Origin of the sequence: Phenylobacterium sp., assembly GCF_035944335.1 — a bacterium.
Taxonomy (GTDB): Bacteria; Pseudomonadota; Alphaproteobacteria; order Caulobacterales; family Caulobacteraceae; genus Phenylobacterium.
This window is the reverse complement of sequence record NZ_DASZBG010000080.1, coordinates 53077-107219: the sequence shown is the minus strand read 5'-3', so window position 1 is coordinate 107219 and position 54143 is coordinate 53077. Positions and strand designations below refer to the sequence as shown.

Sequence of the window (54143 nt, the reverse complement as noted above, 5' to 3'; positions counted from 1 at the left end):
CGGCGACCTCGCTGAGGTTACATACGGCCGCGTTTGCCCGGCGGACGCCGAGGCTCTCCCGCTCCCCTGAGCGAGCCTACGCCGCGACGGCCGCCCTCAGCGCCTGGGCCACCACGTCGGGGCGCTCCATCGGCAGGAAGTGGCTCGTGCCGGGCACGGTCTCGATGGTGATCCGGCCGTCGGCGACGAGTTCAGCCTCGTGTCCCGCGATGCCGCAGGTGGAGCCTTCGGCGGCCAGGCGGATGTCGATCGGGCAGCGGCTCGCCGCGAAGGCGGCCCACGGGTCGTAGTTGTGGGTGCGGAAGTTTGAGGCTTCCCACGCCGGCGTGCAGGTCAGGGTCACCTCGCCGTCCGGCGTCTCGCGGAAGCCCGCCTCCACATAGTCTGCGACCATCGCCGGGGTCCAGCTGCGGAACGCGCCGCGGCCCGTATAGGCCTCCACCGCCGCCGGCTTGCTCGGGAAGACGGCCCGACGGCGCAGCGCGCCCTGGATCAGCGGCGATTCCGTGATGGGGACGCCATCGGCCATGGCCTCGCGAGGCTTGATCACCGGATCGAACAGCGCCAGCCGTTTGACCCGCGCCGGCTCCACCGCCGCGGCCAGCAGGCTGCTCGTGCCGCCCATCGAATGGCCGGCCAGCACCACCGGCGCCTCGGTCGCGGCCGCCAGGAAGGCCAGCAGGTCGTCGCGGAACTCGGCCCAGCCGTCGCGGCCCTCGATCACCGTCGGCAGGGTGCTCGCCCCGTGGCCGCGCAGGTCGATGGCCAGGATCCGCATCTCGCCGGCCAGCGGCTCGAGGAGGGTCCGGTAGGTGCGCGCGTTGAAGCCGTTGGCGTGGGAGAAGACCACGTCCACCGGCCGGTCCTGCGGCCCGAAGTCGAGGAACGCCGTAGCTCCGCCGCGGCTTTCCAGGGCGATATGGCGCTGGCGGGGTGAGCTCACTTTGGCGTCCATGCAGCTTCCCCATATAGCGTTGACCCGACGGAGGCGAACCCATGAAGCGGCTGGCGACGATCGGCTATGAGCGCGCGACCCAGGCCGAGGTGATCGGCAAGCTGAAGGACGCCGCCGTCGAGGTGGTCATCGACGTTCGCGCCGTGGCCGCCTCGCGCCGCGCCGGCTTCTCCAAGACCCTGCTGGCCGCGAGCCTGGCCGAGGCCGGCATCGACTATGTGCATTTCCGCGACCTGGGCACGCCCAAGCCCGGCCGCGACGCCGCCCGCAAGGGCCATGTGGCCGAGATGCACGAAATCTTCGAGGCGCACATGGCCGAGCCCGCCGCCCAGCTGCAGCTGGCCCAGGCCACCGAGATCGCCACGGAGCGCAAGGCCGCCTTGCTCTGCTACGAGGCCGACGCCGCTGGCTGCCATCGCCGGATCGTGGCCCAGCGCATTCAGGGCGCGACGGGGATTGATGTCGAGGACCTCTAGGCGCGACAGCCGGAAGAGTGGAGACCGCTTTTGCGTCCGACTACGCGACCCGTAAGCGCTAGCTCTCCATCTCCGCGCCGGTCAGATCGCAGCCGGCGACCTTGGCCTGGGTGAGGTCAGCCTCCAGGAAGCGGGCCCGCCGGGCCGTGGCGCCGCGCAGGTCGGCGGCGCGCAGCGAGGCGCGGGTGAAGTCGGTGCGCACGAAGCGGCCCTCGGAGATGGTCAGGGGCCCGAGCTTGGCGCCGCGAAGATCGGCGCGGGTCAGCTGCGCGCCCACCAGCTTGGCGCCGCGCAGGTCGGCTTCCCTCAGGTCCGCGCCGCGGAAATCGCAGCCGGTGAGGTCCGCGCCCTGCAGCTCCACCCGCTGCATATCGAGGCCGAAGAAGATGCACTCCGGCGCATTGAGGCCGGTCAGATGACGCCCGCGCAAGGACCGCAGCGGCCGGAAATCCACCCCAGGCAGGGTCATGATCCCGCCCTTCGCCCCGCCGCTCTCGCAATAGGCCTCGTGGTCGGCCAGCACCTCGTCGAGCGAGCGGTCGTCCACATAGACCACCGGCGGCGGGCCGCGCAGCACCGCGGACATGTCCACGTCGTCCAAGAGGGTGTGGTCGAGGTTCGCGCCGGCCACCACCGTACGCTTCATCGAGGCGCCGGAAAGATCAGCGCCGCCGAGGTCCGCGCCGGAGAGGTCCGCGCCGTCCAGCACCGCGCGCATCAGCCGCGCGCCGGCCATCTGGGCCCCGGCCAGGTTGGCGTCGGTGAAGTCGCTGGCCATGGCCACCGTGGAGGTCATCTGGGCGCCGGCCAGGTTCGCCCCGGTCAGGACGGCATAGTTCAGCTCCCCCGGCCGATGCTCGTGGCGCAGGATGCGGAAGCCGTCGAGCTTGTCCTGCAGGGCGATGCGGCCCTCTCGCAGGTCGCAGCCGGCGAGGTCGGCGCCGGCCAGGTTCGCGCCCCTGAGGCAGGCGCCGCGCAGGTCGGCGCGCTTGAAGTTGGCGCGGCGCAGGTCGGCCTCCCGCAGGTCGGCCCCGAACAGGATGGCCCGCGAGAGATTCACCTTCGCCATGCTCGCGCCGGTCAGCTTGGCGCCGGCCAGGTCCGCCTCGCGCAGGTCGAGGCCTTCGAGCGAGCAGTTGGAGAGGTCGGCATAGGTCAGCGCCAGCCGGCGGCCGCCGGAGCGCCCCTCCAGATATTTCTGGTGGGCCTCGACCGCCTCGCGCAGGCTCTGGGCGTCGAGCGCCAGATGATAGGGTTCGGCTTGGGACGACATGGCGGACCTGCGGGCACCTTGCCGGCGCCGCGCTTAAGGAACGGTTGCGCCGCCCAGGAAATCTCGTTTTCCGCGGCAGAGGCGAACCGATGCAACCGGTAGGTGTGGTGCTCGCCTTAGTTCGCGTCGCCGCCGCCGCGCGTCACCTGGGCGATCAGGGCCGCGATCCGGTCGGTGGAGTCCGCCGCGTGGTTCAGGATCGACAGCGGGCCGGTCCCGCCGGGCCGGACGGCCGAAGCCACCTGGCTCGCCGCGCTCTGGGCCATGGCGATGGCGGTGTTCTCGGCGCGGGCCAGGCCGGACGAGGCCATCACCTTGGCCTGGGCGTCCTGGTAGATGAAGCCATAGGTCGGATAGGTCGAGCCGCCGAGGTCGCGATTGGGGTCGTACCAGACCTTGACCATGCTCCAGTCGCCCGCCTGGCTGACGTCGATCAGGGTGACGTCCTTCTCGATCTTGCCGCGCGAGCCTTCGATCGGCGACCAGTTGGCGTGGGTGATCTGGATCACGCGGTCGGTCAGCACCTGGCTGACCACGGCCACGTGGCCGAGCCGCATCCGCTCCGTGGGCTTGAAGCACAGGACGGCGCCGGCCTTGGGCTGGAAGCCCGTCTGGTAGCGGCCGATGGCCTGCTTCCACCAGGTGTAGGCGTCACCGAAGATCTGAATGCCGGAGGCCAGGCGCGCGAACGTCGCGCACTGCCAATAGGTGTCCGCAACGGCGCCGGAGGTCGGCGCCAGGATCAGAACGGCCGCGACGGCCAGGGAACCCCAGAGGGTCCGCGGTCGTTTCGACATGTTTTGCGTACTCCCCGACACTACGGGCGAAGGAATAACCCTATCTGTCGAGGAGTGAAAAGAGGGTTTAAATCGAATCGCCCAGGGGGACCGGAGCGTCAATCCGCCATCCTCAAGCGCTGCGGCGGCAATAGTTTCGAGTCCGAAGAGTTTAAAAGACGAAATCCCTAACGACCAACCGGCGGAAAAGGCAACTATGCCCGAGGTCTCGTTTTCGCGTCCAGCCTTAAGCTGCTAGGTTGAGGTTTAGACTTCAAATTATGTGAGACAATGCGGCGTTTTATTTCGATCACGCGTTTGTAACGCAGTGAAACACGCCGGCGCAAAGGAACAGCGGGGGCCATTGGGCGCGCGCCGGTCAGGATGACGCAGGCGCTTCACAAAACTGCGAGCCGAGGCGGGGGGCGCCGGGCGCCTGGAAAGCTGGCGCCGGGACCTGAGGCCGCGCGGAGCGGCGGTTGCCGCAGAGCGCGACGCTCCTTAGCCTCGCGAAGGCGGCGCGAATCAGCGCGCGGCAGCCCGGCCCCGCCGGGACGGGGGCGAACGTGCCCATTTCCTACCTCTCCACCGCCCAGATCGCCGGCCTCAGCCTCACGACGCTGCAACGGCTGTCGACGACACAGATCGGCCAGCTGCGGTCGACCCAGGTCGCGGCCCTGACCACCGACGAGATGGGGGCTCTGAACGCCAGCCAGGTGCATGGCCTGGGCGCGACCCTGGTGCGGTCGCTGACGGTCACCCAGCTGCCGCATGTCGCCGACGGCATCGTCTTCGACACCAGCCAGCTCCTGGCGCTGAACGGCACGCAGCTGAACGCCTTCACCGACACCCAGGTGGGCGAACTCGACGCCACCCATGTGGGCGCCCTGGCGGCCAGCCAGATCGGCGCCCTGTCGGCGACCCGCATCTCCGGCTTCACCCTCACCCAGGTCGGCGGGCTCAGCACCGCCCAGGTCCGCAGCCTGACCACGACCCAGCTCGCCGGGCTCACCGCCACCGACGTCGGCGAGTTCTCCGCGACCCAGGTGGGCGCGTTGACCACCGCCCAGGTCGCCGGCTTCTCGGCCACCCAGGCGCAGGCCCTATCCATCGGCCAGCTCGGGGCCTTTTCGGCCCTCCAGCTCGGCAGCCTCACCGCCACGGCCTTCGCCGCCCTCGACGCGACCCAGATCGGCGCGCTCACACACACCCAGGTCCAGGGCATCCGGGCGGTCCAGCTGGCGCCGCTCGACGCCACCGGCTTTGGCGAATTCACGCCGACGCAGGTGGGGGGCTTCACGCCGGTCCAGCTTTCCGCCCTGTCGCCCGGAAATCTGTGGTCGCTGTCGGCGAGCGCCATTGGGACCTTCTCCACCACTCAGATGGCCGGGCTCAGCGCCACCCAGTTCGCGGGCCTCGGCGTCACCGACTTCCCGAAGCTCAGCGAAACCCAGGTCGAGGCGCTCGGGCCGGGCCAGCTCGGCGCGCTCACCGCCGACATCCTGGCGGCCTTCACCGACACCGAGCTCGCGGCCCTCAGCCCCGCCGAGATCCAGGGGCTGAGCCCCAGCCAGATCGCCGCCCTCAGCGTCACCGACTTCACCCGCTTCGGCCGCACGCAGATCGCGGCCCTCACCGGCGGTCAGATCGCGGCGCTTTCGACCGCCGATTTCGCCGCCCTCGACGCAACCGCCCTCGGCGCCCTCACCACCAGCCAGGTCCGCGCCCTCTCGGCCTATGTCACCCACACCCTGTCCGTGACCCAGATCGGCGAGCTCTCCACCACCCAGGTGGCCGCGCTGGCGCCGAACCAGCTGGGCGCCATATCGGCGACCAGCCTGGCCTCGATGAGCCCCGATCAGTTCGCGGCGCTGTCGCCGGCCCAGGTCGGCGGCTTCGCCACCACCGCGCTGGCCGCGCTGAGCCCGACCCAGGTGGCGGCATTGAACACCACGCAAACGCAGGGCCTTAGCCTCGGCCTGATCCAGGCGCTGCAGCCCGCCGACTTCGCCAAGCTCACCGCGACCCAGGTGGGCGCCTGGCTCGGCCCGCAGCTCGGCGCGCTGTCGGCGACCAACCTCGCCTCCCTGACCGCGACCCAGGTGGGCGCGCTCGCCACCACCCAGGTCCGCGGCTTCGCCACCACCCAGCTCGCGGCCTTCGGGACCACCGACTTCGCGCGCTTCACCACAGGCGAGATCGGCGCGCTCACGGCGACCCAGCTGCAGGCCCTGCCGCCCGCCCTCATCGGCGGCTTGACCACCACCCAGGCGCTGGCCCTGCTGCCGGCGCAGATCCCGGCGCTCACGGCGGCCCAGGTGCAGCAGTTCACCACCACGCTGCTCGCCGCCATGACGCCGGCGCAGCTCAACGCCTTCACCGTCCAGCAGGTGCAGCTCCTGCCGTCGTGAGGCGTCAGAGGAAGCTATAGGGATCGATGTCGATGGCGACGCGCGTGGCGCCCTTGGGCCGCACCCGCGCGCGCCAGGCGGCCATATAGGCCGAGAGGTCGACGGCTCGGTCGGCGCGCACCAGGAACCGCTTGCGGCGGCGGCCCCGCACCAGGCCGAGCGGCGCATCGGCCGGGCCATAGACCTCGACGCCAGGCGTATTGGGCGCAGCCTCCGCCATGGCGCGGCAGAAGTCGTCGAGGCGTCCCGCATCCACGTCCGAGGCGATCACCGCCGCCAGCCGGCCGAACGGCGGCAGGCCGGCGAGCTCACGCTCGGCCATCTCGGCGGCGACGAAGGCCTCGCGGTCCTGGGCCTTCAGCGCCTGCATGACCGAGTGGTCCGGCGCATAGGTCTGCAGCAGGGCGCGGCCCGCGTGCGCCTTGCGCCCCGCCCGGCCGGTCGCCTGCGCGAGAAGCTGATAGGTGCGTTCCGCGGCGCGCAGGTCGCCGCCGCGCAAGCCGAGGTCCGCATCCACCACGCCGACCAGGGTCAGCTTCGGGAAATTGTGGCCCTTGGCGGCGGCCTGCGTCGCCACCAGCACGTCGATCTCGCCCGCCGCCATGGACTCGATCAGCCGCTTGGCCTCCCGGGCGTCGAACGCCGTGTCCGAGGAGAACACCGCCACGCGGGCCTCGGGGAACAGGCTGCGCGCCTCCTCCTCCACCCGCTCTACCCCAGGGCCGATGGAGACCAGGCTGTCCTTGGCGCCGCAATGCGGGCAGGCGGCGGGCTTGGGCATCGAGAAGCCGGTGAGGTGGCAGACGAGGCGGCCGGAATAGCGATGCTCCACCAGCCAGCTGTCGGTGTCCGGCGCCGTCATCCGCTGGCCACAGGCCTTGCAGAGCACGAGCGGCGCATAGCCCCGGCGGTTGAGGAACAGCAGCACCTGTTCGCCGCGCGCCAGGGTCTCGCCCATGGCCGTCACCAGCGGCGGCGACAGCCAGCGGCCCGCCTCGGGCGGCGTCTCGCGCAGGTCGACCAGCTCGATGTCCGGCAGCTTGGCCGAGCCGTGCCGGGCGATGAGCTTCAGCCAGTGGTAGCGGCCGGTCTCGGCGTTCCGGAAGGTCTCCAGCGACGGCGTCGCCGAGGCCAGGACCACCGTGGCCGCCTCGATCTTGCCGCGCGCCACGGCCAGGTCGCGGGCGTGGTAGATGAAGCCCTCCTCCTGCTTGAAGGAGGCGTCGTGCTCCTCGTCGACGACGATCAGCGCCAGCTTGCGGAATGGCAGGAACAGGGCCGAGCGGGCGCCGACCACGATCCGGCAACGGCCCGACAGCACCCCGTCCCAGACCCGCCGCCTGGCCGGCGGCGCCACGTCGGAATGCCATTCGCCCGGCTCGGCGCCGAAGCGGGCGGCGACGCGGGCGATGATCGCCTGGGTCAGGGCGATCTCCGGCAGCAGGATCAGCACCTGGGCCTCCGGGTCGCCGGCCAGGGTCGCAGCGGCCGCCTCGAGATAGACCTCGGTCTTGCCCGAACCGGTGACGCCGTCGAGCAGGGCCACCTGGAAACCGCCCTCGGCCACGATGGCCTTCAGCGCCTGCGCGGCCGCGGCCTGGCTGGGGTTGAGCGCCGCGCCCTGGCGGCCCGGATCGGGCGTCTCGAAGCTGGCCTCCGGCTCGATGGTGCGCACCACGAGCACGCCCTCGTCGATCAGGCCCTTCACGACGCCCGCCGAAACGCCCGCCGCGCGGGCCAGCTCGGCGCCGCCCAGCGCCCCGGCGGCGGCGGCCTCCAGCACCTTGCTCCGGGCCGCCGTCGGCCGTGTCGGCTGCGCGCCCGTCGCCGCCACCACGCGCAGCGGCTTGGCCTTCGGCGCCCGCGCGCCGCGGAGGGCGATGGCCAGCGGCATGCCCGGCGCGTCCACCGCGTATTTCGCCGCCCACTGCACGAACTCCAGGGTGCTGGCCGGCAGCGGCGGGTCGTCGAGCCTGGCCTGCACCGCCTTCAGCGGCCGGTTGTGGCCGGCGCCGTCGCGCAGGGCTGAGACCACGCCGCGCATCAGGTTCGGCCCGAGCGGGGCGGCCACCTGGTCGCCGATGTTCAGCGCCATGCCCTCCGGCTCGGCGTAGTCGAAGGCTTCCGGCAGCGGCAGCGGCAGCAGGACCGAGGCGATGCGGCTCATCCCCAGATCCTATCCTGGCCTTTTGCGCTTTGCCCTGAGGCGGCTACAAGGCGCGTTCGCAACTCCGGGGTCTTCTCGATGCAGCTCTTCCTCGATTCCGCCGACGTGACGGTCCTCAAGGACCTCGCCGCCACCGGCCTGGTGGACGGCGTGACCACCAATCCCACGCTGATCGCCAAAGCCGGACGCCCCATGCTGGAGGTCATCGCCGAGATTTGCGGCATCGTCGAGGGTCCGGTGAGCGCCGAGGTCGCCGCCACCGAGTCGCAGGCCATGCTGGCCGAGGGCCGCAAGCTCGCCGCCGTCGCCACAAACGTTGTCGTGAAGGTCCCGCTGACCCGCGAGGGCCTGATCGCCACCCACGCCTTCGCCCGCGAAGGCATCCAGACCAATGTGACCCTGTGCTTCTCCGCGCCCCAGGCCCTGCTCGCGGCCAAGGCGGGCGCCAGCTACATCTCGCCCTTCGTCGGCCGGCTCGACGACCACGGCGCCGACGGCATGGAGCTGATCCGCGAGATCCGCGCCATCTACGACAACTACGACTTCGACACCGAGATCCTCGCCGCCTCGATCCGCAACGGGGTGCATGTGACGCAGGCGGCGATCGCCGGCGCCGATTGCGCGACCATTCCGCCCGACGTCTTCGCCGCCCTCTTCAAGCACCCGTTAACCGAGAAGGGGCTTGATCAATTCCTCAGCGATTGGGCGAAGACCGGCCAATCGATTCTGTGAGTTGAAGCGGGGGCTGCTATGGACGGGTCGCAGGGCGAGATCGAGGGCGTTCCTCTCGAACCCACGGCGGTCCGCCGCTTCCTGTCGGACAACCCGGAGTTCCTGCGCGACGACCATGGCTTGCTGGACGAGCTCGGCCTGAAGGTCGCCGCCGGCAATGTGGTCGACTTCGGCCCCGCCGCCCTAGCGCGCGTGCACGCCGCCCACCAGCGCGAGTCCGAGCAGCGCCAGCAGATCGAGGCGACCGCGCGCGCCAACTTCTCCGCCCAGGCTCAGACCCACGGCGCGGTGATCGACCTGCTGGACGCCCGCAACCATTCCGACCTCGCCTGGCGGCTGGATGAGCTCGCCCAGCACCGCTTTGGCCTGGCCGCCGGCATCATCGTGCTGGAGGACGCCGAGCGCGCCCCCGCCGGATGGAAACGCCTTGTCGAGGGCCAGGTCGACATGATCCTCGGCGGCTCCCAGCGCTTGGCCCGCATGGGCTTCGCGCCGACCGCCCTGCCGCTATTCGGCGAGAAGGCCGAGGCCATCCGGTCCATGGCCATGGTCCGCATGGCGATCTGGGAACCCTCGCGCCAGGGCCTGCTGGCGTTCGGCTCGCCCGATCCGGAGGGCTTCACCGAGGACATGGGGACCGAGCTGGTGGCCTTCCTCGCCCGCGTGGTGGAGCGCACCGCCGAGCGCTGGCCGATCCTGTGACTGCTGAAGGCGCGCTGGCGCTCTGGCTGGAGCACCTGGCCAAGGAGCGGCGCGCCTCGCCCCGGACGCTCGAGGCCTATGGCTTCGCCGGCCGGCGCTACATCGCCTTCCTGGGCCAGTATCGCGGCGAGGAGATCGACCTTCAGGCCATGGGCGGCGTCAGCGCCGGGGAAATCCGCGCCTGGCTCGCCCACCTGCGCCAGGGCGAGCGTCCGCTCAGCCCGCGCTCGCTCTCCCAGGCCCTGTCGGCCATCCGCACCTTCCATGGCTATCTGGACCGCCGGCTGGACACGCCCAACGCCGCGCTCGCGCTGGTGCGGGGTCCGAAGGTCAGGCCCGGCGCGCCGCGCCCGGTCACCGAGGACCAGGCGCTCGGCATGATCGCCGAGCCGGCGCTCGATCCCGATCGCGACGGTTGGGAGGTCGCCCGCGATCAGGCGGTGCTGACCCTGCTCTATGGCTGCGGCCTGCGGATTTCCGAGGCCCTGTCGCTGAAGCGGTCCGACGCGCCCATCCCCGACACCTTGCGGATCACCGGCAAGGGCTCCAAGACCCGCATGGTGCCCGTCCTGCCCGCCGTGCGCGAGGCCATCGATGAATATCTGAAGGCCGTTCCGTTCGGGCTCGACGCGGACCAGCCGCTGTTCCGCGCCAAGCGCGGCGGAGCCTTGAGCCCGCGCCACGTGCAGGCCACCGTGCAGCTGCTGCGCGGGCGCCTCGGCCTGCCGGCCAGCGCCACGCCACATGCGCTGCGCCACTCCTTCGCGACCCACCTGCTGGGCGCCGGGGCCGATCTGCGCTCGATCCAGGAACTGCTGGGCCACGCGTCGCTGTCGACGACGCAGCGCTATACCGAGGTCGACGCCGCGGCCCTATTGGGCGCGTACGCCAAGGCCCACCCGCACGCCTGAAGGCTAGTTTCCGGAGCCCGCCGCGAAGCGCCCGTCGCCTTGCACTTCGTAGCTGACGATCAGCGGCGCGGCGCAGCCCGACACGGTGCGATTGATCGCGATTTCCCAGTGCGCTTTCGGCAGGTCGCCGAGACGCTCGATCTTCGCCGCGCCGCGATCCTGCGGTCGTAGCAGCGCCGCCGCACTGGGTCCGGCCGCCACGGTGACCCCCGCGCGGCAGGCGCTGGGGATGAAGTTCAGCCCGTTGCGGGAGATCAGCGGCTTGTCGACGGCGATGGCCGGCGCACCGGCCGTGGCGATATGGGTGGCCATGAGAAGCGCGAGCATGTTGGTCTCCGTTCCCGTTGTGGGCGAAGCCTGCCACCGCGGCCGTGGCGAGGCAAATCAACTCGCCGCGGGGTTTCCCGGGCGGTCGCGCACCAGCCGCAGCCAGGCCACCTCGGAGCCCGGATCGCGGCCCCGCTCCACGCAGCTGAAGCCTTCGCGGGCATAGAAGCGCTGCGCCCGCCGGTTGGGCGCCTGGACCTTCAGCGACACCGGGCCGCTGGCCTCGGCGCAAATCCGGTCGAGCAGGGCCTTGCCCACCCCCTTGCCGCGGGGGCCGACGTAGAGCGAATGCAGGAAGTTCTGCGGCCGGAAGAAGGCCGCCAGGCCCAGGATCTCTTCGCCCTCGACCGCCACATAGATCTCCTCGTCGCGCGCGGCGCGCAGGAAGTCCTCGCGGTGGTGCCGCTCGGGCGGCTGCCAGGTGAAGGTGTCGCGCAGGACGCGGACATAGAGGTCGGCGCAGGCCGCAAGCTCCTCCGGCCGGGCGCGTCGGACCTCCACGGCCCCGCTCACGCGGTCAGGCCTGCATGGTCCACCCTTCCACGCCCATGGCGGCCTGGCGCAGGGCTTCGGATCGGGTGGGGTGCGGGTGGCAGGTGCGGGCCACGTCCTCCGACGCGGCGCGGAACTCCATGGCCACGCAATATTCGCCGACCATCTCCGAGACCTGCGGGCCGATCATGTGCACGCCCAGCACTTCGTCGGTCGTGGCGTCCGCCAGCACCTTCACGAAGCCCTCGGTCTCGTGGTTGATCCTGGCGCGGCTGTTGGCGGTGAAGGGGAACTTGCCGGCCTTGTAGGCGCGGCCCTCGGCCTTCAGCTCCTCCTCGGTCTTGCCGACCCAGGCGACCTCCGGCCAAGTGTAGATCACGCTGGGGATCACGCCGTAGTTCACGTGGCCGGCCTTGCCCGCAAGGGTCTCGATGCAGGCCACCGCCTCCTCCTCGGCCTTGTGCGCCAGCATGGGCCCGAGCGTCACGTCGCCGATCGCCCAGACGCCCTCGGCCGAGGTCTTCCAGTGGTCGGTCTCGATGAAGCCGCGCTTGTCGGGCGCGATCCCGACGCTCTCCAGCCCCAGCCCCTCGGTGTAGGGCCGGCGTCCGATGGCCAAGAGGACGTAGTCGGCCTCGATGGTCTCCGCCGCGCCACCGGCCACCGGCTCGACGGTCAGGGTGACGGATTTCTTCGAGGCCTTGGCGCCGGTGACCTTCTGGCCCAGCCGGAACTCCATGCCTTGTTTGGTCAATGCGCGCTGCAGGGTCTTGGAAAGCTCTGCGTCGGCCCCGGGGGTGATGCGGTCGAGGAACTCCACCACCGTGACCTTGGCGCCCAGCCGGCGCCACACCGAGCCCAGTTCCAGGCCGATGATCCCGGCCCCGATCACCACCAGCGATTTCGGAACCTCCGGCAGCGACAGGGCGCCGGTGGAATCGACGATCCGCTGCTGGTCGACCGTTACGCCGGCCAGGCCCGCGGGCTCTGAGCCGGTGGCGATGACGATGTTCTTGGCCTCAAAGGTCTGGCCGCCCACCTCGACCTTGCCGGCCCCCGCGATCTTGCCGGCGCCCTTGATCCAGTCGACCTTGTTCTTCTTGAACAGGAACTCGATGCCCTTGGTGAGACCCGCCACCGACTCGGCCTTCTGCTGCATCATCTTGGCGAGGTTCAGCTTGGGCGTGACGTCGATGCCGAGGCCTGCGAAATCCTTGGCCGCCAGCTCGAACAGCTCCGAGGCATGCAGCAAGGCCTTCGAGGGCATGCAGCCGACGTTCAGGCAGGTGCCGCCCAGCGCCACGCCGCCGTTCACCCCCTTGTCGACGCAGGCGACCTTGAGGCCCAGTTGGCCGGCCCGGATCGCGGCGTTGTAGCCGCCCGGGCCGCCGCCGATGATGATCACGTCATAGGTGGTTTCGGCCATGTGCGCGCCCGCTCAGGAGAGGTGAGGCGCAGCTAAGGCGCGTAACCGCCGAGGTCAACCGCCCAGCGGGGCTCAGGCCGAGGCCGGGCCGCCCAGCGCGGGGCGCTCCACCCACCAGATCGCGGCGCCCACGACCGCCATGCCGAGCACGGTGTCGTAATCAAGCTGCACCTCGGCGGGGGTGAACACCTGCTGGTAGGCCGCGCCCGAATGCATGATCCACCACAGCGCCGTGTCGCTCACCAGGGCCACCAGATAGAGGCCGAGCGCCGGTCGGCCGCGGATCAGCCGCCAGGCGATCGCCAGGAACAGACCCACGATCGCCGCCCAGACGCCCAGCTGCCACCAGGGGGTGGCCGCCCACAGCGGCGCCATCCGCGCGCCGTCGCCGTCGGGATGCGGCATGGCGCCGGCCTTGTAGGCGACGTTGGTCACGATCGGGAAAAGGCAGAACAGGCCGTAGGCGCCGACCACGACACCCAGGGCGAGGCGCAGGATCTTCATGGCGTTCCCCCCAGAACGGCCCGCGCGGACGCGGGTCGCCGAAAGTTGCGCCGGAAACCGCTTTTCGTCGAGTCCGACTACAGGTCGAGCAGCAGGCGCTGGGGATCCTCGATGGCTTCCTTGACGTGCACCAGGAAGGTCACCGCGCCCTGGCCGTCGACCACGCGGTGGTCGTAGGAGAGCGCCAGGTACATCATCGGCCGGGCGACGATCTGGCCGCCGACCACCATCGGCCGCTCCTGGATCTTGTGCATGCCCAGGATCCCCGATTGGGGCGCATTGAGGATCGGCATCGACATCAGCGAGCCATAGACCCCGCCGTTGGAGATGGTGAAGGTGCCGCCCTGCAGGTCTTCCAGCGCCAGCTGGCCGTCACGCGCCTTCTTGCCCAGCGCCCCGATGGTCTTCTCGATCTCGGCCAGGCTCATCTGGTCGGCGTCGCGCACGACGGGCGTGACTAGGCCGCGCTCGGTCCCGACCGCGACCGAGATGTCGTAGTGGTTCTTGTAGATCAGGTCCTGGCCGTCGATCTCCGCATTGACCGCGGGCACCATCTTCAGGCCGTGGATCACCGCCTTCACGAAGAAGCTCATGAAGCCGAGCTTCACGCCGTGGGTCTTCTCGAAGGCGTCCTTGTACTGGGCGCGGATCGCCATCACCGCGCTCATGTCCACCTCGTTGAAGGTGGTCAGCATGGCGGCGTTGTTCTGGGCCTCCTTCAGCCGGCGCGCGATGGTCTGGCGCAGGCGGGTCATCTTCACCCGCTCCTCGCGCTCGCGCACCGCGCGCGGGGCCTGCGGGGCTGGCGCCGGCGCCGGCGCATTGCCGCGGGCTTCCAGGGCGGCCAGGGCGTCGCCCTTGGTGATCCGGCCGTCCTTGCCGGCGCCGGCGATCTTCGTCGGGTCGAGCTTGTTCTCCGCGACGATCCGCTGGGCGGACGGCGCCATCACCGGCTCGGCCGCGGCGGCCGGTTCGGAGGCCGGCTTTGCGGGAGGGGCCTTGGCGGGCGCGGGCGGCGGCTCCGCCTTGGCGGCCGGGGCGGGGGCCGGCGCCTCGGCGGGCTTGGCTCCGCCATTGGGTTTGGCCGCGGCCGCGCCCTCGGCGATCTTGCCCAGCACCGCGCCGGGCTCGACGGTCGCGCCTTCCTCCGCGGCGATCTCGCTCAGCACGCCGTCGGCCGGGGCGGCGACCTCGAGCGAGACCTTGTCGGTCTCCAGCTCCACCAGGATCTCGTCCTTGCGCACCGCGTCGCCGGCCTTCTTGGTCCACTTGGCGACCGTCGCCTCGGTGACGGACTCGCCCAGCGCCGGCGTCATGATGTCGGCCATTTCGATGCGCTCCTCAGATCCTCAACACACACATACAGGCTTGGTCAGGCGAAGGCTTCCGTGAGGAAGCTCTCCAGCTCCTTCAGGTGCCGGCTCATCAGGCCCGCGGCCGTCGAGGCCGACGCCGGGCGGCCCACGTAGCGGGCGCGCTTGGCCTTGATGTCCAGGCGCTCCAGCGTCAGCTCCAGCCACGGGTCGACGAACTGCCAGCCGCCCATGTTCTTCGGCTCTTCCTGGCACCAGATCAGCTCGGCGTTCTTGAACCGCTTCAACTCGTTCGACAGCGACTTCAGCGGCCAGGGATAGAACTGCTCCAGGCGCAGCACATAGACGTCGTCACGGCCGGTCTTCGCCCGATGGTCGATCAGGTCGTAGTAAACCTTGCCCGAGCAGAGCACCACGCGGACGATCTTGTCGTCGGCCTTGAGCGTGACGCCGCCCACGTCGCAGCCGGCTTCGGCGCCGTCCACCATCACCCGGTGGAAGCTGGTGCCGTCGGCCATGTCGGCCAGGTTCGACACCGCCCGTTTGTGGCGCAGCAGGGATTTGGGCGTCATGACGATCAGCGGCTTGCGGAACTCGCGCAGCATCTGACGGCGCAGGGCGTGGAAGTAGTTGGCCGGCGTGGTCGGATAGACCACCTGCATATTGTCCTCGGCGCAGAGCTGCAGATAGCGCTCGAGGCGCGCGGAGGAGTGCTCCGGACCCTGGCCCTCGTAGCCGTGCGGCAGCAGCATGGTCAGGCCGCTCATGCGCAGCCACTTGCGTTCGCCCGACGAGATGAACTGGTCGACCACGACCTGGGCGCCGTTGGCGAAGTCGCCGAACTGGGCCTCCCACATGGTCAGCGTATTGGGGTCGGTGAGCGAGAAGCCGTACTCGAAGCCGAGCACCGCCTCTTCCGACAGCGCCGAATCCAGCACCTCGTAGTGGGCCTGGTTGGGGCCGAGGTTGCGGAGCGGGAACCAGACCTCCTCGGTCTTCTGGTCGACCAGGCCGGAGTGGCGCTGCGAGAAGGTGCCGCGCACGCTGTCCTGGCCTGACAGGCGCACCGGATAGCCCTGGTCCAGCAGGGTGGCGAAGGCCAGCTGCTCGCCGGTCGCCCAGTCGAGGCCTTCGCCCGCCTCGATCGCCTCGCGGCGGCCCTCGATCACCCGGGCCACGGTCTTGTGGGGCGTGATGGTCCCCGGGATGGTGGTGATCTTGCGGCCGAGGTCGAGGAGTTTCTGCTTGGCGACGCCGGTGACCCGGCTCTCCTCGACGCCCGGCAGCTTCAGCCCCGACCACTTGCCGTCCAGCCAGTCGGCCTTGTTGGCGTGGTAGGCCTTGCCGCTGTCGAACTCCTGGTCGAGGAAGTCGTCGAAGTCCTTGATCCAGCCGTCGATCTCGGCCTGGGTGGCGACGCCCTCGGCGACCAGGCGGTTGGTGTAGAGCTGCCGGACCGACGGGTGGTCCTTGATCTTCGCGTACATCAAGGGCTGCGTCATCGTCGGATCGTCGCCTTCATTGTGGCCGAACCGGCGGTAGCAGAACATGTCGACGACCACGTCCTTGCCGAACAGCTGGCGATATTCGGTGGCCACCTTGGCGGCGAACACCACCGCCTCCGGATCGTCGCCGTTGGCGTGGAAGATCGGGGCCTCGACCATCAGCGCCACGTCCGACGGATAGGGCGAGGAGCGGCTGTTCTTCGGGCTGGTGGTGAAGCCGATCTGGTTGTTGACGATGAAGTGCATCGAGCCGCCGACGCCGTAGCCGCGCAGCCCCGAGAGCGCGAAGCATTCGGCCACCACGCCCTGACCGGCGAAGGCCGCGTCGCCGTGCATCAGCAGCGGCATCACGTGGCTGCGGCCACTGGTCGGGGTCTCGCGCAGGGTGAAGGCCTGCTTGGCGCGGGCCTTGCCGATGACGACCGGGTTGACGATCTCCAGGTGGCTGGGGTTGGCGGTCAGCGACAGGTGCACGCTGTTGCCGTCGAACTCGCGGTCCGACGAGGCGCCCAGGTGGTACTTCACATCCCCCGAGCCCTCGACGTCGGAGGGCAGGGACGAACCGCCTTGGAACTCGTGGAAGATCACGTGGTAGGGCTTGCCCATCACCGCGGCGAGCACGTTCAGCCGCCCCCGGTGCGGCATGCCGATGATGATGTCCTTCACGCCCAGCGCGCCGCCGCGCTTGATGATCTGCTCAAGCGCCGGGACCAGGCTCTCGCCGCCGTCCAGACCGAAGCGCTTGGTGCCGGGGAAGCGGCGGTGCAGGAACCGCTCGAAGCCCTCGGTCTCGATCAGCTTCTTGAGGATGGCGACCTTGCCCTCCTTGGTGAACACGATCTCCTTGTCGCGACCCTCGATGCGCTCCTGGAGCCAACCCTTCTCCTTGGGGTCGGAGATGTGCATGTACTGCACGCCGACGTTGCCGCAGTAGGTGCGCCGCAGGATCTCCAGGATCTCGCGGATGGTGGCCGTCTCCAGGCCCAACACATAGTCCAGGAAGATCGGCCGGTCGAAGTCGGCCTCGGCGAAGCCGTAGGTGGAGGGGTCGAGCTCGGATGCATCGCCCGGCGTGGTGGCGATGCCCAGCGGATCGAGGTTGGCCTTCAGGTGGCCGCGCATCCGGTAGGCGCGGATCATCATGATGGCGCGCAGCGAATCGAGCGTGCGGGCGCGCACCTCGTCGGCGCCGACCTCGGGCTTGCGCTCGGCGATCCGGGTCTCGAGCTTGGCCTGCACCGCCGGCCACAGGCCATCGAGCGCCGAGAGCCAGTCGGGTCGCGCGGCCGGCGCCGCGGCCTGGGTCCAGGCGGGCCGCTCGGCCTGGCGCTTGGCGTCGGCGGCCGGGTCGTGCAGCGAGGCGAAGAAGGCGCGCCACGAGGGCTCGACCGAATTGGGGTCCGTGGCCCACTGCGCGTAGAGGTCCTCCACGAAGGCGGCGTTGCCCCCATAGAGGAAGGAGGTCTCGGCGAGCACCTCGTTGATCAGACCTGCGTCGTCGGCCATGTCGTCCGCTTCCCGGGCGTGGGACCCGCGGAGCTTCTCGAGAAGAAGGAGCCGAGCGCGGACCGCCCTAAACTAAAATCCTGTCCTCAGGCCGATCCCAGCCAAAGTGGGTACCGGTTTGGCGCCCGGGATCGGCCTAACTATTCAATCCACGGGCCTTCCGGTTCTTCGAACCGGCAGGCCCTAGGCGCCTTTCAGCACCTCGACCAGGGTGGTCCCGAGGGCCGCCGGAGAGGGAGAGACGCGGATGCCCGCGGCCTCCATCGCAGCGATCTTGTCCTCAGCCCCGCCCTTGCCGCCGGAGATGATCGCGCCCGCGTGACCCATGCGCCGGCCAGGCGGCGCGGTGCGTCCCGCGATGAAGCCGACCATTGGCTTCTTGTTTGGTGAATTCTTAATGAACTCGGCCGCGTCCTCCTCGGCGGAGCCGCCGATCTCGCCGATCATGATGATCGACTCGGTCTCGGGGTCCTTGAGGAACATGTCGAGCACGTCGATGAACTCGGTGCCCTTCACGGGGTCGCCGCCGATGCCCACGGCCGTGGTCTGGCCGAGGCCCACCTGGGTGGTCTGGAACACAGCCTCATAGGTAAGGGTGCCGGAGCGCGAGACAACGCCCACCGACCCCCGCTTGAAGATGTTTCCCGGCATAATGCCTATTTTGCACTCATCCGGGGTCAGGACGCCGGGGCAGTTGGGCCCGATCAGCCTGGATTTCGAGCCTGAGAGCGAGCGCTTCACCTTAATCATGTCGGCCACCGGGATGCCTTCGGTGATGCAGACGATCAGGCCGATCTCGGCGTCGATGGCTTCCAGGATCGAGTCGGCCGCGAACGGCGGCGGCACATAGATCACGCTGGCCTCCGCGCCGGTCTCGCGCGCCGCCTGGCCGACCGTGTCGAACACCGGCAGGTCCAGGTGCTTGGTCCCGCCTTTGCCCGGGGTCACCCCGCCGACCATCTTGGTCCCGTAGGCGATGGCCTGCTCGGTATGGAAGGTCCCCTGCGCCCCGGTGATCCCCTGGCAGATGACGCGGGTGGATTTGTTGATCAGGATCGACATCGAGTTAAGCGGCCTCCCGCACGGCCTTGACGATCTTTTCGGCGCCGTCGGCCAGGTCGTTGGCCGGGATGACGTTCAAGCCGCTGTCGCGGATGATCTGCTTGCCGAGCTCGGCGTTGGTGCCTTCGAGGCGCACCACCAGCGGCATGGCCAGCCCGACCTCCTTGACCGCGGCCACGATGCCCTCGGCCAGCAGATCGCAGCGGGCGATGCCGCCGAAGATGTTGACCAGTATGCCCTTCACATTGGGGTCGGCCATGATGATCTTGAAGGCCGCCGTGACCTTCTCGCGGGTCGCTCCGCCGCCCACGTCGAGGAAGTTGGCGGGCTCGGCGCCATAGAGCTTGATGATGTCCATGGTCGCCATGGCCAGGCCCGCGCCATTGACCATGCAGCCGATATTGCCGTCGAGGGCGATGTAGGAGAGGTCGTACTTGGAGGCCTCGATCTCCTTGGGGTCTTCCTCGCTCTCGTCGCGCAGGGCGGCGATCTCTGGGTGGCGGAACAGGGCGTTGTCGTCGAACGACACCTTGGCGTCGAGCACGCGGAGCTGGTCATCGGCGGTGACGATCAGCGGGTTGATCTCCAGGAGCGCCATGTCCTTGGCCACGAAGGCCGCATAGAGCTGGCCCAGCAGGGTGCGCGCCTGCTTGGCGAGGTCGCCCTTGAGGCCCAGGGCGTCGGCCAGCATCAGCCCGTGGTGCGGCCACACCCCGGTCGCCGGATCGATGAAGAAGGTGTGGATGCGCTCCGGCGTCGAATGGGCCACCTCCTCGATGTCCATGCCGCCTTCGGTGGAGGCCACCACCGCCACGCGGCTGGTCTCGCGGTCGACCAGCAGGGAGAGGTAGAACTCCTTGGCGATCTGGGCGCCTTCCTCGATGTAGAGGCGGTTCACCTGCTTGCCCTTGGGCCCGGTCTGGTGGGTCACCAGCACCCGGCCGAGCATCTCACTCGCGTTGACGCGGACCTCCTCGACGCTCTTCACCACCCGGACACCGCCCTTGGCCTCCGGCCCAAGGCCCTCAAATCGCCCCTTGCCGCGGCCGCCGGCGTGGATCTGCGACTTCACGACGAAGACGGGGCCGCCCAGCTTGGTCGCCGCCTCGGCGGCTTCATCGGCGGAGAAGGCGGGATAGCCGCGCGGGACCGCCACGCCGAACTCGGAGAGGACGGCTTTGGCTTGGTGTTCGTGGATGTTCATGAGGCCTTTGAGGCGCTTGCCAAATCGCTTCGGCCCCAGAGTCGCCCCTGAGCCGAGTGGCCGGGGTTATAGGCGCCGCGTCCGGCGATGACAACCGCGTCAGGGGCGTAAAAACGCCGGGAGTTTCGAGCGCGCCGCGGCCAGCAAAACGGCGAGGCGTCCCGGGCGTGGGCCGCGCGTGCGCAATCCCATCTTCGGATCGCTCTCCAGGGCCGCGGTGGCGCGCCGTTCCAGCTTGCCCCAGCCGACCCGCGCGCCGTTCAGCGCCGCGTCCAGCGAGCGCACCACCACCGAATACATCAGCTGGCGGTAGCCGAACCGCTGGACCGGCATCCACAGGATGTCGCCCCAGGGCGCGCGGCGCTCCAGGGCCATCCCCAGCGCGCCGGCCGACAGGTCGAGGAAGATGAACGCCGCCCAGTAGGCGAGCGGCCGGATCAGGTCGTCGGGCGACCACTCCTGCGGATGCCAGGCCCAGCTGTAGGCCGAGGAGATCAGGCTCCAAATGATCGCCAGGTCGACCAGGGGCGCGATGGCGGTGAGCAGGATCTGGAACATCCAGATCTGCGGCAGGGCGACGAAGCCCAGCACCGGATGCTTCAGGTCGAACAGGCCGGCGCGGTGCTTCCAGATGCACTGCAGGGTGCCGAACGACCAGCGGAAGCGCTGCTTGAGGAGCCCCGCCACCGTCTCCGGCGCCTCGGTGTAGGCGCGCGCATCGGGATCGAACTCTACCCGCCAGCCGGCCCGTTGCGCGGCCAGCGTCAGGTCCTGGTCTTCGGCGAGGGTGTCGGCCGGATAGCCGCCGAGCGCCTCCAGGGCCGAGGTCCGCCAGGCGCCCACGGCGCCCGGCACCACGGTCACCGCGCCCAAGGCGGCCAGGGCCCGGCGCTCCAGGTTCTGGGCGGTGACATATTCCAGCGCCTGCCAGCGGGTGATCAGGTTGTTGCGGTTGCCCACCAAAGCGTTGCCGGCCACCGCCCCGACCCGCGGATCGACGAACCATCGGGCGAGCTTGGGAATGGTGTCGGGCGGGAACAGGGTGTCGGCGTCCAGCGCCACGATCACCTCGCCCTTGGCCTCGGCCATGCCGCGGTTGAGCGCCCGCGCCTTGCCGCCGTTCTCGAAGGTCATCAGTCGCACGCGCGCCTCGCCGGCGAAGGCTTCGCGGACCACCTGCGAGGTGCCGTCCTTGCTGCCGTCGTCGAGCACCAGCACCTCCAGCCGGTCCCAGTGGGAGGCCAGGATCCGCCGCACCGAGGCGACGATCACCTTCTCCTCGTTGAAGCAGGGGATCAGCACACTGACCCAGGGGCCCGTCGCCGGGTCCAGGTCCTCCGGCCGGCGCCGCGAAAGCCAGGCTCGGTGCAGGACGGCGAGCGGCGCCAGGAACAGCAGGCGCAGCACACCCAGCGCGATCGCCGCGATGAACAGGGTGGAGAGGATCATCTCCACGTCGTGGAAGAAGCCGAAGCCCAGCCGGTCGAGCATCAGCTCCACGTTCGAGCGCGTGGTCGGCGGCATGGCCTGCTCGGGCGTCATGCCCGCCAGTTCCGCGACGGTCACCAGCCGGTAGCCGTGCGCGCGGATGGCGTCGATCAGGGCGGGCAGGGCGGCCACCGTGCGGCTGCGATCGCCGCCGGAGTCGTGCAGCAGCACCACCTGGCCGGGACGCACCGTGTCCTGCAGGCGCGCGAGGGTGGTGTCGATAATGTGCTGCGGCTCCGGCTTCTTCCAGTCGTCCGGGTCGATGCGCAGGCCCACCGATAGGTAGCCCTGGGCCTGGGCCTGCAGGATCGGCGCGACCTCGCGCGGAGTGGACGGCTCGGCGTCGCCGAAGAACGGCGGCCGGAACAGGCGCGTCGAACGCCCGGTGATGGTCTCGAACAGCCGCTGGGTCGCGGTCAGCTCCACCGTCGTCTGGGCGGCGGGGATTTCGGCGATGTTCGGGTGAGTCCAGGAGTGGCCGCCCACGTCATGTCCCTCGGCGACCTCGCGGGCCACCAGGTCGGGGAAGCGCTGCATGTTCTTGCCGATGACGAAGAAGGTCGCCGGCGCGTGCTTCTCCTTCAGGATGTCGAGGATCTTCGGCGTCCAGCGCCCGTCGGGCCCATCGTCGAAAGTCAGCGCCACGAGGCCGGGATGGAAGCCGTAGCGCTGGATCACGTAGGAGGTCGGTAGGGCGTCGTAGGTCTCGCCGGAGATCAGGCCGGTGTCCGGGTCGAACTCCAGCCCACGGTGACCGGGCCGCGGCACGTCGGACACATGCAGCACCTCGCCCTGGCCGTCGAAGTTGACGTCCTGGCCCGGCTGCAGGACGTCCAGGCCCTGGGGGCTCGCCTGGCCGAAGCCGTGGCGCAGCAGCTTCCAGATCAACTGGTCCTCGCCGCCCATCCGCCACAGGGCGTAGCCCATGGGCCGGAAGCCATCGGCGACCTTGATCTGATTGAAGAGGGTCGAGGCGTCGAGGAACCACACCGTGTGGCGTCGGCCGTCCGCGTCATAGTCGAAGTGCGGATTGAGCTCGGTGTCGTCCATGATCGGCTGGGCGCCGCTATCGTGGGCGATCTGGGTGGCCTCGTTGAAGGTCACCGCCTCCGCCTTGCCCGGGTCGGCGCCCTTGGGCAGGGTCCAGTCGTAGCCATAGGCGCCCAGCGCCAGCACCGTGCGGGCGGGATCGAGCTCGGCCATGCGGCCCTCCAGCTCGTGCTCGAACCATTGCTGGCCGGCCGCCGGGCCTGCGGCCCCGGTGCCCCAATGCTGGTCGTAGGCCATCAGCACCACGGCGTCGGCGGCGGCGGCGAGCTGCTTCAGGGGCCAGCTCTCGTCGGCGAACGGCGCGGTGACCCAGACTTCGCGGCCCAGCGGCTTCAGCGCCGCGCGCGCCTCGGCCACCAGCGAGGGATAGGCCTGGGCCGCGGTCGGCGAAAGGTTCTCGAGATCGAAGACGTAGCCGGCGTAACCGCGCTTCGGCGCCAGGTCGACGAGGTTCTGGATCAGCCGCTTGCGCGCCACCGGATCGAGCACGACGGCGTCGGCCGCCGGGCCGTTGAACACCCCGTCCTTGGCGTTGTGGATGCCGGGCAGGATCGACGGCGGCTTCTTGGCCGAGCCGATGATGGCGCGGGCCTGCGCGTCGGAGGTGATCTCCAGCTCGCCCTTGGAGCCGGCGAGCGCGAGCCACTGCGGCGACACGACGTCCAGCTGGTCGACATGGTCGCGCAGGGATTCGCGGCTGTTCTCGTCCCACGAGACATAGAAGCCCACCGCCAGCGGGCGGGCCGGGCCGCCGGTCGCGACGTTGCGGGGGTGGGGGATCTTGGTCCACTCCCGCCGCCCCTTCAGGTGCTTGGTGTTCTCCTGGTGCAGGGCCTGCAGGACGCGCGGGTCCTTGAGCGTCAGGCCGGGCAGGCGCGGGGCGACGGCCAGCGTCGCGAAGAAGGCCGCGACCATCAGGGCGGCGATGGCCAGCATCGCGCCGCCGGACAGACGGACCAGGCGCTGGCGGCGCCCCGTCGGATCGTGGAAAATCAGCTCGGCCATGACGCCTGGAATAACCCCAGTTGCGGCGCGGGCATATGGGCCTCGACGGCGTCAAAAGCTAGGCGCGGCTCGACCGTGGCGCACTGGGATGACGCCGCCGCCATCGCGTGGCCTCAGCAGAGCGTGGCGCGCCTTGCGACATCGTGCCGCCACGCCAGGGAAGCTGCGGTTGACAGGGCAGGGCGCGACACTTCTCCTCCGGGCTCAGACCGCGACGCACCCCTTGCGTGGCGGCCGACCTGCCGGAGCGAAGGCGAGCGTGCAGCAGAGCTTGGCGGACAACCCGTCCGAACCTCACGCCTCGCCGGGCGAGGCGGCCGGTGCGCCGCGTCCGAACCCGATCACCTGGCCGCTGGTGCTCCGGGTGCTCGGGGTGGGCGCCGCGGTCGCCACCTTCCTCAGCCTGTTCGGCCCGTTCAGCGTCCCCCTGCGCGAGGCGGTGGTCAGGACCACGCTATATTTCGCCTACAGCTGGCTGGGATCGTTGCTGGGTCTGGCGGGCGCCCGCATCGCTTGGCGCCTCGGCCTCTGGCCGCGCGGGCCCATCGTGGTGGGTCTCGCCACCGGCCTGATCATGGCGCCGCCCATGACGCTGGTGGTCTGGCTGAGCCATATGCTGGCCGACGGTCGGCCTCCGCCCGCGGCGATCTTGCCGAACATCCTGTGGGACGTGGTCCTGGTCTGCGTCGGCGCCTCGGTGGTGGCGATGTTCGCGAGCTGGCGGCGCCGCCAGCTCTCGACGGTCGCCGCCCCGCCCAAGTTCCTCGACCGCCTGCCGCTGAAGTTGCGCGGCGCCGAGGTCTGGGCCGTCGAGGCGGAGGACCACTACCTGCGCTTGCACACCTCGCGGGGCCAGGACCTGATCCTCATGCGCCTCTCCGACGCGGTCGCCGAGCTGGAGGGCCTCGAAGGCGCCCAGGTGCACCGCTCCTGGTGGGTGGCCCGCGACGCGATCGCTCAGGCGGAGCGCGGCGACGGCCGGGCGACCCTGACCCTGAAGGACGGCGCGGAGGTCCCGGTCAGCCGCACCTACGCCCGCATGCTGCGCGAGAAGAACTGGATCTAGGCGGGCTTCCTGGCCTGCCACTGCGCCCGGCTCTGCCCCCAGATGCCCACCGGATGGTCGTCGTAGGGGGCCGGCAGCCAGTCCTCGCGCAGGTAGGCCGACCCCAACCGCTTCGCCACCTTCTGCGAGTTGAGGTTCTCCGGCTCGATGCAGTGGATCACCTCGTCCCAGCCGAGCACGTCGAAGACGTAGTCGATGGCCGCCGTGGCGCCCTCCGAGGCGTAGCCCTTGCCCCAGCAGTCGCGAACGATGCCCCAGCCCACCTCCGTGCCCGGCCAGCCCTCGGGCTGCCAGGGGCCCAGCCGCCCCACCCAGCGGCCGGTGGCCTTCTCGATCACCGAGAACATCGAATGGCCGCGGATCGCCCAGGCCCCCGTCACGCTGCAGATGCCGCGCCAGGCGACCGCGCGCGGCTGCACGCCGCCCAGGTGGCGCATGGTGTCCTCGTCGGCGGCGAACACCGCCCAGGCCTCGAAGTCCTCCGCGGCCGGCGGCCGCAGGATGAGACGATCGGTCTCTAGCTTAGGTTCTGGCGCGGCCATGGCTTTTCTGGCTTAACTTGGGGCGGGAGAGAGATCGACGCTCCGCCAGCTTAGCCGTGGGGACGGCTGGCCGGCCAGGACTTCGAGACGCCGAGGGACCTGCGTTGGGGAGAGTTTGCCCATGGTCCGAGACGAACACGACGACACCGCCGCCTCTCGCCCGCGCGCCGCGACCGGGCGCATCGCGCTGTTCACCGGCGTGGCCGGCGCCTGCGTGTTCGGCGCGGCGCTCGGCCTGTGGGCCCGCCCGTCGGACCTCGAGCGCCCCGGCGCGGCAAGGCCGGCCCCCGCGGTCGTCACCCCTGTCTCCACCGGCCGCCGCATCCCCATCGTGGTCGACGACGCCCCCGCGCCGATCGGCACGCCGATGGACGTGCTCTCCCAGTCCCCGCCCCGCCCGGCCGTGATCCCCAGGCGCGCCGAGGCGCCCGACCGGGTCCGGCCCGTCGCGCCCGATCCCCAGCTCCTGGCCCCGAGCCGCCCGCCCAGCGGCCTGGTGCGCGTCGACGCCCCGGCGCCCGGGCCCATGGCCGCGGTTGCGCGCAAGGCGCCGCCCATCGCCGCGCCCGTCATCGCCGTGGCGCCGAAGCCGATCGCGCCCAAGATCGATCGGGCCAAGCTGCAGCAGGCCAAGCTGGAGGCCGCCCAGGCCCACGCCGCCAAGCTGGCGGAAGCGAAGGCCGAACGCGCCCAGGAGGCCGCCGACCGGCGCGCCGAAGCCCGCGCCGAGGCCAGGGCCGAAGCCAAGACCGAGAAGCTCGCCCAACAGAAGGCCCGCCGCGACCGGGCCAAGGCCCATCAGATCGAACTCGCCGAAGCCAAGGCCGTGGCCGACGCCAAGGCCCGGCAGCGGCACGGCATCCTCGCCCTGCTCGCCAAGCTCGCGCCGCATCACGCCAGGCCCGAGCCCGAGGTCCACGCCGACGCCCGGCCCGACCGGCGCCACAAGACCGCCCACGAGACGGCCCGTGAGATCCGGCTGGCCAAGGCCTCGCCCAGGTCGCACCCGCCGCGCGGCGAGCCCTCGGCAGCGCCCTTGATGGCGCGCGGCGCCGGCCCGATCCGGGTGGCCAATGTCACCACCCGCTGCGCCTCTCCCGATCCCGGCGAGGCCCTGGCCTGTGGCGATCCCGCCCTGGGCGCGGCGCAGCGGCGCCTGACGCGGGCCTATGCCGAAGCGGAAGCCGCCGGCGTGCCCAGCTCCACCCTGGAGCAGCAGCAGACCCGCTGGCGCGCGGCGCGTGCGGCGGCGGCCCGCGAGGCGCCCTGGGCGGTTCGCGAGGTCTATCAGGCCCGCATCGCGGAACTGCAGGACCTGACCCGCAACGCCAAGGGCGAATAGACCGCGAGCGCCACTGTCTGCAACGACGAGGCCGTCGAAGGGGTTAGACCTGCAAGGGACCGCAGGAAAGACATCCGCAATGCCCACCGACCGATCCGGCGAACCTTGGCCGGAGACGACCTACCACGGGTTTGCCGGCGGCCCGCCGCCGCCGCGTCGGCGGTTGCCGCGAATGACGGGTCGCAACCTGGCGATCGGGGCCGGCGTCGCCATCGCGGCGGGCCTGGCCTTCGGCCTGTGGGCGCGGCCGGACCTGGGCAAGGATCCCACCGCCGCCGCCGAGCGCACCGCGCCGCCGGTGCCCATCGAGATCGGCAAGCCTGCGCCGGAAGCCCTCGGCTCGGCCGGCAAGCTGGAGGTTCTGTCGCCCGACCAGGCGGCGGCCGCCCGCGCCAATAGCGCCGCGCCGCCCGCCTACATCCCCGCGCCCCCGCCGCCGCTGCCGCAGGTCACGGGCCCGTCGTCCCAGACCAGCTATGGCCAGCCGGCCCCGCCGCCCGCGATCCAGCAGGCGCCGACCCGCGCCGGCTTGGATTGTTCGGGCGCCCGCAGCCCGGCGGAGGCCATGGTTTGCCAGGATCCGGACCTGGCGGCGGCGGATCGCGAGATGTCTCGCGCCTACCGGCGGGTCCTGCAGTCGGGCGCCGTCCCGCCTGGGCAGGTGCGCGCCGACCAGCGCGACTGGCTTTCCATTCGCGAAGACGCGGCGCGCCACTCCCGCCGCGCGGTGGCGCAGATCTATCAGCAGCGCATCGATGAGCTGAACGCCATGGCCGACGGCCGCGACGAGGGCGACGGACCGGGGAACTAGGCCAGCAGCTCCTTCACCGTCTCGCGCTCGGAGACCAGCTCGTCGTTGGTGATCTTGATCTTCGACTTGGCGAAGTCGTCCATCTGGTAGCTGTCGATGACCTCATAGCCGGTGGCCGTCGAGCGCACCGGCATGCCGGCCCAGACGCCCTCGGCGAAGCCGTAGCGGCCTTCGGAATTCACCGCGACCGAATGCACCTTGCCAGGCGTGGTCAGGTCGCGGACGTGGTCGGTCAGGGCGTTGGCGGCCGAGGCCGCAGATGACTGGCCGCGCGCCTCGATGATCGCCGCGCCGCGCTTGCCGACCGTCGGCAGGTATTCGGTCTCCAGCCACGCCCGGTCGTTGATCACATCGGCCGCCGCCTTGCCGCCGATCTTGGCGTGGGTGAAGTCGGCGAACATGGTCGGCGAATGGTTGCCGTAGATGAACAGGTCCGAGACCTCGTCGATGGCGACGCCGGCCTTGCGGGCCAGGAGCGAGCGGCCGCGGTTCTCGTCCAGCCGCACCATGGCGGTGAAGCGGTCCTTCGGCAGGCGCTTGGCCTGGTTGGCGGCGATCATGACGTTGGTGTTGCAGGGGTTGCCGACCACCGCGATGCGGGCGTCATCGGCGGCCACCGCGTCGATCGACTTTCCCTGGGCGATGAAGATCTTGCCGTTGTCCTTCAGCAGGTCGGCGCGCTCCATGCCCGGGCCGCGCGGCTTGGAGCCGACCAGCAGACACCAGTTCGCGTCCTTGAAGGCGACGTCGGCCTCGCCGGTCAGCACCATGTCGGTGAGCAGCGGGAAGGCGCAGTCCTCCAGCTCCATGGCGACGCCCTTCAGCGCCTTCTGCGGGCCTTCCACCGGAATCTCCAGGAGCTGCAGGATCAGCGGCTGGTCCTTGCCGAACATCTCGCCCGAGGCGATGCGGAACAACAGGGCGTAGCCGATATTGCCGGCCGCGCCGGTCACCGCCACGCGGATCGGCTGCTTGGTGGCCATGATGCTGCTCCTTCGAGAGGTCTGAGAGGTCTATGGGAGGTGGCGGGTGCGTAGCCCAGCGGCCCGCACGCCGCAATGCCGCAAAGCTCACGATGCCCGCGCCCAGCTTGGCGGCGACCCCGGTTCGTGGTGAAGCGGGGCATGACCGCGATCGACCCCGCCTTCGTCGCGACCTCCGAGCCGCTCGGGGATCTGGCGCTCTGCCACGCCCGGCTGCAGGCCGACGCCCGCTATCCCTGGATCGTGCTGATCCCGCGCGTCGCGGCCGCCCGGGAGCTGGAGGACCTGTCGCCCGACCAGCGGCGCCTCTTGATGGACGAGGTGCTGGCCGCCGGCCACGCGGCGCGCGCCGTCGGCCTGGCGCTGCAGCGCCCGGTGGAGAAGCTCAACGTCGGCCAGCTCGGCAACCTGACTCCGCAGTTGCACGTCCACGTCGTCGGCCGTCGCCGCGACGATCCCGCCTGGCCCGGTCCGGTCTGGGGGTTTGGCTCGGCCGCCGCCTACGCCTTGGACGAACTCGCTACGGCCATCGCCGCGGCGAAGCTCTCGCTCGGCCTCTAGCGGCTGCGCCGGAGCGCCACGTCGAACAGCTCGTCACCCCGCCACAGCTTGCCGCTCCAGCGCCCGTCCGGTCCGGCGTGCACGGTGAGGCGGAAGACCAGGCCGTCGGCGCGCCGGAAGCTCAGGTCCAGCGAGTCGCCGGAGGCGGCGACCGGATCGATCAATCCGGAGGCGCTGGCGCTCAGGCCGCCGAGCAGGTCGCGCCAGGCGCCTTCCACCTGGCCCTTGCCCTTGTCGACCAACTGCAGCTGCAGCAGGTCGCGGCCGCGGGCGCTCGCGGTCCAGCCGCCGTCGAGCCGGCCCTGGAAGGACTCCGCCGCGGCGAAGGACTGCCGCACGCGGCTGTCATAGGCCTCCGTCGAGGCGTTGGGATTGATCCGCGCGCCCGGTGCGGCCGGAGCGGGCGGCTCGGCGGCGGCGTCGGGCTCGCCCTGGGGCGGCTCCTGGGTTGGCGGCGGGGTCCCTTGCGGGGCCGGCTGGGCCAGGGCCGCGCCGGTCCAGGACATGAGCGCCAGGGCGAGCAGGGCGGCGCGCATCACGTCACCCGCTCGGCGATGGCGTCGGCGACGGCGATCAGCCGTTCCGCCTGGCCCAGATGCAGCCGCTCGACCATCCGGCCCTCCACCTTGATCACGCCGGCCCGCGCGTTCTCCGGGGCGGCGTAGGCCGCGACCACGGTCCGCGCCCAGGCGACCTCCTCGGCGGCCGGCGCGAAAGCGGCGTTGGCGGTCTCCAGATGACTCGGATGGATCAGGCTCTTGCCGTCGAACCCCAATGACTGGCCCTGCGCGCACTCGGCCGCCAGGCCCTCCAGGTTCGGGATGTCGTTGTAGACGCCGTCGAGGATCGCCAGGCCGTGGGCGCGGGCGGCCATGACGGCGAGCGCCAGCGCCGGGCGCAACGGTGCGCGATCCGGGCCCGGCGTGCAGCGCATCTCCTTGACCAGGTCGTTGCCGCCGATCACCCAGACGTCCACTCCATGCGCCCGGCTCGCCGCCCCCAGGGCGTCCAACCGGAAGATCGCCTGGCAGGTTTCGATCATGGCCCACAGCCGGGTGCGGCCCCGCACCGCGCCGGCGCAGGCCGCCAGGTCCTCCGGCGAGGAGACCTTGGGCAGCAGGATGGCGTCGGGGCCGGCCGCGGCGGCGGCCTCCAGGTCCGCGTCGCCCCAAGGCGTATCGCGCCCGTTGATCCGCACCACCACCTCGCGCGGGCCGAACCCGCCGGTCCGCACCGCCGCGGCCGCCAGGCTCCGGGCCTCGACCTTGGCGTCGGGGGCCATGGAATCCTCCAGGTCGAGGATCACCGCGTCGGCCGGCAGGGTCTTCGCCTTCTCGATCGCCCGCGCGTTGCCGGCCGGCATGTAGAGGGCGCTTCGGCGCGGGCGAGGGGCGGTCATCGGGTTACCGTGGCGCATTGGAGGCCGCTCAGGTTAGCCGCTACAGTGGTCCCATGACCACACGCTACGACCCCTCGGCCCGCAATGTGCTCGGCGGTGTGCTGGAGCCCTGCTCGCTCGATCCCCTGACCGGCTTCTTCCGCAACGGCTGCTGCGAGACGAGCCACGAGGATGTCGGCATGCACACGGTCTGCGCGGTGATGACCGCCGAGTTCCTGACCTTCTCCAAGGCCGCCGGCAACGACCTCTCGACCCCGCGCCTCGATCTCGGCTTCGAGGGCCTGCAGCCGGGCGACCGCTGGTGCCTCTGCGCGCCACGCTGGAAGGAGGCGCTGGACGCCGGCGCCGCGCCCCAGGTGGTGCTCGAGGCGACCCACGAGGAGACCCTGGCCATCGTCCCCCTCGGAATCCTCAAGGACCACGCGGTCCCGGCTTAGGTCAGAGCAAATACTCCGCCTCCAGCCGGTAGACGGAGCCCTCCTTGGTCGGGTGGCTGGAATAGAGCCCGAAGCGGTCGATCCAGACCGGCGGGGACTTCAGGAGGTTGTTGGCCTGGATCCAGGCGGCGACCTCGGCCGGGTCGGGGTGGCGCAGGTAGGCCAGCGTCACGTGCGGCCGGTAGTGGCGGCTCTCGGCCTTCAGCCCCGCGCGCCGCGCGGCGGTCTCGCAGGCCCTGGCCAGCCGCGCCAACGCCGGCGTCTCGACCACGCCCGCCCAGATCGCGTGGATGTCGCGCCCCTCGCCGAACGCCCCGGCGCCGGCCAGCTGCAGCTCGAACCCGCCGCCGCCCACGATCGAGAGCTCGCTGTCGAGGTCGCGGGCCACGTCCTCGCGCACGCCGCCGAAGAACCTCAGCGTCACGTGCAGCGCCTCGGGCGGACGCCAGCGGGCGGTGTCCACGCCGGTCTGGCGGCGGACCAGGCCGGCGGCGATCTCCGGCGGGAGCGCCAGGGCGGCGAACAGTCGGATCATCGGTCCCATCTCGTCTCGTAGGTCCCGCCCCGGAAGGCGAACAACCCTGCAAACTATAGGGCCTTGCTTCCGCCTCACGCGGACCCGATATTTCGTATGCGTCCGACTTGGACGTTCGAATCAGAGGGCTATGCCTCAAATGAGCGACTTCAACCGCGGCTATGCGCGCCCGATCCCGACGGATCGCGCCGACATGTCGGTTGATGCGGGTCTCCGCAGCTTCATGCTCGGCGTCTACAACAAAATGGCGCTGGGCCTCCTCCTGTCAGCGGGCCTCGCCTGGCTGACCGGATCCTTCGCACCCGTCCGGGACATGATGTTCACCGTGGCCAATGGCCGGGTGGGCTACAGCGTCCTGGGCATGGTCGTGGCCTTTGCGCCGCTGGTCGTGCTGCTGTTCTCCGGCTTCGCGATCAAGAACCAGACCCCGCGCACCGCCAACATCACCTATTGGGCCGTCGTCAGCCTGATCGGCGCGTCCTTCGGCGTGCTGGTCCTGCGCTACACCGGCGCCTCCATCGCCTCGACCTTCCTGATCACCGCCACCGCCTTCGGGAGCCTCAGCCTGGTGGGCTACACCACCAAGCGCGACCTGACCGGCTTCGGCAGCTTCCTGATCATGGGCCTGTGGGGGCTGATCATCGCCTCGCTCGTGGGCATGTTCTGGCACCCGGCAGGGTTCAGCCTGATCATCAGCGTGCTGGGCGTGCTGATCTTCGCGGGCCTCACCGCCTACAACACCCAGCAACTGAAGATGACCTACTACCAGCTCGGCGGGAATGAGGCCGGCATGTCGGTGGCGACCAGCTATGGGGCGCTCAGCCTCTACCTGGACTTCATCAACCTGTTCCAGTTCCTGCTGGCGATCTTCGGCAACCGCCGCTAGCGCACAGCCGAACGCCTGAAACGAACGAGCCCCGGCGGGACACCGCCGGGGCTTTTTCTTGCCCTTCCCGTTCACGGGAAGGGGGGACCGCACGCCGACGCCTGCGCGAGCAGGCGGAAGAGCGGGTGGTGGGAAGGGCGAGGGTTCTGCAGTGCGCTTGGCTCGCCCTCTCCACCATCGGCTCTTCGCTGCGCTCGGCCGACGGTCCCCCTCTCCCGCTTCGCGGGAAAGGAAGAGCTACTCCACCACGCGGAATCGGCCGCGGTCGAAGAAGCGAAGCACCTGCTCCAGCTCGTGGCCGCGGCGCAGGATCAGGCCGCCCTGGCCGATCACCGCCCAGGCGCCCTGCTTGCGGGCCAGGCTGGGGCGTTTCTCGATGCGATAGAGCGGCGCTTCGGAATGGCGCTTGAAGACCGAGAACACCGCGGCCTCCCGTAGGCCGTCGATGCCGTAGTCGCGCCATTCGCCGGCGGCGACCATGCGGCCGTAGAGGTTCAGCAGCCGGTCGAGCTCGCGTCGCTCGAAGAATACCTGCGCCGCGCCCGGTGAGCCGGGGCGCGGCGCGGACTGCTGAGGCGGATCGAAAGCCATCTGAGGGTGAGCCTAGACTCGAATCCGGGGTTCGCGGAAGAGGCCGTGAGCCGGCTCCGACGCCGCAGGCGCGGGCTTGCAGACCCGACACCAACGGCCCCGCCGCGCCGTGAAATGACCTTATTTCGGGCACGCGCGCGCCTGATCGGGCCCCCAGATTGGCAGGGTCGGTTGATCGGAACTGTTCGGTCTTGGATCCTGAACAGCCCCCCCAGCCCCCCTGGATCGACAGCCCGGTCGACCGACGCACATATCTCCCAAAGCGCGAGCCCGCGCGGCCCCTCTCTCCAGGCCGCGCGGGCCTTCCGCGTCTTGCGTCATCCCGGAAGCGGCGAAGCAGCTATCCGGGACCCCCAGCTCCGGATGATCGGGGGATCGCGGCGGCCTCGCCCGCGCCGTCGATTGAAGGATCGGGCGCGAGGGGTCCCGGTCTTTGGCTTTCAGCCAAAACCGGGATGACAGCTATTTGGACTTCGCCTGCGCGACGCCCAGGATGCGGCCGCCGTGCGCGGCCTGCACCAGGATCACGCTCTTCAGCCCCTCTTCCGAGGCCGCCGGCAGCCGGAAGCTCACCGGCCTGCCCTTCCAGGCGCCCAGGCGCTTGACCTCGCGCACCACGTTCTTCTGGACGATGGTCTGGCCCTTGTTGTCGCCGCTCTTGACGGCCACGTCCTGCTCGCGCGGGTCATAGCGGACCAGCCACACCTCGGACCCGCCCTTGGGCGCCTTGGCCGAGCCGACATCGATGCGCTTGCCGCCGGAGATGAAGCGGATGTCGGGCGGATCGTGCGGCGCCTTGGCGGCTTCGGCGACCAGCTTGTCGACCCGCTCGGTCTTGATCGCGGTGGCCTGCACGCGGCCGTCGATCACCACCTGGGGCGTATAGGGCTCGCGCAGCGACAGCTTGGCCACATAGGCCTTCTGGCGGTCGGCGAACTCCGGCTTGGCGAAGGTGTCCGACCAGCCGAGATAGTCCCAGTAGTCCACCGGGAAGGTCAGCACGAGGGTCGCCGGGCGCTCGGCGAGCTTGGCCACATAGGCATTGGCCTCTCCGCAGGCGCCGCAGCCCTGGGCCGTGTAGAGCTCCACCACCACCGGAGTCCTGGCGGGCGGCCGGGCGGCCGCAACCGCTGGCCAAAGGGCGAGCGGGCCGGCGAGGAGCGAGAAGAGAAGCGCGGCTTTCCGCATCGCGGCGCACTTAACCGGAGTTCCTGACGGGGTCACTTTCAACAAGGTGTGAGTGGCAGCGGGCGACCCGTTCATGCAAGCCGCCCGCCCCTCAAGCCCTTAGGCCGCCTGCCGCGCGAGGTTGCGCAGCACGTAGTTGAGGACGCCGCCGTTCCTGAAGTACTCGAGCTCGGTCGGCGTATCGATGCGGCAGCGCACCGGGAAGCGCGCGATCCGGCCGTCGGACGGGCGGTAGAGCTCGACGATCAGCTGTTTGCGCGGACTGAGGTCGCCGAGGCCGCGGATCGAGACGATCTCCTCGCCGGTCAGGCCCAGCTTGTGCCATCCTTCCTGGAGGAACTGCAGCGGCAGCACGCCCATGCCCACCAGGTTCGAGCGGTGGATGCGCTCGAAGCTCTCGGCGATCACCGCCCGCACGCCCAGCAGCTTGGTGCCCTTGGCCGCCCAGTCGCGCGACGAGCCGGTGCCGTATTCCTTGCCCGCGAACACCACCAGCTGCCGTCCCTCGGCCTGGTAGCGCATGGCCGCGTCGTAGATCGACATGACCTCGCCGGACGGGAAGTGCTTGGTCACCCCGCCTTCGATGTCGGGGGTGATGCGGTTGCGGATGCGGATATTGGCGAAGGTGCCCCGCATCATGATCTCGTGGTTGCCGCGGCGTGCGCCGTAGGAGTTGAACTCCGACTGCGGCACCTGGTGCTCCCTGAGATAGACCCCGGCCGGCGAGGTGGCCTTGATCGAACCCGCCGGCGAGATGTGGTCGGTGGTGATCGAGTCGCCGAACACGCCCAGCACGCGCGCCTCGATGACATCCTTCACCGGGGCCGGCTCCATCTGCATCCCCTCGAAGTACGGGGGGTTCTGGACGTAGGTGGAGCCCATTTCCCAGGCGTAGGTCTGGCCGCCGGTGATCTTGATCCCCTGCCAGGCCTTGTCGCCCTTGAAGACGTCGCCGTAGCGGGTCGCGAACATCTTCTCCGTGACGTGCTTGCGTTGCAGGGCGGCGATCTCGTCGGAGGCCGGCCAGATGTCCTTGAGGTACACGGGCTTGCCGTCCTTGCCCTCGCCCAGCGGCTCGTTGACCAGGTCGATCTGCATGGAGCCAGCCAGCGCATAGGCCACCACCAGCGGCGGCGAGGCCAGGTAGTTGGCGCGCGTGTCGGGGTTGATCCGGCCCTCGAAATTGCGGTTGCCGGAGAGCACGCTGACCGCCACCAGGTCGTTCTTGGTGATCGCGTCGGAGACCGGCTCGGGGAGCGGGCCGGAGTTGCCGATGCAGGTGGTGCAGCCATAGCCCACCAGGTTGAAGCCCAGCGCGTCCAGGTGCTTGGTCAGGCCCGCGGCCTTCAGATAGTCGGTGACCACCTGTGATCCCGGCGCCAGGGAGGTCTTCACCCAAGGCTTCACTTTCAAACCCTTCTCGACGGCCTTCTTGGCCACCAGGCCCGCGGCGATCAGCACGCTGGGGTTGGAGGTGTTGGTGCAGGAGGTGATGGCGGCGATCACCACGTCGCCGTTGCCGAGGTCGAAGTTCTCGCCCTCGACCTTCACGCGCTGGCCCGAGCCTTCGCCCTTGCCGAACTCGCCGGCCAGGGCCTCCTTGAACTCACGGCTGGCGTCGCTGAGCAGCACCCGGTCCTGCGGCCGCTTGGGGCCGGCGAGCGATGGCAACACCCCGCCGAGTTCGAGCTGCAGCGTGTCGGAGAACACCGGGTCCGGATCGGCCGGATCGCGCCAGATGCCCTGCTCCTTGGCATAGGCCTCGACCAGCGCCACCCGGGCCTTGTCGCGATTGGTGGCCTTCAGATAGTCGATGGTCGACTGGGTGACGGGGAAGAAGCCGCAGGTGGCGCCGTACTCCGGCGCCATGTTGGCGATGGTCGCCTGGTCCTCGATGGTCAGGAAGGCGAGGCCGGGGCCGTAGAATTCCACGAACTTGCCGACCACGCCCTTCTTGCGCAGCATCTGGGTGACGGTGAGCACCAGATCGGTGGCCGTCGCGCCCTCCGGCAGCTTGCCGTCCAGGCGGAAGCCCACGACCTCGGGGATCAACATTGGGATCGGCTGGCCGAGGATGGCGGCCTCGGCCTCGATGCCGCCCACGCCCCAACCCAGCACCGAGAGGCCGTTGACCATGGTGGTGTGGCTGTCGGTGCCGACGACGGTGTCGGGGTACGCGGTCGTCACGCCGTCCGCGTCATTGGTCCAGACGGTCTGGGCCAGGTACTCGAGGTTCACCTGGTGGCAGATCCCGGTGCCGGGCGGCACGACGCGGAAGTTGTTGAAGGCCGAGGAGCCCCAGCGCAGGAAGCGGTAGCGCTCCATGTTGCGCTCGTACTCGCGCTCGACGTTCTCGCCGAAGGCCTTGGCGTTGCCGAAGTAGTCGACCATCACCGAGTGGTCGATGACCAGGTCCACCGGGTTCAGCGGATTGATCTTCTCCGGGTTGGCGCCCAGCGTGGTCATGGCGTCGCGCATGGCGGCCAGGTCGACGACGGCCGGCACGCCGGTAAAATCCTGCATCAGCACGCGGGCCGGGCGGAAGCTGATCTCGTGTTCGACGCCGCCCTTGTTGTCGATCCAGGCCGCGATCGCGCGCAGGTCATCCTCGCCGACCGACTGGCCGTCTTCGTTGCGCAGCAGGTTCTCCAGCAGCACCTTCATCGAGATCGGCAGGCGCGAGACGCCCGAAAGTCCGGCTTCCTCGGCGGCCCGAAGGCTGTAGTAAGCATAGGTCTTGTCGCCCACCACGAGCTCGCGGCGGGTTTTCAGGCTGTCGACTGACGCCATCTTGGGGGATCCTTCTTCTGTTCCCGGCCACACCAGGATCGACCCAGGGATCGCGCGCTTTTAGAGGCGGAAACACAGGTTCCGGCTCCGCGCGGCGTACGTCCCCCGAGGCGACGGCGGCCGGGCGCTTCATAGGCCGAACCGTTCGCCTCGTCCATGCACGGGCAGGTTGGCTTCCATACCCGCAAGGTCTGGCTCGCCGGCCCGGCGAGACGCCCCGATGATCGCCGGCCTTTCCCTGCGCAATCTGAGCGTTCGCCGCGGCGGCCGGCTGCTGTTCGAGGACCTGTCGCTGGCGCTGGCCGCGGGCGAGGCCTGCGCGCTCATCGGGCCCAACGGGTCGGGCAAGACCAGCCTGCTGCGCGCCGTCGCGGGCCTCGTGCGGCCCGAGGCCGGCGAGATCGGCTTCGACGGGGCCGAGCCCGAGGCCGCGCGGGGGCAAGGCGTCCATTTCATCGGCCACCATGACGGGCTGAAGCCGGCTCGCACGGCGCTGGAGGAACTGCGCTTCTGGACCCGGTGGAGCGGCGGGGCGGAGGTCGATGCGCGCGCCGCGGCGCAGACCCTGGAACTGGTCCCGCTGCTCGACCTCGAGGTCCGTAGGCTGTCGGCCGGCCAGCGGCGGCGCCTCGCGCTGGCCCGGCTGATCGCGGCCCCGCGGCCGCTGTGGCTGCTGGACGAGCCGCTGAGCCCGCTCGACGCCCGCTGGCGCGGCCGGTTTGCCGAGATCATGGCCGACCATCTGCGCCGCAAGGGGCTGATCCTGGCCGCCGTGCACGACCCGCTGCCGGGCGCGACACGAACGCTGGAGATCCCGGCTTGACCCTCCTTTGCCAAGGCTTCGGAGGGTACATCCTTCTGACAGGGCAAGTCCTGCGCAGCTCCGTCAGGAGCGAAGCCGGATGAGCCCGCTTCGCGCCCTCTTCCGCCGCGAGGTGGCGCTGGCCTGGGGCCGCGGCGGCGGACCGCTGGTGACGGTGGGCTTCTACGCCGGCGTCGCCACCCTCCTGCCGCTCGCCATCGGGCCGGAAGCCCAGCGGCTGGCGTCGGTCGCCACGGGCGCGGCCTGGGTCGCGCTGGCGCTCGCGTCTCTGTTGTCGCTCGACCGGCTGTTCGAGCGCGACTACGAGGACGGCGCCCTGGACCTGCTGACGCTCTCGGCCACGCCGCTGGAGCTGACCTGCGCGGTCAAGTGCCTGGGCCAGTGGATCGCCACCGGGGCGCCCCTGGCGCTGGCCGCCCCCATCGCCGCCATTGCACTGGGCGCCGAGGTGCGGCTGGCGCCCCTGATCTTCGCCTGCGCCCTGGCCGGCGGCCTGGCCTTCGCCTTCATCGGCGGCATCGGGGCGGCGTTGGCCCTGGGCGCCCGGCGCGGCGGCCTGCTGACCGCAGTGATCGTCCTGCCGCTGTTCACCCCGCCGGTGATCTTCGGCGGCGGCGCGCTGGCGGCCTATGGCTCGGGGCTGCCATGGCAGGCGGGCATGGCCCTGCTCGGCGCCTATGCCGCCGCGGCCGTGGCGCTCGGACCCATCGCCATGGCGGCGGCCTGCCGCAACGCGCTGTCGTGACCCTCTGCGACGGAACGTAGATCGCTCGCCGTGCAAGGCGCAGGGACGTCAAAAGGACCACCGATGAAACTCGCTTCTATCTCCATGGCCGCCGCGCTCGCGATCTGCGCCGGCTCCGCCAGCTTCGCCCAACCCGCGCCGCCGCCCGCCGGCTCGCACGCCGAGGGCCACCACTGGCAGCGCCCCGACCCCGCCCAGATGGCCGAGCGCCACGCCCAGCACCTGCGCGACGCCCTGCAACTGCGTCCCGATCAGGAGCCGGCGCTGCGAGCCCTGGTCGCCGCCATGCAGCCGCCCGCGGGCGAGCGCGAGCACATGCGCAAGGACCACGAGGAAGGCGCCGGGCTCTCCACGCCGCAGCGGCTCGACCGCATGGCCGCCCGCATCGCCGAGCACGAGGCGCGCTTCCGTCAGCACGCTGACGCGGTGAAGCGCTTCTACGCCCAGCTCTCGCCGGCCCAGCAGAAGGCCTTCGACGCCATGCCCATGAAGATGGGACACGGCGAGCACCAGCACGGCATGGGTGGCGAACATCACGGCCTGCATGGCGGACCCGAAGGCCACGACCACGGCGCGCCGCCGCCGCACGGCGACTGACATTACGAAGGTTTAAGGCGAGGCGCCCGTCCGCGGGCGCCTTTTCGCCCTTTTTGCCGCCGAGCTTCCGGGCTCAGCCATTCATCTGGAGGACGGCGATGTCTCGGCAGTTCAGCATTCTCTTCGCGGGCGCGGCCCTCGCGCTCTGCGCGACGGCCGGCGCGGCGGCCTACGCCGAACAGGCGGCCCCGGCGCCCAGGACCCAGTCCCAGACCATCGTGCGCACGGACACCGACGGGGTGACGCACGAGGTCCGGGTGATCCGCGACGCCTCGGGCAAGGTCACCGTCACCCGCGACGGCAAGACCACCGTGGTCGACCCGCACGAGGCCATGGCCATGGCCATGCGCCACCATCGCGACCCGGCCGAACACCTGCGCAACGCCCTGCAGCTGCGGCCCAACCAGGAAGCCGCCCTGACAGCCTATCTCGCCGCGCTGCATCCGCAGCACAGCGCCATGATGCTTCACGCCGACGACCACGACGGGCCCAAGACCACGCCCGAGCGGCTCGCCGACATGGAGAAGATGCTGGCCGAGCACGACGCCATGGTGAGGGCCCACATCGCCGCCACGCGGACCTTCTACAACCAGCTCGACGCCGGCCAGAAGAAGGCCTTCGACGAGATGGAGGGCGCCGGCCACATGGGCATGATGCAGCAGATACGCTTCGTGCACGCCGTGCCCGGCATGCCGCCGATGCCGCCCATGCCGCTCCCGCCAGTTCCCCCGACGCCGCCGAGCTTCTAGCCGTCCAGATCGCGACAGAGATTGCCGCACGTCGCGGCGGGGGCTAATCGGCGGACATGATCGCGGCCCCCGCCTTCCTGGCCAATCCGGAACGCTTCATGGCGTTCTCGCGCTGGGCCGCGCCCTTGTTCGGCCTGATCGCCGTGGCTCTGGCGGCCGCGGGCCTGTGGCTCGGCTTCACCGCGCCGGAGGACTACCAGCAGGGCGCCACGGTGCGGATCATGTTCATCCACGTGCCGGCGGCGATCATGTCGATGTTGGTCTATGGCTGCCTGGGCGTGGCCAGCCTGCTGGCGCTGGTGTTCCGACACGTGCTGGCCGACTGCGCGGCCCAGGCCGCCGCCTTCCTCGGGACCGGCTTCACCTTCCTGGCCCTGGTCACCGGCTCGCTCTGGGGGCGGCCCATGTGGGGCGCCTGGTGGGTGTGGGATGCGCGCCTGACCTCGGTCTTGGTGCTGTTCCTCTTCTACATCGCCTATCTGGCGCTCAGGGCCTCCATCGACGACGAGGCCAAGGGGGCGCGCGCCGCGGCGATCCTGGCGCTGGTGGGCCTGGTGAACCTGCCCATCGTCCACTTCAGCGTCTATTGGTGGAACAGCCTGCACCAGGGTTCGACCATGCTGACCCCCGGCGCCCTGGCCCCGGTCTATGCCGCGCCGCTCTATCTGATGCTGGTGGCCTATCTGGCGGGCTTCGGGTCGCTGTGGCTGATCCGCATCCGCGGCGAGGTCTGGCGCCGCCGCGCCGAGGCCGCGGCGCTGCGCGTGGCGAGGGCTTGAGCATGGTTGGCAAGTACGCGGCGTTCATCTGGCCCGCCTATGGCGTCACGGCGCTCACCTTCGCGATCATGATCGCCGCCTCGCTGGCCCACGCCCGGCGCTGGAAGCGACGCGCCGAGGACCTGGCCCGCAAATGAGCCTCCGCGCATGACCAGGTGGCTGCCCTTCCTGCCGCTGGTCGTGCTGGCGGCGCTCGGCCTGCTGTTCGGCCTCTTCGCCCTGAACCACAATCCACACGTCGAGCCGCACGCCATGGTCGGCAAGCCGCTCCCCGACGTGACGCTCGCCTCGCTCGACGACGGCCGGCCGGTGAAGCTGCGCGACCTCGCCAGGGACGGCCCGGTGGTGATCAACTTCTTCGCCTCCTGGTGCGCGCCCTGCGAGATCGAGGCGCCGGTGCTGATGCAGATGAAGGCCGGCAAGGTCCGGATGGTCGGCGTCGCCTACAAGGACGCGCCGGAGAACACCCAGGGCTTCCTGAACCGGCTCGGCGATCCCTTCGCCCAGCGCCTGGTGGACCGCGACGGCCGGGCCGGCATCGAGTTCGGGGTGACCGGCGTGCCGGAAACCTATCTGGTCGGCGCCAATGGCGTGATCCTCGACAAGCACACCGGGCCGCTGGAGCCCGCCGACGCCAAGGCGCTCGCGGCGCGGGCGTTAACCGGCCGTTGAGACGCGGCGCGGCAAGCTCGCATTAACCATGTTGTCCCGGCTTCCCGCATGACCGCGATCCGTCCCCAGGCCTTCCCGCCGCTGCAGGGACCAACCAGCGCGCCGCGCGCCGATCAGGCCAAGCTCGCCGCTCAGAAGGCCTTCTTCGACGCGGCGCTCGGCAAGACCGCAGCGGCCGCGCCGGCGGCCGCCATGGCCAAGCCGGCGCCGGTTGCGGCCCCGCTGCAACGGATTCCCGACGCAGCCGCTGAAAAGCCTGAGAAAATCCTGCGGCCAGGCTCGCTGCTCGACATCCGCGTGTAACCGGCTTCAGCTAAGCCACTGAAACATTAACTATTCTTATTGCGGAACAGGCCCTCCGCCCGGGGGTTCTTCCAGGCATGAAAAACCGTGATCAAAGGATCCAGGACGAAGCCGCAGCCCTTTGGCGCGAGCTGTTCGGCGAGCCCCCGCCGATCCGCGCCGATGGGCCGACCATGCTCGACGCAATCACCCGCAGCCTGCCGCAGCGCGACTACGACCGCCTCGCCTCACCGCACCTGCGGCCGGCTCAGATCGACCGGCCGCGCGCGTCCGCCAACTCCTGAGGCGCCCGACGCCTAAGGCGTCTCGTCCTTCGCCGGTTCGTCGTCCGGCATGTGTTTCATCATCAGGGGCGCCTGGCTCATGGCGAAGAGGAAGATCAGCACCGCCGTGCCGGGGAACTTGTAGAGCGCCCAGACGCGGTTGGACTGGGTTCGCCAGATCACCTCGTTGGCCGCGGCCAGGGCGAAGAAGAACAGGGCGTAGCGTAGCGTCAGGGTCCGCACGACGGGATCCGGCAGATGGAAGGCCTCGCCCATCAGCGCCTTCAACGGATTCTTCCCGCGCAGCGCGCCGGTGACCAGGAAGGCGCCCAGGGCCGCGTCCAGGATCGTCAGCTTCATCTTGATGATGCGTGGGTCATGGAAATAGATCGTCGCCCCGCCGAAAATCACCCCGAAGATGGCCGTCACCAGCGGGATGGGCGCGAGCCGCCGCTCCAGGGCGAGGCCGACAGCCAGGGCGGCCAGGGAGCCGCCTACCACCGCCCAACTCGCCAGGATCGGCGCCCTGTTCGGATCTGGGTCGCGCACCACCAGCATGGTCACGAGGAAGGCCGCCAGCCCCGCATAGTCGACGAACAGGCGCACCCAGCGCCCCATTTTCGGGCTCATCGCGGCATCTCCGAAAGGCCCACCAGGGAGCGGGCGAAGGCGCGAGGATCGAAGGGCTGCAGGTCGTCGATCTGCTCGCCCACGCCGATCAGCTTGATGGGCGAATCCGACGCCTGGGCCACCGGCACCAGCACCCCGCCGCGCGCGGTGCCGTCGAGCTTGGTCATGACGATGCCGGAGACCCCGATCTGGTTGCCGAAGATGTTCTCCTGGGCCAGCGCATTGCGGCCGACCGTGGCGTCGAGCACCAGCAGGGTCTCGTGTGGCGCCTCGGGGTCCAGCCGCTTGATCACCCGAATGATCTTCAAGAGCTCGTCCATCAGCCCCTGCTTGTTCTGCAGCCGGCCGGCGGTGTCGATCAGCACCACGTCGTAGTTCTCGGCCCGCGCTTTCTCCACGGCGTCGAAGGCCAGGCCCGCGGCGTCGGAATTGGCCGGGCGGCTCATGAAGTCGGCCTTGGCGCGGTCCGCCCAGACCTTCAACTGCTCGACGGCGGCGGCGCGGAAGGTGTCGCCGGCCACCACCATCACCTTGGCGCCGCGCGCGGTCAGGTCGGCGGCGATCTTGCCGAGCGTCGTGGTCTTGCCCGAGCCGTTCACGCCGATGAACAGGACGACGTAGGGCCTGGGACCGGCCAGGGGATCGAAGTGGCCGACCCGGGCGGCGAGCTCGTCGCCGATCGCGGCGGCCAGGGCTTCCTTGATCTCCGCCTCGTCCACGTCCTTGCCGAACTTTTCGGCGGCGAAGCGCTCGGTGATGCGGGCGGCGGAATGCGGGCCGAGGTCGGCCTCGATCAGCATCTCCTCCAGCTCGTCGAGCTTGGCCTGGTCCAGCGGCTCCTTGGCCACGAAGACCTGGGTGATCTGCTCGCCCATCTGCTTGGAGGTGCGGGACAGGCCCGCCGTCAGGCGCTGGAACCAGCCCTTTTTCGGTTCGCTCATGGGGCGGCCTTCTAGCTGGCCGCTTGCGGCGCGTCACGCCTCACCGCAGGGTCTGCGCCGTGGATGTCCTCGCACAGGCCCTTTCGGCGCTCGACTACGCCGCCGTCGCCGTGTTCGGCGCGACCGGGGCGCTGGCCGCCGCGCGGCGCAAGCACGACATCGTCACCTTCGGCTTCTTCGCCGCGGTCACCGGCGTCGGCGGCGGCACCCTGCGCGATCTGCTGATCGGGGCGCCGGTGTTCTGGGTGGCGCGGCCCGCCTACCTCGCCGTCACGCTCGGGGCCGCGGCCGCCATCTGGCTGTTCGGCTGGGGCCGCCGGGGCGAGCGGATTCTCACCTGGCTCGACGCCGTCGGCATGGCCGCCTACGCGGTGGTCGGCGCGCTGAAGGCCTCATCGCTCGGCGCCCCGCCGCTCTCGGCCATCGTCATGGGCGTGCTGACCTCGACCTTTGGCGGCATCATCCGCGACGTGCTGGCCGAGGAGCCGTCGGTGCTGCTCCGGCGCGAGCTCTACGTCACCGCCGCCCTGGTCGGGGCCACGGCCTTCGTGCTGCTGCAGATCGTGGGCGTCGCCATCATCCCGGCCGGCCTTGCGGCCTTCGCGCTCGCCTTCGCGATCCGCGCCGGCGCCATCATCTTCCGCTGGACCCTGCCCGGATTCCCCGGCCGAACGCCGGACTAGGTGGACCCGTCGTCGGGCTGCTGGCGGGAGACCACGCCGGCGAAGGTCCCGGCGGCGTCCTGGCCGGTCTTGGGGTTGGTCCAGGCCGCTAGCTCGCCCAGGTGATCGACGTAGGAGAGTTTCTCGGGAAACAGCAGTTGGGTCGCCGGCGCCGCCTGCTCCGGATCGTCGAGGACGCCGATCATGATCCCCACATGGCCCTTCGATTCGAAGCTGAGCGGCGTGCCGCAGGCGGCGCAGAAGCCGCGCCGCACCGCCTCGGAGCTCTGGAAATAGGCCGGCGGACCCTTGGTCCAGACGAAGCCCTCGGTGTCGACATAGGGGCCAAAGAAGCCGCCGGTCGCCTTCTGGCACATGCGGCAGTGGCAGATGCTGGAGGCGCCCAGCCGCTCGGCCGAGAACCGGATCGCGCCGCACTGGCAGCCGCCGGAATAGCTCATCGCGCGCACCTCATTCCGCCGCCTCGAGAACCGCCGCGCGCGCCTGGGCGCGAACCCCGTCGTGGCCGGTCACCTTCAGCGCCACGATCTCGCCCGGCTGGGCCTCGCCCGCAAACGCGATTTCGGTGAAATCCTCGGCGCGGGCCACGCCGCGGCGCTCCACCAGGCCCATCAGCGTGCGCCCGACCTGGCGCTGCAGATGCCGCGCCAGGGCCGCCTCGCCCGCCGCCCGCAGCCGCGCGGCGCGGGCCTTCACCTCGGCCTTGGGAACCGGCGGCATCCGCGCCGCCGGCGTGCCCGGACGCGGGCTGAACGGGAAGACGTGCAGGAACGACAGCCCGGCCTGCTCCACGAGCTGGAGGGTGTTCTCGAACATCGCCTCGGTCTCGGTGGGGAAGCCCGCGATCAGGTCGGCGCCGAACGCCGTCTCGGGCCGCACGGCGCGCACGTCGGCGATCAGCTTCAGCGCGTCTGCTCTCGAGTGCCGTCGCTTCATCCGCTTGAGGATCATGTCGTCGCCGGCCTGCAGGGACAGATGCAGGTAGGGCATCAGCCGCGGCTCCTCGGCCAGGCACCGCAGCAGATCATCGTCGATCTCCGCGGCGTCGATGGACGATAGCCGCAGCCGGGGCAGTTCGGGGACCAGCTTCAGGATCCGCGCCACGAGCTGGCCGAGGCTGGGCTGGCCGGGCAGGTCAGCGCCCCAGCTGGTGATATCGACCCCGGTCAGCACCACCTCGCGGTAGCCCTGGGCCGTCAGCCGGCGCACCTGCTCGACCACCTCGCCCGCCGCCGCCGAACGCGAGTTCCCGCGCCCGTAGGGAATGATGCAGAAGGTGCAGCGGTGGTCGCAGCCGTTCTGCACCTCGACGTAGGCCCGCGCGCGGTCCTTCAGACCCCCAATGTCCCTGGCGATGAGATGCCCCGCGGTCTCGCGCACGCTCATGATGTCGTTGACCCGCACCCGGCCGAGCTCCGGCGCCGCCAGATAGGCGCCGGGCGCGCTCTTCTCCGCATTGCCGAGCACCAGGTCCACTTCCGGCATGGCCGCGAACGCCGCCGGGTCGATCTGCGCCGCGCAGCCGGTGACGATCAGCTTGGCGTCCGGCCGCTCGCGCCGCGCCCTGCGGATCGCCTGGCGCGCCTGACGCACCGCCTCGCCCGTCACCGCGCAGGTGTTGAACACCACCGCGTCGGCCAGCCCGTCCTCCGCGGCCCGCTTGCGGATGACCTCGCTCTCATAGGCGTTCAGCCGGCAGCCGAAGGTGACAATTTCGACGGCTCCGCCGGCGGAGTTGTCATCCCGAAATGGCGCGTCCGCGCCATGTCCGGGATCGAACAACTCCTTGGGGTCGACGTCGCTGGTCATGGCAGCTCGCCCGCGAAATCGACGGCGGCAGGGCCGGTCATGATCACATGGTTGTCGGTGCGCCAGTCGATGAGCAGCTCGCCGCCGTCCAGCTCGAGCGTCGCCGTGCGGTCGGTGAGGTCGCGCCGGGCCGCCGCGACCAGGGCCGCGCAGGCGCCGGTGCCGCAGGCCTTGGTCAGGCCCGCGCCGCGCTCCCAGACCCGCAGCTTGATCCGATGCCGGTCGATGATCTGGGCGAAGCCGACGTTGACCCCGTCGGGGAACAGCGGATGGCGCTCGATCGCGGGCCCGGCTTCGCGCACGGGCGCGGCGTCCAGGTCGGCCACGAAGAACACCACGTGAGGATTGCCCATGGAGACGCAGGCCGGCGGGCCGCAGAGCCCCGGATGGTCGTAGAGCGCCACGTCGAGCGCGCGGGTGTCGTGCGCCGCGGCGAGCGGGATCTCTCGCCAGTCCAGCCTGGGCTCGCCCATGTCGACGCTGACCAGCCGCTCGCCGGCGCGGCTCGCCCTGAGCAAGCCGGCCTTGGTCTCGATCGTCGCCTGGTCCTTGCCCGAGGCCTGCATCAGGAGCCAGCCGACGCAGCGCGTGCCGTTGCCGCAGGCCGCGATCTCCGCGCCGTCGGCATTCCAGAACCGCACGCGGGCGTCGACCCCCTCACCCGGTTCGAGCACGATCAGCTGGTCGCAGCCGATGCCCGCCGCGCGGTCGGCGATGGCGCGCACCTCGGCCGCCGTCGGCTGGAACGGCGCGGTGCGGGCCTCGACCACGACGAAGTCGTTGCCGAGCCCGTTCATCTTCAGGAACGGACGGCTCATGGCCGCGGACATATAGGCGAGAACGCCTCCCGAAGCACCTGGGGCGAGACAGGGCCGTTGCGGCGACGCTAAGAAAGCCGGCATGAAATCATTGCTTTGCGGCCTGGCCGCGCTCGCCTGCCTCGTTCCAGTCTTCCAAGGGCCGGTCGCCCACGCCCAACCGCGGACCGCGACCTCCGCAACCCCCGACGATCCCTTCCAGTGGCTGGAGGACATCGAGGCGCCGAGGTCCATGGCCTGGGTCGAGGGCCAGAACGCAAGGACCGCCAAGCGGCTGGAATCCGATCCGCGCTACGCGGCGTTCCACAACGAAGCCCTGGCGATCTTCACCGCCAAGGACCGCATCCCGAACCCGCGCTTCCGGGCGGGCGGGATCGACAACTTCTGGCAGGACGGCGCCCACGTGCACGGCGTCTGGCGCCACACCAGCCTCGCCAGCTATCGCACCATGGCCCCGACCTGGGAGATCCTGCTGGACCTCGACGCGCTGTCCAGGGCCGAGGGCAAGAACTGGATCTGGAAGGGCGCCGACTGCCTGCGCCCGGCGCAGAACCTGTGCCTGGTCAGGCTTTCGGACGGCGGCTCCGACGCGGTCGAGGTCCGAGAATACGACACGGCCACACGGCGCTTCGTGGCTGGGGGCTTCCGCTTCGCGAGCGGCAAGCAGAACCTCGACTGGCTCGACGCCAATACCCTGGTCGTCGACCGCGAATGGGTCCCGGGCGAAGTGACCAAGTCCGGCTATGGCTATGTGGTGAAGATCGTGCCGCGCGCGGGTGCGCCGCGCGAGGTGTTCCGCGGCAAGCCCACCGACGTGGGCGCCCAGGGGATCGTGCTGCACGGCGTGGGCGGCCGGACCGATGGCCTGATCATCCGCCGCAGCGTCACCTTCTTCGAGAACGAGTTCAGCCTGCTGCGCCCGAAGGGGCTGCTGCGCCTGGCCTTGCCGCCCAAGGCGGAGTTCGAGACCTATGTCGACCGCCAGGTGGTCTTCGCGCTGAAGGAGGCCTGGCGCGGATTCGGCGCCGGGGCGCTGATCGCCTACGACCTCTCCGACCTCGACCGCGACCCGGCCACGGCCAAGCCGGCGCTGGTCTTCCAGCCCGGCCCGCGCCAGGCCGTCCAGCAGGTGGAGTCCACCCGCGGCCGGCTGGTGGTCGACCTCCTGGAGGACGTGAAGGGCGCGGTCGATGCCTACGTCTTCCAGGGCGGCCACTGGATTTCGCATCGCCTGCCGCTGCCGAAGGACGCCAATCTCACACTGGTGGCCGCCGACGACGACGGCGAGAGCCTGTTCGTCGACGCCGAGGGCTTCCTCGACCCGACCGCCCTGTGGCTCGCCGACGCCGCCTCCGGCGCGGCCCAGCCGGTCAAGGCCCTGCCCGCCCGCTTCGACGCCTCGAAGGACGTGGTCGAGCAGTATTGGGCGACCTCGAGCGACGGGACCAAGATTCCCTATTTCGTGGTGCGCCCGAAGGGGGCCAGGCTCGATGGCTCGACGCCCACCCTGATGTACGGCTACGGCGGCTTCGAGGTGGCCAAGCCGCCGGTCTACCTGCCCGAGATGGGCAAGATCTGGCTGGAGCGCGGCGGCGCCTATGTGATCGCCAACATCCGCGGCGGCGGCGAGTTTGGTCCCGCCTGGCACGAGGCGGTGCTGCGCGAGAAGCGCCAGCTCGCCTTCGACGATTTCGCCGCCGTGGCGAAGGACATGACCGCCCGCGGCATCACCTCGCCGCGGCGCTTGGGCATCTACGGCCGCTCCAACGGCGGCGTCCTGACCACGGTCTCCATGACCCAGCATCCCGAGCTGTGGAACGCCGTGGTCGTCGAGAGCCCGCTGATCGACATGCTGCGCTACCACAAGCTCTCGGCCGGAGCCTCGTGGATCGGCGAATATGGCGACCCCGACGTGCCGGCCGACCGCGCCTTCATCGCCAGATATTCCGGCTACCAGAACCTGAAACCCGGCGTGAAATACCCGGAGGCCTACATCACCACCAACACCCGCGACGACCGCGTGCACCCGGGCCATGCGCGGAAGTTCGCGGCCAGGCTCGAGGCGATGGGGATCCCCTACCTCTACTACGAGCAGACGTTCGGCGGTCACGCCAACGACGCCGACCCCGAACTCAACGCCCGCCGCTGGGCCCGGCACTACGTCTACCTGGCCCAGAAGCTGATGGACTAATTCAACCACGTCATCCTCCGGTCGCCTGCAAGGCGATCCGGGGGACCCATGCTGCGCTTCGAGCTGGCGCGAAAAGTGCGATTTCGGCTTGGGTCCCCCGGATCAGCCTGCGGCTGACCGTGGGATGACGCAGGTTTGAGCTCAGCTCTTCTCGATCGCCGAGGCGGTGTCGTCGAGGATGCTCACGATGCGGTCGATCTCCAGCGCCGTGATCGGACGCTGGGAGAGGCGGTTCTGCAGGGCCATGCCGAGGTTGGCCATGGCGCGGGCGATCCGCGGGCGGCTGGATTCCGAACTCTCGGCGACCTCGGCCATCCGGGCGAACACGGCGTCCACGTGGTTGCGGTTTTGCTCGACCTCGGCCTTACCGGCGTCGGTGGGCTCATAGAGCTTGCGGCCGACCTCGCCGCCCGCGGGCCGGACCAGGCCCTCGTCCTCGAGCATGGCGAGCGTCGGATAGATCACCCCGGCGCTCGGCCGATAGGCGCCGCCGGTGCGCTCCTCGAGCTCCTTGATCAGCTCGTAGCCGTGGCGGGGCTGCTCAGCGAGCAGGGCCAGGACGACATATCGCAGGTCGCCGTGCTCCAGCAGGCGGCCGAGCCGGCGGCCGCGCATCCGGCCCCGGGCATGGTGGCGTTCCAGGTGATGGCGCATGCGCCCTTCATAGCGGTCTGAATGGTGGTGGTGAAACAATTTTCGCTCCTATCGAGATATATCGATATCCCAGATATATCGGAATGCGATCGGCGCGCAAGCGATTTCGATACAGTCTAAATAGGTCTGACTCTAGCCGGCCTTTGCAGCCGGCTCGGCGTCTCGCGGCTCCAGCGCCGCGGCGATGGCGCCGATCAGCTGTTCGATCTGGATCGGCTTGGGGGCCAACCCATCCATGCCCACCGCCACATATTCCGCCGCCTGGTGCGACATGGCGTTGGCGGTCAGGGCCAGGATCGGCGTGCGCGCCCGGCCCTCGGCGGCTTCCAGCTCGCGGATGCGGCGGGTGGCGGCCAGGCCGTCCATCACCGGCATCTGCACGTCCATCAACACCACATCCCAGGTCCCGGTGCGCCAGGCGTCCACCGCCTGGGCGCCGTCGGCGACCACGTGCGGATCGATGCCGACCTGGCTCAACAGGGTGCGCAGCACCAGTTGGTTGGTTTCGTTGTCCTCGGCGACCAGCACCCGCAGGTCGGCCTGCGGGGCCTCGTGGACGGGCTCGGCGAGCATCGGGGCTGCCGCCGCCTCGGCGCGGGCCAGCGGCAGGCGGGCGGTGAACACCGAGCCCTGGCCCGCCTCGCTGTGGGCGGTGATGTCGCCGCCCATCAGCCGCGCCAGCTCGCGGGAGATGGCCAGCCCCAGGCCCGATCCGCCGTAGCGCCGCGAGGTCGAGGCCTCGGCCTGGATGAACCGCTCGAAAAGGGTCGGCAGCTGGCTCGCCGCCACGCCCAGGCCGGTGTCGGCCACGCGGATGGCCAAGGCGCCATCGTCCTCCACCCGGAAGGCCAGGGTGACGCCGCCCCGGTCGGTGAACTTCACGGCGTTGGAGAGCAGGTTGTAGACGATCTGCCGGACCCGCGTTGCGTCGGCGCGCCACAGGCCCAGCGCCGCCGGATCGGCCTTGATGGCCAGCGTCAGCCCCTTGCCGGCGGCAAGCGGCGCGAAGGCGGCCTGGGCCTGGGTCGCCAGTCCGCCGATGTCGAGCACGCCCATCTCGAGCTCGAGCTTCGCCGCCTCGATGCGGGAGATGTCCAGGAGGTCGTTGAGCAGCATCAGCAGCACCTCGCCGGACTGGCGGATCACCTCCAGCCGCTCGCGCTGCGCCTTGGGGAGGCGGTCGTGGCCCATGGCCTGGGCCATGCCCAGGACGCCGTTAAGCGGGGTGCGGATCTCGTGGCTCATGGTGGCCAGGAAGTCGCTCTTGGCGGCGCTGGCGTCCTCGGCGCGGGCGCGCTCGGACCGGGCCTCGGTCAGGGCCTTGTCGAGCTCGACGGTGGCGCGGCGGTTGCGGCGGATGGCGATCACCAGGTGGGCGATGAACAGGGCCGCGCCCAGGCCCACGAATCCCATGGCCGCGCGGTTGACGCCCGGCTCAAGCACCAGCGACAGGATCGGCAGGCTGACCAGGTAGAGCGCGTGCGGCGTGCAGCCGGCCCACAGCAGCCGCTTCGAGGACTGCGCCTGCAGCCCCACGTGCACCAGGCCCGAGGCCGGGATCAGCAGGGCGTACAGATGGCCTTCCAGCCCGCCGGTCAGCCAGCAATAGGGGCCGATGATCCCCCAGACCAGGACGGTCGTCGCCATCAGGCCGAGGTAGCCGGCCTCCTGCCAGGCCGTCGGCGCGAAATCAGGATTGCGGCGCATGGGGGCGGTGAGCGCCAGGTCGAGGAACTGCACCGCGACCACCAGGGCGAACCAGGCCGCGGGCCAGGCGGTGCGGGTGATCGCCCACACGCCGGCGGCGATGATCAGCGCCAGGCCGATCCGCATCCCCAGCTCATTGGCGCGAGTGACCGCGACCCTGTGATAGCTGACGCCGTTCTGCATCGGCTCCCCCGAAGCGGCGCAACATGCCCCAGGGGGGATTTAGACAACCCTAATGTCGTCCATCCGATACCGCCGCCCGCGCCGCTAGCGCAGGGTCTCGGCCAGCAGCTTGCCCTCGGCGGCGCGGCTCGATCCGGCGCGCCAGGCGACCACGATCTCGCGGCTCGGGTGGTCGGCGGCGATCGGTCGGATGGCGACGGGGGCGGTGTCGGTGAGCCCGGCCTCGACCGCCATGGCCGGCAGGAAGGTGACGCCTAGGCCCGATCCCACCATCTGCACCAGCGTCGGCAGCGAGGTGGCGGCGAACACCTCCTCGCCGGGCGGCGGCTTGCGCAGCGTCAGTCCGCAGGCCGACAGCGCGTGCTCGCGCAGGCAATGGCCGTCCTCCAGCAGGATGATGTCCTCCTGCTCCAGGGCCGCGATGGTCGCCCGCTTCTGGCCGGCGATCGGGTGGTTGGCGGGCACGGCGGCCAATAGTTCGTCGTCGGCGACGTGGGCGTAGTGCAGGCCCGCCAGGTCGTAAGGCAGGGCGATCAGGGCGGCGTCCAGCTGGCCGGCGCGCAGGCCCGCCACCAGCCGGTGGGTCAGGTCCTCGCGCAGGAAGAGCCTAAGCTTCGGAAACCGTTCGCGCAGCAGCGGCAGGGCCTTGGGCAACAGGAACGGCGCGACCGTCGGGATGACGCCCAGGCGAAAGCGGCCGGACAACGGCTGGTTGGCGCTCTTGGCCGCCTCCACCAGTTCGTCCGTCTCGTTGAGGATGACCCGCGCGCGGCGCAGCGCCTCCTCGCCGACCGGGGTCAGGATCACGCCCGACCGCGCGCGCTCCACCACCGGCGCGCCGAGACAGCGCTCCAGCTCCTGGATGCCGGCCGAGAGCGTCGGCTGGGTCACGTGGGCCGCCTCGGCGGCGCGCCCGAAGCTCCCGTGCTCCACGAGCAGCTTCAGATAGAGCAGTTGGCGAAGGGTCGGCAGCATGGCTCTGATATATAGAGCGCGCCTATACGATTCCCATCGCCTATCGAGAGTACCCTATGGGCGGCCGTCAGGGCTTGGCGGGTTTCGGCGGCTGGATGGCCACGAACACCGCGACCAGCTTGCCGTCCGTGGCGGTCTGGGCCGCGGCGGTCACAGAGGTCCCCGGCTTCAGCGCCGTCACATCGGCCGGGTTCATCCGCGTCACCGGCGTATTGGGCGGCACGACCACGTGGCGGGCGCCTGTGCCATAGTCGACGTCCATCTCCTGGCCCTTGCCGGTGGTGGCGACCGACTTCACATGGCCGTTGGTCATCATCAGGCCCGTGCCGGCGTTCATCACCGAATGGACGTTGGGGCCATTGTCGGCCAGGTGCACTTCGGTGGCGCGGCCACCCTCCTCGGTGGTGACATTGGCCGTCCCCAGATAGGCGCCCGGCTTGATCTCCGAGGACGAGGCGGCCTTCAGGAGGACGATCCGCGTGGTGGGCGCCAGCACCAGGTCCACGTCGCCCGTGGCGCCGGTGATCACCAGGTGGCCGGCGGCGAGCGACTTGACCGTTCCGGCCAGCCGCTGCTGCGGCGCCTGGGCGACGGCGGCGCCGACCGCGAGGGTCGCCACGGCGGCGGCGAGGGTGAGGCGGGCGAACATGGGGACGTCCTTGCGGGGGCCTGAAGCGCCAGCCTTAGCGAACGGCCCGCCGCCGCGCCAGCCTTTGGCGTTCATTCCGGCTTGCCGGTCTCCAGGTATCTCTTCAGCCGCCTGAGCTGTTCGCCGAGCACCTGGTCGACGGGCGCGGCATAGGTCTCGGCGAGGCCGCCCTTGGCGTAGCCGCCGACGTCGTAGCTCATCACGACATCGGTCCCGGCGCCCGCCGGCCTGAGGGTTACGCCGAAGTGGCCCGAGGCGCCGGTGAACTGCAGCGGTCCGAGCGCGCCTTCCATCCGCAGCTGTGACTTGCCGTCGGCATAGACGATGGTCAGGTGCCGCACCGCGCCCCTGGGCAGGGTCTCGCAGAAGCAGCCGGAGGCATCGATCGTCAGGTTCTTGGCGTCGCCCGACCAGCTGTGCTGGCTGCTCCACCACCGGCTTGGCCGCATCAGCGCGTCCCAGACCTTCGACGGCGGCGCGGCCACGCTGGCCCGCTCGACGACCTCGAAGCCGGCTACGGACTTGTCGGTCACCTCGGCGCGCGCCGCGCCCGCGACCAGCGCGGCGGCCAGCCCGGCCGCCAGACCCCATTTCATGACATCGCCTCCCTCGGTGGGCGGACCCTAGCCGCGTTTCAGGCCTTTTCGAAATGCAGCGGCGAGCCCCAGAAGGTCTCGATCAGGCCGTTCTGGGCGCCCGGCGCCCCGGTGGTCAGGAAGCGGCGCGCCCCGCCACGTCCCGGGTCGTACTCCGGGTGCCGTTCGAAATAGCGGGCCATGGCGTCCGCGGTGGCGGCCGGCTGGTGGATCACCGGCGTTCCGGCCGGAAGGGCCTGACCGAACAGGTCGGCGACGATCTCGTAGTGGGTGCAGCCGAGGATCGCCCGGTCGGGCGCGCGGCCTATGCGGCGCTGCAGCGCCTGGGCGTGGCCGGCCACCACCGCGGCCAGCTCATCGCGCGGGGCGTTGGTCTCGATCATCCGCGCCAGCTCGGGGCAGGGTTCTGAGAACACCGCCACGTCCTGGCGGCGCTTGTCGATCTCGATCTCGTAGACGCGGCTGGCGGCGGTGGCGGGCGTCGAGAACACCCCGAGTATGTCCAGCTTCTCGACCTTGTCGCCGCGCCGCTCGGCCTCGTGCTCCCAGGGCAGGCCGGTCGCCGCCTCGATGGTCGGCACGATGATGCCGATGACGTTCACCGGCCGCCCGAGCTCGCGCCGATAGCCCGGCAGCCAGGTCTGCTGCAACCGGCGGAGCGCCACGGACGCGGCGGTGTTGCAGGCCAGCACCACCACGCTGCAGCCGTCGCCGAACAGCCGCTCGCACCCGGCCCGCGTCAGCTCGACGATCTCCTCGCCCGGCCGTCCGCCATAGGGCGTGTTCGCCTGGTCGGCCAGATAGACGAAGTCGGCGGCGGGAAACCGCTCCACGAGCTTGTGGTGGACCGACAGTCCGCCCACCCCTGAATCGAAGACGCCGATCGCCATGGCTTCTCGTTAGCGGGGGTCGCAGGCGGTGTCATCACGGGCATGTCGCGCTATGGTCGCCGCGGGCGCG

General features: G+C 70.4%; 54 protein-coding genes. 22 read left to right on the top strand and 32 right to left on the bottom strand.

The window, feature by feature from the left end; all coding sequences use genetic code 11:
- Positions 1-76: 76 nt before the first annotated feature.
- Positions 77-955, bottom strand: a complete 879-nt coding sequence (locus VGT80_RS13400; RefSeq protein WP_327456593.1) for an alpha/beta hydrolase — start codon at positions 953-955, stop codon at positions 77-79.
- A 41-nt stretch (positions 956-996) separates the two neighbouring features.
- Here VGT80_RS13400 and VGT80_RS13395 point away from each other — a divergent pair, with 41 nt between their 5' ends.
- Entirely contained in the window at positions 997-1431 is a 435-nt protein-coding gene (locus VGT80_RS13395) for a DUF488 domain-containing protein (RefSeq protein ID WP_327456591.1), read from the top strand.
- A gap of 58 nt (positions 1432-1489) precedes the next feature.
- Here VGT80_RS13395 and VGT80_RS13390 read toward each other — a convergent pair whose 3' ends face one another.
- Together VGT80_RS13390 and VGT80_RS13385 are read right to left on the bottom strand one after the other, a co-directional pair.
- Positions 1490-2704 carry a pentapeptide repeat-containing protein gene (locus VGT80_RS13390; protein ID WP_327456589.1) on the bottom strand — a complete coding sequence of 405 codons (1215 nt, stop codon included), beginning with the start codon at positions 2702-2704 and terminating at the stop codon, positions 1490-1492.
- A 116-nt stretch (positions 2705-2820) separates the two neighbouring features.
- Positions 2821-3501 (bottom strand): CHAP domain-containing protein, encoded by a 681-nt coding sequence (locus VGT80_RS13385; RefSeq protein ID WP_327456587.1) that lies wholly within the window; start codon positions 3499-3501, stop codon positions 2821-2823.
- 545 nt (positions 3502-4046) lie between these two features.
- Between VGT80_RS13385 and VGT80_RS13380 the strand changes: the two genes are divergently transcribed.
- Positions 4047-5891, top strand: coding sequence for an ice nucleation protein (locus VGT80_RS13380; RefSeq protein ID WP_327456585.1), 1845 nt, complete (start codon positions 4047-4049; stop codon positions 5889-5891).
- Positions 5892-5895: 4 nt separating this feature from the next.
- On the opposite strand, the gene VGT80_RS13375 is transcribed toward VGT80_RS13380, so the two are convergent.
- On the bottom strand, positions 5896-8058 hold the full coding sequence (locus VGT80_RS13375; RefSeq protein ID WP_327456583.1) for a primosomal protein N': 2163 nt from the start codon (positions 8056-8058) through the stop codon (positions 5896-5898).
- A 78-nt stretch (positions 8059-8136) separates the two neighbouring features.
- On the opposite strand from VGT80_RS13375, the gene fsa reads away from it, so the two are divergent.
- From fsa to VGT80_RS13360, 3 genes are read left to right on the top strand one after another with little or no spacing between them, the layout of a single operon-like run.
- Positions 8137-8790 (top strand): fructose-6-phosphate aldolase, encoded by a 654-nt coding sequence (gene fsa, locus VGT80_RS13370; RefSeq protein WP_327456581.1) that lies wholly within the window; start codon positions 8137-8139, stop codon positions 8788-8790.
- Positions 8791-8808: 18 nt separating this feature from the next.
- Positions 8809-9492 carry a DUF484 family protein gene (locus tag VGT80_RS13365; RefSeq protein ID WP_327456579.1) on the top strand — a complete coding sequence of 228 codons (684 nt, stop codon included), beginning with the start codon at positions 8809-8811 and terminating at the stop codon, positions 9490-9492.
- Positions 9489-10403: a tyrosine recombinase XerC gene (locus tag VGT80_RS13360; protein ID WP_327456578.1), complete on the top strand. Its 915-nt coding sequence runs from the start codon at positions 9489-9491 to the stop codon at positions 10401-10403. The genes VGT80_RS13365 and VGT80_RS13360 overlap by 4 nt, the downstream gene beginning before the upstream one ends.
- Positions 10404-10406: 3 nt before the next feature.
- Here VGT80_RS13360 and VGT80_RS13355 read toward each other — a convergent pair whose 3' ends face one another.
- The 9 genes from VGT80_RS13355 to VGT80_RS13315 all read right to left on the bottom strand — a co-directional run bounded on the left by VGT80_RS13355 (position 10407) and on the right by VGT80_RS13315 (position 23285).
- Positions 10407-10730, bottom strand: coding sequence for a hypothetical protein (locus VGT80_RS13355; protein WP_327456576.1), 324 nt, complete (start codon positions 10728-10730; stop codon positions 10407-10409).
- 57 nt (positions 10731-10787) lie between these two features.
- Complete coding sequence (locus VGT80_RS13350; RefSeq protein WP_327456574.1) at positions 10788-11243, bottom strand: GNAT family N-acetyltransferase; 456 nt, start codon at positions 11241-11243, stop codon at positions 10788-10790.
- A 4-nt stretch (positions 11244-11247) separates the two neighbouring features.
- Entirely contained in the window at positions 11248-12648 is a 1401-nt protein-coding gene (gene lpdA, locus VGT80_RS13345; protein ID WP_327456572.1) for a dihydrolipoyl dehydrogenase, read from the bottom strand.
- Positions 12649-12720: 72 nt separating this feature from the next.
- Entirely contained in the window at positions 12721-13152 is a 432-nt protein-coding gene (locus tag VGT80_RS13340) for a hypothetical protein (protein ID WP_327456571.1), read from the bottom strand.
- A 77-nt stretch (positions 13153-13229) separates the two neighbouring features.
- Positions 13230-14480: a 2-oxoglutarate dehydrogenase complex dihydrolipoyllysine-residue succinyltransferase gene (gene odhB / locus VGT80_RS13335; RefSeq protein ID WP_327456570.1), complete on the bottom strand. Its 1251-nt coding sequence runs from the start codon at positions 14478-14480 to the stop codon at positions 13230-13232.
- 44 nt (positions 14481-14524) lie between these two features.
- On the bottom strand, positions 14525-17476 hold the full coding sequence (locus VGT80_RS13330) for a 2-oxoglutarate dehydrogenase E1 component (protein ID WP_327456569.1): 2952 nt from the start codon (positions 17474-17476) through the stop codon (positions 14525-14527).
- A 183-nt stretch (positions 17477-17659) separates the two neighbouring features.
- Positions 17660-18538 carry a succinate--CoA ligase subunit alpha gene (gene sucD, locus VGT80_RS13325; protein ID WP_327456568.1) on the bottom strand — a complete coding sequence of 293 codons (879 nt, stop codon included), beginning with the start codon at positions 18536-18538 and terminating at the stop codon, positions 17660-17662.
- Positions 18539-18542: 4 nt separating this feature from the next.
- Positions 18543-19742 carry an ADP-forming succinate--CoA ligase subunit beta gene (gene sucC, locus VGT80_RS13320; protein WP_327456567.1) on the bottom strand — a complete coding sequence of 400 codons (1200 nt, stop codon included), beginning with the start codon at positions 19740-19742 and terminating at the stop codon, positions 18543-18545.
- Positions 19743-19841: 99 nt separating this feature from the next.
- Positions 19842-23285 carry a glycosyltransferase gene (locus VGT80_RS13315; RefSeq protein WP_327456565.1) on the bottom strand — a complete coding sequence of 1148 codons (3444 nt, stop codon included), beginning with the start codon at positions 23283-23285 and terminating at the stop codon, positions 19842-19844.
- Between the two features lie 259 nt (positions 23286-23544).
- Between VGT80_RS13315 and VGT80_RS18620 the strand changes: the two genes are divergently transcribed.
- On the top strand, positions 23545-24351 hold the full coding sequence (locus VGT80_RS18620) for a LytTR family DNA-binding domain-containing protein (RefSeq protein ID WP_414693911.1): 807 nt from the start codon (positions 23545-23547) through the stop codon (positions 24349-24351).
- Here VGT80_RS18620 and VGT80_RS13305 read toward each other — a convergent pair.
- Positions 24348-24893: a GNAT family N-acetyltransferase gene (locus VGT80_RS13305; protein ID WP_327456563.1), complete on the bottom strand. Its 546-nt coding sequence runs from the start codon at positions 24891-24893 to the stop codon at positions 24348-24350. The two genes, VGT80_RS18620 and VGT80_RS13305, sit on opposite strands and share 4 nt — an antisense overlap.
- A 121-nt stretch (positions 24894-25014) precedes the next feature.
- Here VGT80_RS13305 and VGT80_RS13300 point away from each other — a divergent pair, with 121 nt between their 5' ends.
- Both VGT80_RS13300 and VGT80_RS13295 read left to right on the top strand, forming a co-directional pair.
- A complete protein-coding gene (locus VGT80_RS13300) occupies positions 25015-26235 on the top strand; it encodes a hypothetical protein (RefSeq protein WP_327456562.1) in 1221 nt (406 codons plus the stop codon).
- Between the two features lie 172 nt (positions 26236-26407).
- Positions 26408-27046, top strand: a complete 639-nt coding sequence (locus VGT80_RS13295) for a lysozyme inhibitor LprI family protein (protein ID WP_327456560.1) — start codon at positions 26408-26410, stop codon at positions 27044-27046.
- Here the strand turns inward: VGT80_RS13295 and VGT80_RS13290 are convergent.
- On the bottom strand, positions 27043-28029 hold the full coding sequence (locus tag VGT80_RS13290; protein WP_327456558.1) for a malate dehydrogenase: 987 nt from the start codon (positions 28027-28029) through the stop codon (positions 27043-27045). The genes VGT80_RS13295 and VGT80_RS13290 overlap by 4 nt on opposite strands.
- A gap of 141 nt (positions 28030-28170) precedes the next feature.
- On the opposite strand from VGT80_RS13290, the gene VGT80_RS13285 reads away from it, so the two are divergent.
- The gene (locus tag VGT80_RS13285) at positions 28171-28590 is read left to right on the top strand and encodes an HIT family protein (protein WP_327456556.1); all 420 of its coding nucleotides are present in this window, start codon (positions 28171-28173) and stop codon (positions 28588-28590) included.
- On the opposite strand, the gene VGT80_RS13280 is transcribed toward VGT80_RS13285, so the two are convergent.
- Together VGT80_RS13280 and VGT80_RS13275 are read right to left on the bottom strand one after the other, a co-directional pair.
- On the bottom strand, positions 28587-29126 hold the full coding sequence (locus VGT80_RS13280; RefSeq protein WP_327456554.1) for a hypothetical protein: 540 nt from the start codon (positions 29124-29126) through the stop codon (positions 28587-28589). The genes VGT80_RS13285 and VGT80_RS13280 overlap by 4 nt on opposite strands.
- Entirely contained in the window at positions 29126-29989 is an 864-nt protein-coding gene (locus VGT80_RS13275; RefSeq protein ID WP_327456552.1) for a CoA ester lyase, read from the bottom strand. The genes VGT80_RS13280 and VGT80_RS13275 overlap by 1 nt, the downstream gene beginning before the upstream one ends.
- A 53-nt stretch (positions 29990-30042) precedes the next feature.
- Here VGT80_RS13275 and VGT80_RS13270 point away from each other — a divergent pair, with 53 nt between their 5' ends.
- Positions 30043-30426, top strand: a complete 384-nt coding sequence (locus tag VGT80_RS13270; RefSeq protein ID WP_327456550.1) for a DUF2237 domain-containing protein — start codon at positions 30043-30045, stop codon at positions 30424-30426.
- Between the two features lies 1 nt (position 30427).
- On the opposite strand, the gene thpR is transcribed toward VGT80_RS13270, so the two are convergent.
- The gene (gene thpR / locus VGT80_RS13265) at positions 30428-30961 is read right to left on the bottom strand and encodes an RNA 2',3'-cyclic phosphodiesterase (RefSeq protein WP_327456548.1); all 534 of its coding nucleotides are present in this window, start codon (positions 30959-30961) and stop codon (positions 30428-30430) included.
- A 139-nt stretch (positions 30962-31100) separates the two neighbouring features.
- Between thpR and VGT80_RS13260 the strand changes: the two genes are divergently transcribed.
- The gene (locus tag VGT80_RS13260) at positions 31101-31847 is read left to right on the top strand and encodes a Bax inhibitor-1/YccA family protein (RefSeq protein WP_327456547.1); all 747 of its coding nucleotides are present in this window, start codon (positions 31101-31103) and stop codon (positions 31845-31847) included.
- Between the two features lie 237 nt (positions 31848-32084).
- Here the strand turns inward: VGT80_RS13260 and VGT80_RS13255 are convergent, their stop codons facing one another.
- The 3 genes from VGT80_RS13255 to acnA form a co-directional block, all read right to left on the bottom strand.
- On the bottom strand, positions 32085-32438 hold the full coding sequence (locus tag VGT80_RS13255) for a DUF2794 domain-containing protein (RefSeq protein ID WP_327456545.1): 354 nt from the start codon (positions 32436-32438) through the stop codon (positions 32085-32087).
- Positions 32439-32900: 462 nt separating this feature from the next.
- On the bottom strand, positions 32901-33527 hold the full coding sequence (locus VGT80_RS13250; RefSeq protein WP_327456543.1) for a DUF1223 domain-containing protein: 627 nt from the start codon (positions 33525-33527) through the stop codon (positions 32901-32903).
- A 198-nt stretch (positions 33528-33725) separates the two neighbouring features.
- A complete protein-coding gene (gene acnA, locus VGT80_RS13245; RefSeq protein WP_327456542.1) occupies positions 33726-36416 on the bottom strand; it encodes an aconitate hydratase AcnA in 2691 nt (896 codons plus the stop codon).
- A 220-nt stretch (positions 36417-36636) separates the two neighbouring features.
- Here acnA and ccmA point away from each other — a divergent pair, with 220 nt between their 5' ends.
- The 9 genes from ccmA to VGT80_RS13200 all read left to right on the top strand — a co-directional run bounded on the left by ccmA (position 36637) and on the right by VGT80_RS13200 (position 41368).
- The gene (gene ccmA, locus VGT80_RS13240; RefSeq protein ID WP_327456541.1) at positions 36637-37239 is read left to right on the top strand and encodes a heme ABC exporter ATP-binding protein CcmA; all 603 of its coding nucleotides are present in this window, start codon (positions 36637-36639) and stop codon (positions 37237-37239) included.
- Positions 37240-37318: 79 nt separating this feature from the next.
- On the top strand, positions 37319-37984 hold the full coding sequence (gene ccmB, locus VGT80_RS13235) for a heme exporter protein CcmB (RefSeq protein WP_327456540.1): 666 nt from the start codon (positions 37319-37321) through the stop codon (positions 37982-37984).
- A 63-nt stretch (positions 37985-38047) separates the two neighbouring features.
- A complete protein-coding gene (locus VGT80_RS13230) occupies positions 38048-38581 on the top strand; it encodes a Spy/CpxP family protein refolding chaperone (protein ID WP_327456539.1) in 534 nt (177 codons plus the stop codon).
- 98 nt (positions 38582-38679) lie between these two features.
- A complete protein-coding gene (locus VGT80_RS13225) occupies positions 38680-39330 on the top strand; it encodes a Spy/CpxP family protein refolding chaperone (RefSeq protein WP_327456537.1) in 651 nt (216 codons plus the stop codon).
- 56 nt (positions 39331-39386) lie between these two features.
- Positions 39387-40109, top strand: coding sequence for a heme ABC transporter permease CcmC (gene ccmC / locus VGT80_RS13220; RefSeq protein ID WP_327456535.1), 723 nt, complete (start codon positions 39387-39389; stop codon positions 40107-40109).
- A gap of 2 nt (positions 40110-40111) precedes the next feature.
- Positions 40112-40246, top strand: coding sequence for a heme exporter protein CcmD (ccmD, locus tag VGT80_RS13215; protein ID WP_327456533.1), 135 nt, complete (start codon positions 40112-40114; stop codon positions 40244-40246).
- A gap of 10 nt (positions 40247-40256) precedes the next feature.
- On the top strand, positions 40257-40781 hold the full coding sequence (locus tag VGT80_RS13210) for a DsbE family thiol:disulfide interchange protein (RefSeq protein ID WP_327456531.1): 525 nt from the start codon (positions 40257-40259) through the stop codon (positions 40779-40781).
- Positions 40782-40829: 48 nt separating this feature from the next.
- On the top strand, positions 40830-41084 hold the full coding sequence (locus VGT80_RS13205; RefSeq protein WP_327456529.1) for a hypothetical protein: 255 nt from the start codon (positions 40830-40832) through the stop codon (positions 41082-41084).
- Between the two features lie 77 nt (positions 41085-41161).
- Entirely contained in the window at positions 41162-41368 is a 207-nt protein-coding gene (locus VGT80_RS13200) for a hypothetical protein (protein ID WP_327456527.1), read from the top strand.
- A gap of 12 nt (positions 41369-41380) precedes the next feature.
- Here the strand turns inward: VGT80_RS13200 and VGT80_RS13195 are convergent, their stop codons facing one another.
- Both VGT80_RS13195 and ftsY read right to left on the bottom strand, forming a co-directional pair.
- Entirely contained in the window at positions 41381-41977 is a 597-nt protein-coding gene (locus VGT80_RS13195; protein WP_327456525.1) for an inner membrane-spanning protein YciB, read from the bottom strand.
- Positions 41974-42918, bottom strand: coding sequence for a signal recognition particle-docking protein FtsY (ftsY, locus tag VGT80_RS13190; protein WP_327456523.1), 945 nt, complete (start codon positions 42916-42918; stop codon positions 41974-41976). The genes VGT80_RS13195 and ftsY overlap by 4 nt, the downstream gene beginning before the upstream one ends.
- A gap of 59 nt (positions 42919-42977) precedes the next feature.
- Between ftsY and VGT80_RS13185 the strand changes: the two genes are divergently transcribed.
- Entirely contained in the window at positions 42978-43601 is a 624-nt protein-coding gene (locus VGT80_RS13185; protein WP_327456521.1) for a trimeric intracellular cation channel family protein, read from the top strand.
- Here the strand turns inward: VGT80_RS13185 and VGT80_RS13180 are convergent.
- Genes VGT80_RS13180 through dapF form a run of 3 tightly spaced genes read right to left on the bottom strand, consistent with a single transcriptional unit; the run spans position 43598 to position 46228 of the window.
- Entirely contained in the window at positions 43598-44041 is a 444-nt protein-coding gene (locus tag VGT80_RS13180; protein WP_327456519.1) for a GFA family protein, read from the bottom strand. The two genes, VGT80_RS13185 and VGT80_RS13180, sit on opposite strands and share 4 nt — an antisense overlap.
- Before the next feature lie 10 nt (positions 44042-44051).
- Positions 44052-45410 carry a tRNA (N(6)-L-threonylcarbamoyladenosine(37)-C(2))-methylthiotransferase MtaB gene (gene mtaB, locus VGT80_RS13175; RefSeq protein WP_327456517.1) on the bottom strand — a complete coding sequence of 453 codons (1359 nt, stop codon included), beginning with the start codon at positions 45408-45410 and terminating at the stop codon, positions 44052-44054.
- Complete coding sequence (dapF, locus tag VGT80_RS13170) at positions 45407-46228, bottom strand: diaminopimelate epimerase (protein ID WP_327456515.1); 822 nt, start codon at positions 46226-46228, stop codon at positions 45407-45409. The genes mtaB and dapF overlap by 4 nt, the downstream gene beginning before the upstream one ends.
- 82 nt (positions 46229-46310) lie before the next feature.
- On the opposite strand from dapF, the gene VGT80_RS13165 reads away from it, so the two are divergent.
- The gene (locus VGT80_RS13165; RefSeq protein WP_327456514.1) at positions 46311-48419 is read left to right on the top strand and encodes a prolyl oligopeptidase family serine peptidase; all 2109 of its coding nucleotides are present in this window, start codon (positions 46311-46313) and stop codon (positions 48417-48419) included.
- Between the two features lie 141 nt (positions 48420-48560).
- Here the strand turns inward: VGT80_RS13165 and VGT80_RS13160 are convergent, their stop codons facing one another.
- From VGT80_RS13160 to VGT80_RS13135, 6 genes are all read right to left on the bottom strand, one after another.
- Positions 48561-49073: a PadR family transcriptional regulator gene (locus VGT80_RS13160; protein ID WP_327456512.1), complete on the bottom strand. Its 513-nt coding sequence runs from the start codon at positions 49071-49073 to the stop codon at positions 48561-48563.
- Between the two features lie 132 nt (positions 49074-49205).
- Entirely contained in the window at positions 49206-50963 is a 1758-nt protein-coding gene (locus tag VGT80_RS13155) for an ATP-binding protein (protein ID WP_327456510.1), read from the bottom strand.
- Positions 50964-51047: 84 nt separating this feature from the next.
- Positions 51048-51938, bottom strand: a complete 891-nt coding sequence (locus VGT80_RS13150) for a hydrogen peroxide-inducible genes activator (protein ID WP_327456508.1) — start codon at positions 51936-51938, stop codon at positions 51048-51050.
- A 67-nt stretch (positions 51939-52005) separates the two neighbouring features.
- Positions 52006-52587, bottom strand: coding sequence for a hypothetical protein (locus VGT80_RS13145; RefSeq protein ID WP_327456506.1), 582 nt, complete (start codon positions 52585-52587; stop codon positions 52006-52008).
- A 71-nt stretch (positions 52588-52658) separates the two neighbouring features.
- Positions 52659-53183 (bottom strand): SRPBCC family protein, encoded by a 525-nt coding sequence (locus VGT80_RS13140; RefSeq protein WP_327456504.1) that lies wholly within the window; start codon positions 53181-53183, stop codon positions 52659-52661.
- Between the two features lie 38 nt (positions 53184-53221).
- Positions 53222-54073: a glutamate racemase gene (locus VGT80_RS13135; protein ID WP_327456502.1), complete on the bottom strand. Its 852-nt coding sequence runs from the start codon at positions 54071-54073 to the stop codon at positions 53222-53224.
- Between the last annotated feature and the right edge of the window lie 70 nt (positions 54074-54143).

Coding starts and splice junctions, on each gene's coding strand:
- VGT80_RS13400 (WP_327456593.1), bottom strand. CDS start 955: ATGGACGCCAAAGTGAGCTCACCCCGCCAGCGCCATATCGCCCTGGAA.
- VGT80_RS13395 (WP_327456591.1), top strand. CDS start 997: ATGAAGCGGCTGGCGACGATCGGCTATGAGCGCGCGACCCAGGCCGAG.
- VGT80_RS13390 (WP_327456589.1), bottom strand. CDS start 2,704: ATGTCGTCCCAAGCCGAACCCTATCATCTGGCGCTCGACGCCCAGAGC.
- VGT80_RS13385 (WP_327456587.1), bottom strand. CDS start 3,501: ATGTCGAAACGACCGCGGACCCTCTGGGGTTCCCTGGCCGTCGCGGCC.
- VGT80_RS13375 (WP_327456583.1), bottom strand. CDS start 8,058: ATGAGCCGCATCGCCTCGGTCCTGCTGCCGCTGCCGCTGCCGGAAGCC.
- fsa (WP_327456581.1), top strand. CDS start 8,137: ATGCAGCTCTTCCTCGATTCCGCCGACGTGACGGTCCTCAAGGACCTC.
- VGT80_RS13365 (WP_327456579.1), top strand. CDS start 8,809: ATGGACGGGTCGCAGGGCGAGATCGAGGGCGTTCCTCTCGAACCCACG.
- VGT80_RS13355 (WP_327456576.1), bottom strand. CDS start 10,730: ATGCTCGCGCTTCTCATGGCCACCCATATCGCCACGGCCGGTGCGCCG.
- lpdA (WP_327456572.1), bottom strand. CDS start 12,648: ATGGCCGAAACCACCTATGACGTGATCATCATCGGCGGCGGCCCGGGC.
- VGT80_RS13340 (WP_327456571.1), bottom strand. CDS start 13,152: ATGAAGATCCTGCGCCTCGCCCTGGGTGTCGTGGTCGGCGCCTACGGC.
- odhB (WP_327456570.1), bottom strand. CDS start 14,480: ATGGCCGACATCATGACGCCGGCGCTGGGCGAGTCCGTCACCGAGGCG.
- VGT80_RS13330 (WP_327456569.1), bottom strand. CDS start 17,476: ATGGCCGACGACGCAGGTCTGATCAACGAGGTGCTCGCCGAGACCTCC.
- sucD (WP_327456568.1), bottom strand. CDS start 18,538: ATGTCGATCCTGATCAACAAATCCACCCGCGTCATCTGCCAGGGGATC.
- sucC (WP_327456567.1), bottom strand. CDS start 19,742: ATGAACATCCACGAACACCAAGCCAAAGCCGTCCTCTCCGAGTTCGGC.
- VGT80_RS13315 (WP_327456565.1), bottom strand. CDS start 23,285: ATGGCCGAGCTGATTTTCCACGATCCGACGGGGCGCCGCCAGCGCCTG.
- VGT80_RS13305 (WP_327456563.1), bottom strand. CDS start 24,893: ATGGCCGCGCCAGAACCTAAGCTAGAGACCGATCGTCTCATCCTGCGG.
- VGT80_RS13300 (WP_327456562.1), top strand. CDS start 25,015: ATGGTCCGAGACGAACACGACGACACCGCCGCCTCTCGCCCGCGCGCC.
- VGT80_RS13295 (WP_327456560.1), top strand. CDS start 26,408: ATGACGGGTCGCAACCTGGCGATCGGGGCCGGCGTCGCCATCGCGGCG.
- VGT80_RS13290 (WP_327456558.1), bottom strand. CDS start 28,029: ATGGCCACCAAGCAGCCGATCCGCGTGGCGGTGACCGGCGCGGCCGGC.
- VGT80_RS13285 (WP_327456556.1), top strand. CDS start 28,171: ATGACCGCGATCGACCCCGCCTTCGTCGCGACCTCCGAGCCGCTCGGG.
- VGT80_RS13280 (WP_327456554.1), bottom strand. CDS start 29,126: ATGCGCGCCGCCCTGCTCGCCCTGGCGCTCATGTCCTGGACCGGCGCG.
- VGT80_RS13275 (WP_327456552.1), bottom strand. CDS start 29,989: ATGACCGCCCCTCGCCCGCGCCGAAGCGCCCTCTACATGCCGGCCGGC.
- VGT80_RS13270 (WP_327456550.1), top strand. CDS start 30,043: ATGACCACACGCTACGACCCCTCGGCCCGCAATGTGCTCGGCGGTGTG.
- thpR (WP_327456548.1), bottom strand. CDS start 30,961: ATGATCCGACTGTTCGCCGCCCTGGCGCTCCCGCCGGAGATCGCCGCC.
- VGT80_RS13260 (WP_327456547.1), top strand. CDS start 31,101: ATGAGCGACTTCAACCGCGGCTATGCGCGCCCGATCCCGACGGATCGC.
- VGT80_RS13255 (WP_327456545.1), bottom strand. CDS start 32,438: ATGGCTTTCGATCCGCCTCAGCAGTCCGCGCCGCGCCCCGGCTCACCG.
- acnA (WP_327456542.1), bottom strand. CDS start 36,416: ATGGCGTCAGTCGACAGCCTGAAAACCCGCCGCGAGCTCGTGGTGGGC.
- ccmA (WP_327456541.1), top strand. CDS start 36,637: ATGATCGCCGGCCTTTCCCTGCGCAATCTGAGCGTTCGCCGCGGCGGC.
- ccmB (WP_327456540.1), top strand. CDS start 37,319: ATGAGCCCGCTTCGCGCCCTCTTCCGCCGCGAGGTGGCGCTGGCCTGG.
- VGT80_RS13230 (WP_327456539.1), top strand. CDS start 38,048: ATGAAACTCGCTTCTATCTCCATGGCCGCCGCGCTCGCGATCTGCGCC.
- VGT80_RS13225 (WP_327456537.1), top strand. CDS start 38,680: ATGTCTCGGCAGTTCAGCATTCTCTTCGCGGGCGCGGCCCTCGCGCTC.
- ccmC (WP_327456535.1), top strand. CDS start 39,387: ATGATCGCGGCCCCCGCCTTCCTGGCCAATCCGGAACGCTTCATGGCG.
- ccmD (WP_327456533.1), top strand. CDS start 40,112: ATGGTTGGCAAGTACGCGGCGTTCATCTGGCCCGCCTATGGCGTCACG.
- VGT80_RS13210 (WP_327456531.1), top strand. CDS start 40,257: ATGACCAGGTGGCTGCCCTTCCTGCCGCTGGTCGTGCTGGCGGCGCTC.
- VGT80_RS13205 (WP_327456529.1), top strand. CDS start 40,830: ATGACCGCGATCCGTCCCCAGGCCTTCCCGCCGCTGCAGGGACCAACC.
- VGT80_RS13200 (WP_327456527.1), top strand. CDS start 41,162: ATGAAAAACCGTGATCAAAGGATCCAGGACGAAGCCGCAGCCCTTTGG.
- VGT80_RS13195 (WP_327456525.1), bottom strand. CDS start 41,977: ATGAGCCCGAAAATGGGGCGCTGGGTGCGCCTGTTCGTCGACTATGCG.
- ftsY (WP_327456523.1), bottom strand. CDS start 42,918: ATGAGCGAACCGAAAAAGGGCTGGTTCCAGCGCCTGACGGCGGGCCTG.
- VGT80_RS13180 (WP_327456519.1), bottom strand. CDS start 44,041: ATGAGCTATTCCGGCGGCTGCCAGTGCGGCGCGATCCGGTTCTCGGCC.
- mtaB (WP_327456517.1), bottom strand. CDS start 45,410: ATGACCAGCGACGTCGACCCCAAGGAGTTGTTCGATCCCGGACATGGC.
- dapF (WP_327456515.1), bottom strand. CDS start 46,228: ATGAGCCGTCCGTTCCTGAAGATGAACGGGCTCGGCAACGACTTCGTC.
- VGT80_RS13165 (WP_327456514.1), top strand. CDS start 46,311: ATGAAATCATTGCTTTGCGGCCTGGCCGCGCTCGCCTGCCTCGTTCCA.
- VGT80_RS13160 (WP_327456512.1), bottom strand. CDS start 49,073: ATGCGCCATCACCTGGAACGCCACCATGCCCGGGGCCGGATGCGCGGC.
- VGT80_RS13155 (WP_327456510.1), bottom strand. CDS start 50,963: ATGCAGAACGGCGTCAGCTATCACAGGGTCGCGGTCACTCGCGCCAAT.
- VGT80_RS13150 (WP_327456508.1), bottom strand. CDS start 51,938: ATGCTGCCGACCCTTCGCCAACTGCTCTATCTGAAGCTGCTCGTGGAG.
- VGT80_RS13145 (WP_327456506.1), bottom strand. CDS start 52,587: ATGTTCGCCCGCCTCACCCTCGCCGCCGCCGTGGCGACCCTCGCGGTC.
- VGT80_RS13140 (WP_327456504.1), bottom strand. CDS start 53,183: ATGAAATGGGGTCTGGCGGCCGGGCTGGCCGCCGCGCTGGTCGCGGGC.
- VGT80_RS13135 (WP_327456502.1), bottom strand. CDS start 54,073: ATGGCGATCGGCGTCTTCGATTCAGGGGTGGGCGGACTGTCGGTCCAC.